The following is a 57,671-nucleotide window of genomic DNA, read 5'->3' as shown; positions in this document are numbered from 1 at the left end:
GGCTATTCCCGCGTTGTTAACCAACACATCGATCTCTGAATACAACTTTTGAATAGAATGAAATACCTGCTTGACTTGCTGCTCATCACTAATGTCTACACAAAAGCTCAAGTGTTCACCCGCGAGTGTTTCACGCAGCTTCTCTAATGGCTCCTGATTTAGATCGAGTAAAATCAAGCGATCGCCCTGTGCAGCAAATTTTTCTGCAATTGCTCGTCCTATTCCTTGTGCTGCACCCGTTATAACCACAACACGTGAGCGACCTAAAGGAGAATCTACGTTGAGTTCAGATTGAGGAATATCTTGCTGTGCGGGATGAGCATTACCCGCCTGATTAAAACAGGCCCAGCCACCATCAACAGGAACGATACTCCCCGTGATATAACGCGCTTGTTCAGATCCTAAAAACGTGACCACATGCGCAATTTCTTCTGGTCGAGCCAGACGTCCCATCGGAATACGCTGACGCACTAAGTGCAGATCCACTTTGCCTGAGGTTTCAAGCTCGGCCACCATGTTTGTACGTACATAGCCCGGTGCGATCGCATTGACTCGAATCTGCTTATGAGCCAACTCGCATGCCAGTGATCGGGTCAGGCTAATCATTGCTGCTTTAGAAGCAGAATATGCATTACGTTTTGGGTTAGACACCACACCTGCCAATGATGCAATATTGACAATTGCTGCACCGTGTATTGGCATCCATGGCAGTGCCTGTCGGATCAATTGCAAAGGTCCCATCCAGTTGACGGACATCGCCTGTTTGAATTCATCTAAAGATGTATCGATGGTTGCTGACATGGTTGGACCAATGGCTGCATTATTCACAATCAGATCGATGTGTCCGTAATGCGCTGCAATTTCCTTTACAACACGCTGGATCTGCTGATCATCGGCCAAATCACAAACATACGCTCGGTGTTCGGTACCCAGTTGGCTCATATTTCTTTCAAGATCAATTCCTTCTCGATCTAGACCAGCAATCAGATAATGAGCACTGGCCAACGATTGACAAATTACTCGTCCAATACCGCCGTTTGCCCCAGTCACGATCGCAACTTTTCTTTGAGTGTTCATATTGATCACCATCGTGTCTGATCAAATGATACGTTCAAGCTTACGAAACAGGCCATCTCGGTACAGTAGAATATTTTGATCCAGATATTCTGCAGCCAGCACTCGACCAATATAGAGATGATGTGTTCCCGACTGAATACATTCCTCAACCACGCAATCAAATGCTGCAACAGCACCTTTTAAAATTGGAGAACCAGTTACCAACGTATGCCACTCGCCTTCAGTATAGCGTTGCTCTGGTGTTGTACCCGGTGTAGAAAATAAGCGTGCTATTCCATGTTGTTCATCGGTAAGCATATTGATCGCAAAACTTCCGCTTCGGGCAATAATTTGCTCTGCGCTGGCATTGCGGTTTACGCATACCAACATACTGGGTGGTTCCATCGAGACTGAACAAATGGCTGTGGCCGTTAAACCATGGCGTAAGTCACCTTGATGTGTAGTCACCACGCCAACCGGCGAGGCAATATGGCGCATAGATTGTTTAAATCTAGCGATATCAATACTTTGGTAGGTATCGATCAAGTCTGTAGTATGACTTAGACGGGACTGCAATTGTGCTTCAACAGACATGGTGTAATCCTCATAGTTCCCTGGACTAAATTGTTCGCTTTTTATTACATTGGCTTGTTTATAAGGCATGTGCAACGCATTTCGTGAGTTGCACATGAGTTTCACATTTATGAATTATGGCTGAGCTGATCGCGGCACAATCAGCGCATCTAGGGCGATTACGCCTTGGTCTTGATCGAGTACCAGCACTGGGTTTAAATCAATACTGTCAAATTGATCGGCATGTACGGCAGCGAATTCTGATAATGTCGAGAGTAGTTTGGCCAAGGCATCAATATCGGCAGGTTGTTCACCGCGTACGCCTTGCAGTAATGCATATCCCTTAATTTCGGCAATCATGGCCTTGGCCTGATCGATTCCAAAGGGTGCAATGCGGAATGTCACATCTTTAAGCACCTCTACAAAAATTCCGCCCAATCCAAACATCACCACTGGCCCGAAGCTTTGATCATTGAACACGCCAACAATCGTTTCTCTGCCCCCCTTTAACATTGGGGTTAAGATCACACCATCGAGTTGGGCTGACGGTGCCAGCTGCTGTACATGACGCAGCATATTGGCCTTAGCATCAGATACCTCTTGTGCCGATTTGAGATTTAATCGAATGCCACCCACCTCGGTTTTATGGGGCAAATCGGCTGATGCAATTTTCATGACCAATGGATAGCCGAGTTCGTTGGCGGCGAGTGTTGGATCATCATCAGGTGCAATCAAAATTTCAGGCAAACATGGAATTCCAGCCTGCTTTAATATTTGCTTGGCTGCAAACTCATTCATCTCACGCTGCGGAATTTCAATACGCTCTGGTAACTTAAAGTCAGAAGATGATCGCGTTGCTGTTCGTGCTTGTTGTAATTTCACCAGCGCACCGAGTGCATTAATGAGCGCTGCGCCATCCTCATATACCAAAAAGCCTTTTTCTTCATATTGCCGAACAATTTCTGGTGGCGCGGTCATGGTCAGGCATTTCAAGCAAGATGGTGCATCCTTCGTAGCCTCTTCAAACGTTTGTCTTAGCGCTGTGGCAAAAGTTGGGCTGGTAGGGCCACTCCCTAAAATTCCGGCAAAAAACTGATAATCACCTTTTTTCAACATCGTTTGAATAAAACTGGTCATCATAGGCAGATCGGTCAGCGCTTGAGCTGTGGCATCTACCGGATTGACAGGGGAAGCATAAGGCAGAAGCTGCTTAAGCTCATCTTGCGCAGCTTCTGGCATTGGCGCTACATCAAGTCCAGCGGCTTCTGCGTCATCGGCCATTTGAATACCGAAGCCTCCAGAAAAGGTGAAAACCCCTAGCCGATTGTGCTCTATATGACCTGCACGGGTTACTGCATACGCAATATCAATCTGCTCGGTGGTGGTTTTGGCCCGAATCACACCATATTGACGCAATACTGCATCAAATACGGCATTCGAGCCAGCCAGTGCAGCCGTGTGTGAGCTGGCAGCTTTGGCACCGACTTCTGATCGCCCGACTTTCATGAAAATAATTGCGACATTATTTCGCTGCGCCTTTTCAAGCGCCTGAATAAATCGATCACGATGTCGGATACCCTCTGCATAAGCCAGTACCACTTTCACTTCAGGTTGATCAACTACCCAATTTAATGCATCCGACAAATCGATATCGCATTCATTTCCAGTGGTCACCCAATAGCCAATACCAAGTCCGCGTTGACGGCACAAATGTGCAATGTGAGAGCCGTAAGCGCCACTTTGTGACACAATCGAGACAGCACCTGGCTCAATAAAGTCACCATCCAAAACCGTCGAAAAAGTCCCGTAAAACTTTTTATAGGCATTAAACACACCCAAACAATTTGGCCCCAAAAGACGCAGATTACTTTCTTTGGCTGCATTTAACATCTCTTGTTGCATCTGATGTCCATCTTCCCCCGCTTCTGCAAAACCTGCTGAAAAGACAATCGCAGTTTGTATGCCCTTTTGGGCACACTCGCGAACCGCTTGAACAGTGGCAGATGCAGGCACAGCCAGTAATGCCACGTCGGCAGCTTTTGGCAAACTGGCCAGATCGGCATAAGCAAGCATCCCTTGCACCCGATCTCGGTTTGGATTGACCGGAAAAATCTCGCCCTCAAAGCCACTTTCCTTTAGATAACGCAGTGGGCGGCCGCCAATGCGTGCAGGATTATCCGATGCACCAATCAAGGCCACCGACGCTGGATTTAATAATGCATCAAGTAAGGACTGACTCATGATAATTTCCTATGTTGCTGAAACGATTGATTGTTGATAACGAGGTTCAGCAATGCCTTGCACCCCAAGCCCTTCAATTGCAAATAAGTAACCACCATCTGGATGGCGCGAAATGATGCGACCAGTTCCCGAATTTTTAATCGATGTGACATACAACGTTCCGAGTGCCTCTCCGCCAAATGCCAAGCAAGATGGCATATCTACGGGCGATTTTATTAAGCGATCCAGCACACCATTTGGCGCAAACCGGGCAATTTTTCCGGCCTGTACCAGCGCAACCCATAAATAACCTTCTGCATCCACTGTGGCGCCATCTGGTGCTGAACCTAAAATGGCGGTTTCAGCAAAAATGCGTGCTGAAGTTAAAGGCTGGTTACCATCGCCATATTCGTAGGCACGAATTTTTTGATCGAGACTGTCTGCAAAATAAAAAATTTTGCCGTCTGGACTAAACGCGATACTGTTCGAAATACGAATTCCATTGGCCAGTTTTTCTGCTTCGCCCTGTCGATTCAATCGGTATAATTCGCCCACGGGTTGAATATGAATGCCCATCGAACCACAAACAAAATTACCGTAACGATCGATACGCCCATCGTTAAAGCGAATTTCAGGATTAGGTGGAACGGGCAACATAATTTCTGAGAATTGTCCAGTAGCGAGATCGAGCTGATAAAAGCCATCGGAAAGTCCTGCAATTAAAGTATTGTTCTGACCCAGTGCCACACAACCGATGACTGAGGGTGTTTTCCATTGATCAAAACGTTGTGTCGCTGGTGTATACCTGCGAATGCTGCAACCGACACTATCTACCCAATAGAGACAGCCATGCTGTGCATCCCAGACTGGACTTTCGCCCAACAAATCGGGATATTCACCGATGCGCGTATATGTAATTGTCATCCTGAATCACCTTGTTACGACCATCAGTTGTTTAAATTCAACATACTGTGGCGTGTTGTCCTGTTTTTTTGTTATGCCTGAAATTGATCTTTCAGTATCTTTTCAGCGTTATTTTTAAATCGACTTGAACGCATTTTTTGCGGTTAATTGACCAACAAAAAACTTAAGAAAACGCGTAGGTACTGGCACCATCCACAAACAGGACATCGCCCGAAATGAAGCTGGAGTCATCACTAGCTAAAAAAACGGCGGCTTTTGCGACATCATCTGCTGCACACAACCGGCCTAACGGAATACGTTGTCGACGGCGCTCCCATGCTTCTTCGGAAACGACCAGTTTGGCACCTTCAGTCGGTGTTGAACTGGGTGCAATCGCATTGACGCGAATATTGAACTCACCAAATTCTGCAGCCCCAGAGCGTGTTAAACCTGAAACTGCACTTTTAATGGCGCTATACATAACGCCATGACGCATGGCCAATACAGAGGACGGCGACCCAATATTGATGATGCTGCCACCCCCTTGTTTAATCATGTCGTTTAAAACCGCCTGATATCCCCAAACCACACCTTTTAGTCCGACATCAATCATGCGATCAATCATGCTTTCATTTTGATCCATGAGTGGACCATAACGGTTCCACATGGCGTTATTGACCAAAATATCTGGGGCACCAAATTGCTGTTTTAATGTGGTTACGGCATTGATCAGGTCTTCACGCTGCGCCACATTGCCAACCAAAGCGATAGCTTCACCGCCTTGCGCCTGAATGGCATTGACCGACTCAAGTGCAACCTCATGCTTAAGATCTAAAACACCGACTCGTGCGCCCTCTTTGGCCATGGCTTCACATATTGCACGTCCAATACCACGACCACCTCCGGTCACCAATGCCACTTTTCCTTTGAGTTTTTGCATGTGTTATATCCTTATTCTGCTGATCCTTGCTTAGGTTGATGCGGGAAGTTTCGCTTCGACCTGCTTGACAAATATATCGTGTCACGTGATGCTAACCAGAGACAATAAAAATATGGATATGCAAATAAATTTCACAGATGTGATATTTACAGCTAAAAAGGAGTTAAAGCGATGCAATCTTCGCAAGTCAAATCTGCTATGCGAGCACTTGAAATTATGGAATTTTTTCGCGCCGTCAAACAGCCGCGATCGATGAGTGAAATCTCGATTGCGCTGGGTTATCCACAGTCGAGTACCACTGTGCTTTTAAAAACGTTAATTTCGTTGGGATATCTGAATTTCAATCGCAAAGAGCGTTTGTATTTTCCTACACTCAAGGTCTCAGCGCTCGGCGACTGGATCGCCAACAGCTTATTTTCTTCACGGGATATTCTGGAAGTTTTGCAGGATATTCACATGGAAACGGGTGAGACTGTAGCGATTGCCACCAAAAATGATATTTATCTGCAATATATTCAGATCATAGAATCTGTTCATGCACTGCGTTTTCATGTAGATGAAAATGCTATACGACCGCTGACAATGTCATCAAATGGTTGGATGCTGATGTCGACCATGAACGACAAAGCCATCGACAATACCGTACGGCGAGCCAATACAATCACGCAAAAAGATGGTATTCGTTTTGAGGTAGACGATATGATGGCACGGATTCGCCAAGTCCGTGAACAAGGCTACGCCAGTGCCGAACACATTCCTTTTGTCGGTGGTGGTACCATTTGTGTCTTGCTTCCAATGACCATTCAGGGACAGCCTGTAACGATGGGGCTTGGTGGTGCACTTGACAGAATTAAGCAAAATTACGACCGCTATTTAGAACTATTACTCAATGGCGTGCAGCAACTCAAAAAGAGCGACAGCTTTCATCAACCAATCGAACTGGCTCACTAAAGTACATCAGCATTTCATGCCCATACGCTGATGCGAATGGGCATGAATGAATGGTTAAGGCAATTGCAGTACGGCTTTGGCCAAAATATTACGCTGGATTTCGTTGGATCCACCAAAAATGGCAGGTGCACGTGAGTCTAGAAACAGATTCATCGCATCGACAGCACCTAAGCTGGTTTGAATATCATCGTTATAACGTGCTTCTTCACCTGCGAGGGCAAGCATTTCCTCTGTGATGCGCTGATAAAGCTCTGTCGCCACAATCTTGAGCACCGAAACATCTGCGCCTAACTCTCCACCATTTCGCAGTACCTTGGCATAACGTTCGTAACTTGAGCCGAGATCATAAACCTCAAGACGAAGCTGTGCATAGCGTGACAAAAAGGCTGAATCTTCAAAGGCGTTTTTACTTGCCGCCAACTTATCTAAACGCCCTAATGCAATTTCAGCGCGTGTAGGCGCCCCCAAGAAAATTCGCTCATGACCCAAAACTGATTTGGCAATCGTCCACCCCTGATTAAGCTCACCCACCAAATTTGCTTTAGGAACACGGACATTGTCAAAGAACACCTCACAAAAGTCTTCTTCTCCACGTAAATTGGCGATTGGTCGCACATCTACGCCAGGACTTGTCATATCGACCAGCAAGACCGAAATGCCACGCTGGGGTTTGGCTTCTCGATCGGTTCGAACCAGCAAAAATATCCAATTGGCACAGGTGGCCAATGTGGTCCAGATTTTTTGTCCATTGACGACAAACTCATCGCCCTCTAAAACCGCATGTGTGCGTAAGCTCGCCAGATCAGATCCAGCATTGGGTTCTGAATACCCCTGACACCACATATCCTCACCCGACAAAATACGTGGTAAAAAGTATTGCTTTTGCGCATCTGTTCCGTACTGCAACAGCAATGGGCCGGTTAATCCGATTCCATGGTCTGGGATACGAGGGCAACCAAGACGTCCCCATTCTTCGACATAAATCATGTGTTTGGCAGGATTTAAACCCATTCCACCGTATTCGACAGGCCATACTGGCGCAAGCCAACCTTTATTGGCCAAAGCCTGATACCATTCCTTTACCTCTTCATAAAGTGGACGCTGCTTGCGCATATACCGTAGCGATTCTGGGCAATTTTCAAGTACCCAATCTCTAAAAATCTGACGAAACTCGTCGTCTGATAATGCATTCCAGTTTGTCATTACACGCTATCCTTAAATACAGGTTGACGTTTTTCTAAAAACGCACGCATCGCCTCTTTAGAATCTTCGTGACGAGTCATTTCAACCGTGAGATTTTGCTCAAATCGATACCCCTCCTTGAGCCCCATGGTTTCGACCGTATTGATGGCACGTTTGGCCAGCTTCAATGCTGCTGGACTCTTACTGGCAATACTGTGCGCGATTGCCAATGCTTCTTCCATGAGTTGATCAGGCGTGGTACACGCCTCGATAATGCCGCGACGGTATAATTCTGCTGCTGTTACTCGATAGCCTGAAAGTACCATTCGACGTGTTAATGAATGTGGAAATAAGCGCATGGTATGACGCACCCCACCCATTAGCCCAATATCAATTTCAGGCAAACCAAATACAGCATTTTCTGAGGCCAGAATAATGTCTGAACACAGTACCAAGCCCAATCCAGCACCTAAAGCAGGACCATTGACAGCGGCAATGACGGGCTTGTTCGATTCCATAATACAAAAGCCGACTTCACGGGTACGGCGCAAATGTCGATAGGTTTCTCCTGGAATCTCTCCGACATTGCCGCGTGATTTGATATCTGCACCGGCAGAAAAAACTTTGCCCTGCCCCGTTAGTACAATCACACGCACTTCGGGCGTATCATTTAACTCATCAAATACGCTGATGAGCTCTTCAACAAACTCGCGAGACTGGGCATTGACGGGTGGATTATTGAGCGTAACCACCGCCACATGCTGAGAGATTTCGGTTTTAATTAATTGATTTAGCATATTGTATTCCTTTATTGCAGCGCCTAGGCGGCACGTTCCATTTCGATAAACTGAAGTCTTAAGCTTTCTGCATCGCCCAGCGAGGCCGCCAGATTGACTGCACGTTTGAGATATAAACCAATGTCGCATTCGTCGGTAAATCCCATAGCACCAAATAAATGGACGGCTTGGCGAGCAATTATGGTGGCTGCATCACTACAACGAATTTTGGCGGCCAGAATCGCCATATGGGCTTTGGTCTTGTCTTCTAAATTTAAGCATTCAATCGCGTTGTCAATGCTTGCACATGCAAATTCAGCCTTGGTCCACATATCGACTAAACGATGTTGAATCGCTTGAAAGCTGGCAATCGGTTTGCCAAATTGAACTCGTTGTTGGGTATATTCACTGGTCATTGAAAATGCACCGCTGGCCAATCCAGCCAGTTCTGCTGACACTGCTAACCGTGCAGCATTGAGCGCATTCTGAGCAATTAGATTCAGATCTCCTGCCGCTAAAATCTGTTCAGCGACAATATTGAAGTGTTCAAAATGTAGCGCAGATAAACAAGTACCATCTACAGCAGGGCGATCACGTTTCATTTGAGCAACACGCTCTGCGGGAATACTGAGCAGATACTGCTGCGTATGATCATGCGCCAAAAGCAGATAGTCAGTCACTAAGCCTGCTGCCTCTAGGTGTTCACATACACCATTTAAAACCAGCGCATTCGCCTGAGTCGTCAGCTTCAGTATGCTGTTCACACTCGAGACGACACACACCGTGCCATCGATTAATCCTGACACCAACCGATCACGCTCTTGACTCGGTACGAGCTGTGCCAAGATTGAACTGCTTTGAACCGATGCAGTGACCATAGGCGAAACGATCAAGGCCTCGCCTAATGCATGACTGATCACGACCTGTTCACGCAAACTTAAACCAGCACCGCCCATCGCTTCAGGTAATAACAACCCAATCCATCCAGCATCTACCATGGCTTGCCACTGTCGACGATTCGCAGCCCCATTCGCCTCTCGAATTTGTCTTAAACCTTTAGGGCCGGGAAATTGCTGTGCGAAGCTATGGACACTCTCTTGCAACATACCCAATACGCCGTCGCTATCTTCAATCATTAACTTTGACATTATTCGCTTCCTTTAATACGTCTTCATGATCGGTCTGAACTGAAGACAAAATCCTTAAACTGTTCGCGTAACACATTTTTTTGTAATTTTCCGGTCGCCGTGTGTGGCAGTGATTGAACAAACACCACATCATCTGGAAGCCACCATTTAGCTACCCGTTTTGACAGAAAATGAATCAATTCCTGTTCATCGATTTGCATATCTGGGCGTTTAATTGCCACCAGTAAAGGCCGTTCTTGCCATTTACTGTGGTTTAACCCGATCACCGCAGCTTCCTGAATGGCAGGGTGCGCCACAGCTGTATTTTCTAAATCGATCGAACTGATCCACTCGCCCCCTGACTTAATGACATCTTTAGATCGGTCGGTAATTTGTAAATATCCCTCTGCCGAAATACAAGCAATATCTCCCGTACTGAACCAGCCATGGGCATCGAGTATGTTTTGTTCATCCGCCTTAAAATAGGCACTCACAATCCAAGGCCCACGTACTTGTAAATGTCCAGCACTCACGCCATCACGTGCTAAAACTTGCCCGTGATCATCGATCACCCGAATCTCAACTCCGTAAATGGCACGTCCCTGTTTGGACTGTATGTCAAAACGTTCACTTTGCTCTAATGCCATATGTTCGGGTAGCAGATTTCCAATAGTCCCCATAGGGCTGGTCTCGGTCATGCCCCATGCCTGAATGGTGGTGGCATTTAAATTGTTTTGAATCCGGTCAATCAATGCACGTGGTGTGGCTGATCCGCCCATTACAATCCGATTGATATTGAGCTGTTTTGTTTTTTCAGGATGATGCTCAAGATAATCCATGACACTGAGCCATACCGTTGGTACACCAATCGACATGGTGCATTGTTCTTGTGCGGCCAATTCGCACAAACTGGCTGCATCAATTTGCGCAGCAGGGAAACAGACCTTAGCTCCACACATTGCCGCCGCATAAGGAAAGCCCCATGCATTTACATGAAACATAGGAACTGCGAGCAATACACAATCTTTTCTCGATAGCTGTAATCCATCGACGGTACATACAGTAAAAGCATGCAATAAAGTTGATCGATGACTGTATAACACCCCTTTAGGATTACCCGTCGTTCCAGAGGTATAACACAAGGAGGCTGCCTGAGTTTCTGCAAATTCAGGCCACTCGAATTCATCATTTTGCTCACGAAGCAACTGCTCGTAACTTAAACAGTTTGGAATGTTTTGTGGTAGCTGATCGATATCGCATAAGGCAATAAAAGCTCGTACATGTTTGAGCTTAGGCAATAACGGCTCAAGTAAAGTACTAAAGGTAATATCGAAAAACAGTACTGTATCTTCGGCATGTTGAATAATGTATTCAATTTGATCTGCAAACAGACGTGGATTAATGGTGTGTAAAACAGCTCCCATTCCTGGTACAGCAAAATATAATTCTTGATGTCGATAGGTATTCCACGCCAAAGTTCCAACCCGATCTCCAGACTCAATACCCAGTGCAAGCAATGCCTTCGCCAATTGCTTAGCGCGTTTACGTAGCGTAGCGTAATTGGTGCGATGTATCGTGCCCTCACAAGTTCTAGACACAATCTGTACTTCAGGATGATTTAATCCCGCATGTTCGATTAAAGTCGAGATTAAAAGTTGTTTATTTTGCATTAATCCTTGCATTTCTGAGACTCCATGTACACTTCAACCTCTTATTTAAAACCCAATAAAGTTTCATTAATTTTTAAGATTTTCTTATTTACAGCATGCAATCCAAGGTATTTTATGTCAATTTTTTATTAAATTTCACAATCAATATCACGTATATGATTTTAACTAAAAATCAAATGTATACAACCCTCAATGCTTAAATATATTATAAAAATTTATTATTTTTAGATAATAAAAAACCTCACGATTCTTGATTTAAAATCGTGAGTTATATTTAAACATTAATTTAAAAATTTTCTTATTCTTTAAAATAACAACGTAGTGTTGTTGAAGGTAATTCTCTGAATTTTTGTTTATATAAGCGAATAAAAGTACCCAGATTTAAATACCCAGAAGCATACGCAATTTCAGCTATACTTTTGCCTCCCCCCGCGTTAAGTAATTCCTCGCGTACCATTTCTAGGCGTAAGTCACGAATGAATAAACTGGGTGAGATATTTCGATACTTGCGAAATCCACTACTGAGTGTACGAATACTGACATTGGCATAAGCAGCAATTTCTTCAATTTTAAGCGGTGACTGCCGAATATTGTTGCGAATATATTGCTCGGCTAGCTTGATGTATTTGGGTGTAATACACATAGACTGACGGAGTTTATCTTCTTCGAGTTTGATCCATGTACTTAAAATATAGCTTGAAATCTCTTGTTGAGTTTGCTCCTCTACTGTTGTATCTAAAGGCGATTGTAGCAAAGGAGTTGATGAGGTATTTGCTTCTATAATACTCAGCGCACGCTGCGTATCGATTTGCAAACGATAGTAATGTGAGGTTTGAACAGCATATTCTTTGGTATTAGAAGAGCATTCATGCTGACGAAGATGTACTTGTTGCTGTTCATCGACCAATGGTCGATTGGCGGAAATTTCCAGATTGATCTGATTCATTTCTGTCATCCTTGATACTCAATTTGTCCGATTAGACGTATAGCATTTGGTCCATCTTTCCCGATGGCCGTTTAATCTAACAAAATAGTGTTTTTATCGTTTTGACTGGATGTATTGACGACTTCATCCATCCGACAACAGTAATAACTGTGTCTGAAAATCATATTACGTTCAGGAATTTTTAAGTAAAAGAGCTTGTGCTCAAATCGTCCGATATTCACATATGTGAAAATTCAGTGCATTTATTGCACAATTTATCCATTTGATTAAATTAAAGAAAATAACTTCAAAGGACATGTGTTATATGGACATTCAACCTGAAAAAATTCAGGAATTACTCGATAAAATCGCAATTCAAGACTGTCTTTATCTTTACTGTAAAGGGATCGATAATGCCGACGAGGCAGCATTGCGTGCATCTTACTGGCCCGATGCCACAGACTGCCACGGTGCTTATACAGGTAGTGCGACCGGGTTTATCACCTATGCCATGCAGGCACTCCCGCATTTTGAAGTGAGCATCCATCAGATTACCAATATTCTGATTGATTATCATGTCGATTTTGCTCATGTAGAGTCTAAATTTAGTGCTGTACAACGATCACCCAATGCCAATGGAGAAATGCAAGAAGTGATGCTTTGGGGACGTTATGCCGATTATTTTGAAAAAAGAGACGGTGAATGGCGCGTGTCAAAGCGTACCGTAATTTATGATTGGGTAAGTGAACAATCCACAATGCGGATTGATAAAGCGAAACATTTTGGAAGTAGAACACCAATTGGTGGGCAGTGGCCAGATGATCCGATTTATCATGTATTTTAATTCAAAATAAAAAAGCTGAAGTCGTCTTCAGCTTTTTTATTTAAACGTTTTTGTATTATTCAAGCGATTGCTGAGTAACGAGAGCAACAGGCTGCTCCACTTTTTTCTTGCTTGTCGTCAAAAAGCCGATTGAGATTGCAGCAATCAAAGCGGGAACGCTAATCAGTACAAAGTTCATCAAATGCGGTAGATTCAATACCAGCAGCATACCAGCCAGAATTGGCCCCATGATGGCACCTGTACGACCAATTGCAGAGGCCCAGCCAATGCCTGTTGAATTTGCCACCAGTGGATAAAACTGTGCCACATAACTATAAAGTAAAATCGAAGCGCCTTGAATGGATGCACCTGCCACCGCAACCAAGGTATACAGAATAATGGCTGATGTGTTAAAACCCAGCGCAATCAGTGACAGAGCCGCAATACAGAACAAACTAATCACCACTGGTTTGATCTTAAATTTATCTGCCAACATACCGCTGGTTGTTCCGCCAATAATTCCACCCACATTCATCGCTAACAAAAACAGAATGCTTTTGCCCAATGGATAGCCAGCATTGTACATCAGCTTTGGTAACCAACTGCTGAGCGCATAAACCACCAATAAGCACATAAAAAATGCGATCCAGAATTTAAGTGTTCCTGCGGCGCGTCCCTCTTGAAATAAAACTCGACGTGATCCATAGGCTTTTTCTAAAGATTCATTTAAAACCAGCTTGGTGTGCTGGCTTACAAGAACCGTTGGATCGACTTTTGCAATTAATGCGTGTGCCTTTTCGGTATTGTTCTTTTTGACATTAAACACCAGTGACTCGGGCAAATACTTCCATATGATCGGAATAAACAACAAGGGAATACCCGCCAATATAAACATAATTTGCCAGCCAAAGCGCTCAACCAGAATTGAACCGACCAATGCTGAAATTATGGCGCCCACCGCATATCCACACGACATGATACTGACCATCGTGACACGCGATTTTTTGGGAGAATATTCAGAAGTCAGTGCCACTACATTCGGCATGGCGCCGCCAATTCCCAGTCCAGCCAGAAATCTTAAAATGGCAAATTCGGTTGGGGTGGATGCAAAACTACCCAATAATGTAAACGTGCTGAGAAAAAATACACACAGCAGCAGCACACGCTTTCGACCAAACTTGTCTGCCAAAATACCACAACTTAATGCACCCACCAGCATGCCACACATGGCGGTACTGGCCAGCATACCAGCTTGAACTGAAGTGAGTGACCATTGCTCCATAAGCCGAGGTAAAACCACGCCATAGATCACCAGATCGTAACCATCACAGATATTAATGAGAGTGCACCAAAACACCACACTCAAATGAAATTTTGAAAATTTTGCCTGATTGAGCAGATCGTTAATATTTAAACTCATTGTTGACATTTTTCACCTCCAATGTGAAAACATTTGGGACGCTTTATCATGTGCAAATAGGGTTTTGTCTTGTTTTTCATCAATTTTTATATGCTAGATTTTGATGCTACATTCCCCTATACGCAGTTCATATTTAAAATAATTTTACAAATCTAAAGTTCACACGCAGATTTTCTTTAAAGCCGTTTTCGACTTCAATGTCACGGCCTGTATAGACAATAAAATTAGTGGTTTTGGTTGGCGAATAACTGGTGCCTACCCAAAATTTTGATTGTTTGGTTCCATCGGTTTTTAAACCATTTTTTTCGATATTGCCAAAATCTGCGTAAGACAGCGCTGCACGCAAATCCCAATTGTCCTTGAGAAAGTAACGAGCATTGGTCTGAATTTGAAAGCCATTATCTTGCTCAAGTTTGCCACCTGATGCTAAATCGTTGTTGGTGCTGTAGAAAGTGGTATCACCAATGATTTCCCATGCGACTTTGGGTAGAATTCTGCGCGTAAAACTCAGTTGGGCAATGTATTTATAACGGTTTTCACCGACATTCAGACTCTTATTTCGATCATAATCCCCTGTAGGGACAGTCAAATATTGAGTAAACATGGCCGAACCTTTTATCGCATCATTACGATAAAAATATAATCCTTGTGCAAAACACAAATCGCCCAAGCCCTGGTCAGAGCCTAAACTTGCAATATCTTCTTTGGCTTCTATTTTTGAGAAAGGAACAATCAACTGTGTGGTCATTGGAATATTGAGGAAGTTATAATAATGACCAAATCGAAACAACATCACATCACTGACGAGTTTTTGATCTCCCGCAACTTCCTTATCTCCTACATACAACTTATCCCGTTCTGCATGTTGATAATAATAAGCAAAGAAATTTGTACCTGCTGGCACGGGACCAATCCCACCAGCATCAGCATCTAAGGCATGGCTGCTTCCAATCGAATTAAAAAATAAAAACGCGAAACACGAATACTTAAACATTGTTTTCATTAAATCATCCCTAAAAAATTAAACTGACATCACTCCATGGCTGTGAATCGCTGAAAAACCAAAAGGTATTTTTCACGCAGATTTTGTCTGATTTAACTCTATCGGGCTTGTTACTTTTTTTCTTATCAAAAATGGCACCGAATTTTTAAATTCGGCAATTATTTTAAAGGTATATCGTATTATTCGGTTTCATTTTCTAAGTTTAAGGCATCCACAAAATTGGTCACTATTTAGACATCAATACCAATATTGTTGACACATCAACAATATTGGTATTTAATAAGTTTTCGGATGAATTTTAAACGCATAGGAGATGCTCATGATTGGTGAAAACTCAAAAATCTAAACTTAAGTCACTAAATTAAATAATTTTTTATTTTCATCTTTTAAAAGATGGATAAGGATTTTTATTGCTCTAGAAAAGCTAGATAACAGGATTATCTCCAAACATCGGATGGTTTGGATTGTACAAGGAATAAACAATGCATATTCATTTAAAACGCTCTGCATCAATGGCTATAGCTAGCCTTTCATTACTGATAGTATCAGGTAATACTTTGGCAGCACCAAATGGCAACCCTACCTTACCTGGCGGTACCACACAATTTTTTATTGCAGAATTTCCTCCAGTTACTGGAAATTATCTACAAATCATTTCTAGTTATTCTACCGCAGATCAATTTAATGATCAGAGTGGCAATAAAAAATATGATCAAGATCTCAAAGTGGCTGCACAAACTTTAAGGCTTACAACCACTTGGGACAAAAAAATCTTAGGGTCTGATATTACGATATCTGAGATTATTGGAACTTATGTTGACTTAAAAAATCAAATTGATACCCCATATGGAGATGTCAAACTTAATGATGATGGACTCTCCGATGTTTTGTTTGAGCCATTAATTCTTCAATGGAATAGAGGTCAACAAAAACAATGGCAAATGGTTGCTGGTTTAGGTTTTGTTTTACCCATCGGCACGTATAGTAAAAGCCACGATGTTAATGTTTCAGGGCATTATTTCTCAATCGCTCCGCGTCTAGCACTTAAATACAAATTTGATAATGGAATTGAGGCTGCGATCAGTCCCATGTTTAATTTTAACTGGAAAAATTCTGATTCTCATTATAAGACAGGTAATGAACTCACTGTCGATTACTTGCTTGTTTACCATAGCAATAACTGGCGTTTTGGAGCCACAGGATATTACTACACTCAATTTGAAAATGATGAATTAGATGGGCAAGAAATTAAGGATTCAAAAACACAATCATTTTCTATTGGGCCTGCTATCCAATATCAATTTATGAATGGAAAAGGTCCATTAGTCAGTGCGAGCTGGATTAAAGATGTAGAAGCAAAAAATAAATCTGAAGGGCAAACTTTCTGGTTAAGTGCAGCGATCAAATTTTAAAGAAATCAATATCTTCACAGGTGATAAATTATGGAAAATTTTCTTAAAGATCGAAAATATATTGACCTCTCTGTTACTTTAGAAAATAACCCCTATACCGACCCGCCTCCTTTACTCCCTAAAATTGAATATATGGATCATCAAGAAGGTTGGCCCGAAATGGAGGCCATGTTTCCTGGACTAGCATTAAAAGATTTACCAGGTGAAGAAGCCTGGGCAGCAGAACGATTAGTGATTACCACACATAGTGGGACACATATGGATGCGCCCTGGCATTATAGTTCTACAACCGATGGTGGAAAACCAGCTTATGGAATAGACGAGTTACCTTTAGACTGGTGTTTTCGACCCGGTGTCAAACTGGATTTCCGGAATAAACCAGATGGGCATGTAGTTTCGGCAACTGAGATACAGCAAGAATTAAATAGAATTGGATATACGCTGAATCCTTTAGATATTGTACTTATTAATACCTCAGCTGGGGCTTATTTTGGTCAACCCGAATATTTAGCTAAGGGCTGCGGAATTGGTCGTGAAGCGACTTTATGGATGCTAGAACAAGGTGTTCGTGTTGTTGGTACAGATGCATGGAGTTGGGATGCACCTTTTAAATATACCAAGGAAAGATTTGCTGAAACAAAAGATGCCTCTATTATTTGGGAGGGACATAAAGCTGGTCGAGATATTGGCTATGGACAGATGGAAAAATTGGCAAATCTTGAAAGCCTACCCGACTACGGATTTTTAGTATCATGTTTTCCTTATAAAATTAAACATGCATCTGCTGGTTTTGTGCGCGCAGTTGCAATTTTATAAAGCTTATAAAAAAGATAAATGTTAAGGATATATTTTTCTACAAAGTTAAATATATCCTTAATTTGTTGATTCTGTATAATTTCATACTCTCCTCTATATCAACGATCATCGAATGCAAAAAATTAATATTGACCGTCATGCCACTGCACAAATCAACATGTTGGCAAACAAGCTTATGTTGAAATCAAGTACTGCTTATACACAAAAATTTGGTATTGGAATGACCGAATGGCGAATCATTTCAGTGCTATCCAGTGCTTCTGATTGTTCCGTACAAAAAATTAGTGATATTTTGGGATTAGATAAAGCAGCAGTGAGTCGCACAGTTAAGAAACTTGAAGAGAAAAAATATATTGAAGTTAACGGACATTCTGAAGATAAACGAACCTATGCTATTAATTTAACTGAAATGGGTCAAGAGCTTTATGAGGTTGCTTCAGATTTTGCAATTGAGAGAGAAAAACAACTTCTTGAAGAGTTTGAAGAAGCTGAAAAAGATCAGCTATTCATTTTATTAAAAAAACTGCGTAACAAAGTTGATCAAATGTAAAATAAATTGCCTTAGCCATTTTATTTGCAATAATGATGAATTCTGATCACAGAATTATCGATATTTGATCTCAGCTAAATTTTTTTCAGTTTAAATATGTTTCCCATCAAGTCATGTTTATAATGGGTTTGGCTAATATTATAAAACGCTTCCGATTCAGGTATTATTAACGAAATCGATAGAGTGAGCTTGATTCTATTTTTTGTAGTTTTTAATGCCTTTATACTGCTTACAGCATCACTAACAATTAAAAAATTTATGCATTCTGGAAAATAAGGACTAAAGCGGTACATTTTATGCATTAACTCTAGTGATCGCTTTAGTCCTTTTTTATCAGGTATTAACTACAATTTAGATTAATTTATATATTGTTTTATTTCCAAGATGTTTAGAAACCTTAAAAATAAAAGTATCTCCACAATAACTAATTTTATTATTTATTGATTTTACTTAAACTCGTCATTATAAAAAATGAGCCAGTGTTAACAAGGAATAAACTTTGTTTTAATAGCCCCAAATATTGATTTTTTACTTTTATCGAAGACATTAATCTCAACAGTTTCACCATATTGAATAAACTCACTCTTCGCCGCACCGTGCTCAATGACGTCCAAGGCAATTTTTTCGGCCAGACAAGCGGAACCAGTATGTTGTGCATCCTTATTTGATACAGTACCTGACCCAATAATAGTCCCAGCCTTAATATTGCGGTTATAAATTAGATGGGAAATAAGATCACTAAAGGAGTAATTCATCTCGTTTCCGTTTGGTGCTCCAAACCACTGATCATTTCGCTTGACTTCAATATTCAGCGCTATTTTTTCATTTTTCCAAGCTTTCCCAAGCTCATCAGGTGTTACTGCAACTGGCGCAAAAATCGTGGCGGTTTTTGCTTGAATAAAACCAAATCCCATTTTTATTTCACGATTTAAAATTGCCCGCATGCTCACATCATTTAAAATCATGACTAATTTGATACTAGATTTAATTTTATCTTTGGAACTTCCCATTGGAATATCTGTTACAGCCACTGCAAATTCTGCTTCGAAATCGCATAAATCTTTTGTAGAAGGAAAAGCATAATTCTCAAGGCCTGAACGAAAGTCATCACTTTGGCGTTGTATTAAAATCGGAATCCCTTCAGGTTCTTCATTTTTAATTTTGTAGGCTTCTTTCATAATTTTGCCATGATTTAAAAAAGCTGAGCCATCTACAAACTGAAAACAGCGCGGTAACGGTGCTAAAGTATTTTGAAGATCAAATACAAATCCATCTTTATCAGGATTATCATTGAATAATTCATAAGCTTCATAGAGCTTATTTTCTAGCTCGTTCCATTGTTCTAATAATTGCAACATATTTTGTGCAAATTCTGGAATAGATCTGGCAAATCTTAAATCGCGGCTTACAAAAACTAATTGGCCGTCACGAGTCCCATTTTTTATTGTGGCAAACTTCATATTTCACCTCTATATTATTGCAAAAATTTAGCCCAAAGCTCTCGACTCTTCTTTGGGCTAGTTTTAAGTATTAGGCCTTAAGTGGCTGTGTCAAAATTTCAAATGCTTTAGAGGCAAGTTCTTTATGTTCGACAGATGAACCATTACTCATTTCAATTTCACCTAGACGAGTCGAGACATCGATCACCATTTTTGCTCGATCAAAATGTCGTGCTTGATAGTGAGTCAAAGCATGTTCTAAGGGTTGATCTTTTGCTAATTCTTCACTTAAAAGTATCGCCCCCTCAATTGCGAGGCCTGCACCTGAAGCAAGATGTGGCGTCGTTGCATGTACTGCATCACCCAATAAAACAACACGACCTTTATGCCAAGATTCTTTGACCAGTAAGGTATGTAATGGACGGTAAAGAATATCTTCCGCTTTAATTTTTCCTTGATCGATATCAGCTTTTACTTCTTGAACAACGCTACCAAATTCGGCTAATAAATTGGAGAGTTTTGCAGGCCATAAATGCGGTTCAATAAAATCATCATTCTCACGATGATCTAGTACGCACATATAACTTTGTGAATCACTAATTGGACTAAAGGAAGCTTTAAGCGTTTTACCAATCAGCATTGAAAAGTTATCAAAATATTTTGGTGCAATAATTCGCCATGCCCCTTGGTGGGTAAAGGTACTTTCAGCAAGTTCGGGAAAGACAAGATGGCGTATTTTTGAATGTATACCATCTGCTCCGATCACTAAGTCAAATTGTTGTTCATGGCCATTGGTGAATAGGATCTTGATGGAATCTTGGTTATTTTCCAATTTATCGACAGTAGTACCTAAAATAACGTTTACACCTAACTCACGTAATTTATTTTCCAGCACTTCTGCAAATTTGGTACGTATCACACCAATACTATTTGCAACCAGATCTTCCGCACCAACTGCTGGCTTAATTGGTGTTTCCGCAACCTTATGTCCATCTGACGTGTACATATCAAATTGTGAAAACTGTCCAGACACTTCAAATAACTGTTGCACTACCCCAATTTCTTTAAGTGCGCGAAGTGTTGCTGCACTTAAGGTAATACCAGCGCCTATTGGCTTGAGCGTATCTTTAATTTCAATTAAAGATACGTTTTTTCCAAGCTTCTTGAGTTGGATGGCTGCACACATGCCACCTATGCCACCACCAACAATGGCAATATCTACGATCCCTGTCATCTTGTTTCTCCAGTTTACTTTGAAGTTTTTCCGTTTAAATGTTCTGCCAACCAATCTGCAATATACGCTCCAGCATTCAGTGGATTATCAATTGAACTGTGTTCAACCCCTCCCATTTCATCATCAATCACTAATAACTCTTTGTCTGGCGAGTTAATTAGTTGATCATAGGTTTCATAAGCATACTTCAATGGAATCTGACGATCTTTTTCACCATGCGTCACTAAAAAAGGCACCTTAATGCGGTCAAGCACTCCATTGAGGTGCATATTCTCTGCAATTTCAAAAAACTCTTTCTGATCTTGAGCGCCAAATACCCATTCCACATGTTTCCAATAATGTGGAACTGGATTTTCGCCTTCTCGTTTTAGACGCGCGTGTTGAACTGCTCGCCAATCATGGTTTGCACCCCAAATTGCTGCACAACAAAAACGTGGCTCAAAAGCAACCGCTCGCGGGCAATAATATCCACCTAAAGAAATACCAAAAGCAGCAATACGATGTTGATCAATTTCTGGTTGTTCACATAACCAGTCTACAATTGGAGAAGCCCAAATTTCAGAGTTATAGACAGCACGCAGATCTTGTAAGCGAATCGCCTCTCCTGTACCCGGTTGGTCAACCATGAGGACCGATATACCCCGTTCTACGAGTTCATCCGCTAAGGGGCAGTAAGACATCAGCTCTTTAGTAGAATCAAGCCCATTCATCATGACAACAATAGCTTGCTTTTCGTCTGTCGTTTTCCCTTTTGCATAAATCGCACTGAGATGGCTATTTTGATAAGGAATTTCTACTCGCTTAACATCATCTTTTTTATATTTTCGGTATAGCTCAGCTAACTCTAAATAGCGTTTATATACTTTTAAACGTTCAGGATGCCCCTGTTCTTGCATGCGCTCTGCAATTAAATAATATAGGGCAGCACGATAATATTTCTTTGCGGCAGACAATTCTCTGTTTTTCTCAAGATCCTGTTCAGCCATCTTAATGAGCTTATCAGCGCCGCCAATCCATGCATGCAAAAATTCAACCGTTCCAACGTCTGCATCATCAGAGGACTTGTCTAATAATGGACGACAAAACTCATCAATTTCACCGATACTTCCACCATGCGTTGCTGCAATAACGGTGGACATACTCCACACATAGTTTTTTGGAAAATAAATAAACATAACAAGCCTCTTAATCCTTTAAATTAGTTAAATATTTTGATTCAACATAAATCTCACCATTTATTTCATCATGTTGAATCTTCCTTAATTTTTTGCCTTTACATGGGCCTGCAAAACATTCTCCAGAAACTTTGTCAAAATGTGCAGAATGTGCATAACAAACAATATGTTTTCCATCAGCTGATAAAAACTTATCTTTTTGATATTCCAGTGCACGATGGTTATGCGGGCAATCATTTACCCATAACACCACTTCTGTTTCTGTCATGACCAAAAAAAGCTGATCATTTACGCCGTCCAATGAAATTCCTTTTGCACTGTTCAGACTAAGTTCCGAAGTTTTTGCGATAAAAATCTTTTGATTTGACATTATTCTCCTGGTGACCATTTTTTACGTTGATCAAATAAGAATACTTGTGAGGTATCACTTCCCATTGGCATCGCGCGTGGTGTCCAATTGTCATCATGCAAGTCCATATCCGCGTCAAACTCCATTGTTCCGCCAAATGGACTATTGAAATACCAAAAGAAGTTACTGCCCATGATATGACGGCCAGGTCCCCAGAAACTCTTATATCCTTTCTGAGCAAATTCCCATCCATTTCTTAAAACCTCGTAACCTGATCCAAAGTGGAAAGTAAAATGATTGACTCCAACCATATGTGGGTTAAAGCTTTGGATTAGAAATAAAGAATGGTGTTCATTTAAACCGGCTGGACGCATAAAGGGGCCAATATTGATAAAACGGTCAGTCGTGATAAATCCGAGTCGATCTGCATAAAAAGCTTCAGCCTTTTTATGATCTGGAACGAAATAAACCACATGAGAAAGAGATCGTGGTGTTTTGCTATGACCTTCCAGTAATACGCCACATTCATTCATGGCTCGTCCAGGTTCTTGACCTGGTACATTTATCCCAACATGTGGGGCAACTATTTTACGTTTACGTGTAATGCGAAATGCGATTGCAAACCCACTATCATCAAAAGAATGAATGGTTCCTTCTTGATCAACATTCACCTCTCTATCTTTGGAAAGTTCTGCTGCAATGCGGTCTAATTCAGTTTGATCAGCTACGCCGTACACTGTTTCACGGATATTCGGTGCTGGTGCATTCGCTTTAGGGAGTGATGGATCGGTATCTAATTTGAAAACGACAGTACCTCCATCTAAAGCTTGGTAAGTTCCTCCACGTTCATTTTTTTCAACAAGATTTAAACCGTAATCAAGCAAGTATTGATGACAGGCATCTAAGTCTAATACTCCAAAGACCAGACTTTCTAAGCCAAGAATGTTCATGCATTCAACTCCATTTGAGAAACTTCAAACTAAAAACTCAAAGGCTTCTAATTCATCTGAAATTATTAAAATACAGATTTAGTTGATGTGTCAACAATTATTGTTGACACATCAACATATTTTATTTTATCTTTTATTCAGCGTATTTTTTATCCACTCATACAAAGATGAATGAATAAAAAATCTAGTCTTTAAAGGGATGATTTAAAGGAAAAAGGATGATGCATAAAATCGAAAGTAAGCGAGGAATGCTTGCGCTCATGACCTCTCACTGTGCAGGTATGGTTGACTTGGTTGCCTTACCAGTCTGGATAGGCACACTCATAGCAAATTATCATTTTGGTTTTCAACAAGCTGGTGGCTTAGTCACCCTATTTTTAGTGGGGGCCATGCTAGCAAGCTTAATATTTGCCCCTATTTTTAACCGTTTTAATCCTAAGTGGCCTGTTATTATTGGATTTCTTTCTGCCTGTTTTGCTTTTTACCTAGCCTCTAAAAATACTCAGTTCTCAGTATTGGCAATATTACATCTGATCGGTGGTTTCTCTGCTGGCCTCGCTTTGAGCTTTACTCATGGCACCATGGGCAGAAGTCTAAATCCGCATAGATTATTTGGATTTGCTGGTCTGGCGCTTGGTATTTTCGCGATTTTATTTTTAGCAGGTTCTTTGAATTTAATCAGAAATTTTGGCGGTGCCACACTATTTCTGATACTGGCCTCAATTATGGCGATTGCTGCTTGTGTTGCGTTTTTATTCTATCCTCAAGTCAATAAAAAGCAGGAAAATATTCAATTCGAAACGTACCATCGCCCTAAATTCTCAAAATACATTTGGTGTTGTATTTTTGGGATATCTTTATTGGCCATGACCAACTCTATGAATGTCAGCTTTTATGAACGAATTGGAATTGCACGTGGTTTTGGAGAAAGTTCTGTCGCACTCACATTAATCATTTATGGCATTGTTTCAATTTTTCCAGCGCCGATCGCGGCTTTCACTCAAAAGTATTTTAATCCACTTATCGTTATTTGTATTGGCCCTGTCTTTCAAGCCATATTCTCATTGGTCCTTACCCATAGCCACAATTATGTTCTTTATACATTGGCAGGCTCGTGTATGGTTTTCACTATTTTATTTACACATACTTATGCTTTTGGTTTACTCGCAAGACTTGAACCAACAGGACGAGCAGTTGCTGGAACGCCGGCAATGTTAATGTTTGGTGCAGCCCTAGGGCCAATTGTGGCGGGTACTTTAGTTCAATATATTAACTTTGAAGCGATTGGGATCATGGGGTGTATTTTGGTTCTTGGTCAATTGATTTTATTTAATATTGTTAGATCCAATTACACTCATAAAGGCTTACCCCAAAATGCATAACTTTTAAAAGATTAATGTAAATCTTGTTGAAGCGATAAAAAGCCTTCTTTATAGAGGGCTTTATTAATAAATTATTATTAACTTTCAATGATTTATATAAAATATTAACTTCGTTTCTTTCATTCACCAATTATGATTCAATACTTAACTTAGGGGTCGACCGCGTTGATATGTCTTATAAAAATAATAAAATCCTATCGATCTCAATAAAATAAATAGAAAATCATTTCAAAGCCCCATAATCAAATCATGTTAAATTAGGCACTTGAAAAGAACGGCACATGATACACGATACACGACTAATGATGACGAATATGTTTTCTGATAACCCTCAAATTAGAGTGGTCTCTACATTTTCTGAACTGGTAGATACAAATTTTCAAGGAGACATGAATGCTCTTTGTTGGTATAGACGTCTAGTTGGAGATTTTAAAGAAATTGTGACGAAACTTCATTTAAAAGAAAATGTTACAGAAGTATCCGTTGAAGATCTTTTGGCACTACAACTTTTGCAAAAAGGATGTTTCGCAAGAGATATTATCCTTAAAGACATCCAGTTACTGAACGAGTTTGGTGCATTGCCCTCTCTTAATTTACTTAAAAACTACGAGCGAGATGATTTATTAGATTTTATTTCAACAGATGTATACTCCTATCATGTTGATCGCTCACCTATCGAAACAGATACTTTTTTATGTACTTATTATGGGCCTGCAAGTGATATTTTGCCCAATAATCAGGTTGAACAGAAAATTCTGATCCCCGAAATTAGAGAAAAACTCAAAGAACTACATGATGATTCAGAAGATGACTTTGAAAAGTTTCTAGAAGAGAATTTTTTTGATCTGCATTATCAGCCTAAACTTGATGCACAACCTGTAAACTTGGGCTTAGGACATCTCTGGCGCTTGGCAGTAGACCATCCCACGCAACAAGTTTTACCATGTGTACATCGAGCACCTGTTGAACATAAAGATGAATATAGATTGCTATTGATTTGTTAGTCCTTATGCTTTGTCATCTACTGATTTAATGATTTTTCTTACAATATGCTGATGTGTTGGCACAAGACCTGCTTTTAATCCAAGTGGCTTAAAAACTTTATCTAGCACAGACTGCGTCAGTTTTCCTTTATCTTGTTCGATATCTGTGAGTGTTCGGCGGCTGATACCCACCAAAGTTGCATACTGTTCTTGGGACAAGCCCAGAATATTTTTTCTTAAATGTGTTAATAATTGCCCAAGCGTTATTTCACTCAATAAATATTGTTGATAGAGATCAATAAGAACTTGCTGACGATCTTGGTTCTGAGTTCCTTTATTCATAGAAGTTCCCATCGTTTTAATTTATCTTCAATATAGTCGAATGACAGTACTGGCATTTCTATAATCTGTTGAGGAATTCCTCTGTCAATTAATCGCTGTTTTAATCCAATCAGTTTATTTGCTAATTTTCTTAATGTGGCCAAAGAAAGTTGGGGATCACACCAATGCTCAAGTTGTTCTGTAATTTTAACCCAACGATATTCTCCTCCTTCTTCGTATGGACTTCCCCAAGTAGTTGATCGAATAATCTGCTCTGGATCAGCTTTCATCGGTGCAAAATCATATATAGGTGCAAGTACAATTTTCCCCGATTTCTTTAAAAATGATGTATTTCGGCCATGATTATCTGAATTCCCGAAAATAATATTGAGTAAATCTCTTTGTAACCATTCACAAATAAAATCACTCGAATTAAATGTAGGATCAAAAGAACCTAAAATATGACAAAGATTTTCAATTACATCAAAATGATTGAGATGACTACCTGATGGTTGATCTAATATAGAATAGACGGACTCTAGTCCGTAGCGATGCCATTGTTGCCCATGCCATTTTGTATCGAATCTGGGTAGCCATAAGGATGGATATTTCTTACCTTCAATAAGCTTCATATCTTTCGTGTCAATTGTATTAAAACCAAGTTGATGAAGCTCATGGTAATAGTAATATTCAGCTCTTAGGATATTACAGTCAATTTCACTACGATTATTTCTAGGAAATTTAACCAGATAATGTTGATCTGGCTGATTAAAACTTTGTTGATAGGTATCAATCCAAACATTTTGATCTTGTGAATAACGAATGAGGAGCTTTGGTGCTTCCCCACCTGCACCCGTTGCACCGCCACTAATTGCACCCATTTGCTGTGCATATTCAAGAAAATCAATATGACGATCTGTGACGTCTACTGTACTAAAATAACGTAGATGTAAGGTTGATTCAGGATTGATTGGCGGTATAGCTTCTTTGATTCGTAAATTCCCTACAGGCGCAATCCCTCCCTTTTCCAGTAAGATACTGTCTTGTTCTGCATTTGATAGGCGCTGTAAGCCTAGGTAATTCACCCAATAACGTCGTGCAGCACCTGAAGGGATGATGTCATCTAGAAAACCAAACCATGTATTTGATTCGTGCTTAATGAGTATTTGTACAGGAAGTGAGATGCTGCATGCATATTCATCTCTTTTATCCATATTCTGAATAGCATAGTCTAAGTTATATTCAAGCTCACTTGCACTCGCGGCACCAAGCTCAGGCTTGAGTAATGTAATGTCTGCAATATCCTGCCAATTTGCATTAAGTAATGCTTGTATGGTTAATTTTTTCATTCATCATGATGAGCAATTATTTTCTCAAAAATATCATAGATCTTAATAAATGTGAATATTTTTGCTCATAATATTGTTTTAATAGTTTTTTTGCGCAAATATTTTCTCAATAGCAATATTATTCAATCAGAATTAATCAAAATATCTATTTTTATAAATAAGCTACGAGCCGTTTGGAAAAAGTAAGAGAATTCAGTCGCTAATGATGTTGGATACGATGACTCAATCTAAAATCAAAAACATTACATTTTGCATCTAAAAGTAGCTATAAAACTATTTGCTGACTCTGCATTATTTTATTTGATAAAACAAATAACGATTAAAAAATCAAGGAAGAAGACGATGAGTAAAACAGAGCGAGATAAAATTAAGGTCGAAATGGAGATAGATCCGCATTTAAGCTGGCAGGAAAAACTTGCTGTTGAAGAACAGGAAAAACTTTCGCCACGTTTGGTCTATGAGATTATCCGCCGTGATGGTGTAGAAGAATTGAGTCGCCCAACCTCAACCCTTATATTTTCAGGGATCACGGCTGGTCTTGTGATGAGTTTTAGCTTTGTATTTAAAGCCGTGATTGCATCTTACCTGCCTATAGATGCAGTCTGGACAGATCTTATTACCAACATTGGTTATACCATTGGATTCCTCATCGCTATTTTGGGGCATTTACAGCTTTTTACCGAAAATACCATCACCACAGTGATTCCCCTGTTTAAACCTTTCAGTTTAGATAAACTCAAAGCTGTGGCTAGACTCTGGAGCATTGTAATCCTGACTAATATTTTTGGTACTGCATTATCTAGTCTCTTCTTTCTTACAACTGATTTGTTTAGTCCTGAAGTCGATCATGCTTTAGATGAAATAGCTCATCATGTTGCCTCTTTTACGGCTTGGGAAAATTTCTTAAAAGGCGTGCTTTCTGGGCTGTTGATCGCTGCTTTAGTTTGGATGCTGCCTTCAGTCAACAATAAAATTTTGTTGATCTTTATGATCACCTATTTGATTGGTTTAGGTGATTTTACGCATGTTGTCGTGGGCTCTGTAGAAGTTGCTTATCTGGTTTGGCAAGGACAAACCTCTCTAAGCGAGTATTTTTTCCAATTTTTAGTACCAACAACACTAGGCAATATTATAGGCGGTACAGGCATATTTACTTTACTTATATATGGGCAGGTCAATCAGGAGCTTGAAGAATAACCATGCCAGATTATCCCAAAGGATCATTTAACACCAATTACAAAAGTATGTTATATGATTTTTCAGATTCTTGATGAAATAAAGTCCAATCATCAATTGGACTTTTTAGGATTAACAACGAAAATTTATTCCTCTTCTAGCTCAATAGGATCACCATCTTCAGGGCGAATATGACGTTCACCATCATCTGCTGGATCTACACTTGAACCATCTTTGGTAATCGGATTATATAATTCATCCTCTTTTTTATCATCGATAAACTCTTCATCGCCAAAATCCATCGGCTCATTATCATCATCAAAATCTAAAGGTTTTTCTTCATCAATCATGGCAAATTATCACTTCTAATCATATAGAAATATCATGCTCAAATATTTACATGTTTTATTCAACAGCAAGCATTGACTATTTATGTAACCAGGCACAATGTACCTTTCGCATTTTTAGATATGAGCTGAGCATCGCTTAGCCTAATTTTTTAAAAAGCCTTTTTCAATGATTGGTTTCATTAATTGACTGCCAGTAAGTGTAAGATGATCATCATCAAAATAATATGGACGCTTGTCCGCTGAACTGATCTGACACACAGGTGTACAAAAAGTTTGAACGACCGATAAAGTCTGAAAATTAGGATATTTAGCTTCGAGTTGCTTCGTCTGCTGTATCAATGCCTGATTACGTTTAAGGTAATCTTGGTCGGAGATATGAGAACTGCGTCCATAATAAAGTGTGGCTGGGATTGATTTGTAATAATAATTGCCATGTTCATAGACTGGAACAGGCATGATTAGACTTAAGCGAATCTGGTGTTGATTAGCCAATTCAGCTAGTCGGTCTAGTTTTTTAGGATTTAAGGTATCCACTTTATAATGAATAAAAATCCACTTCGCTTTACGCTTTAAGGCTTCTTGAATGATCTGTTCTGGCGGTAAAATATCACGTGTCATGGGATCATTGACTGCAAATAAATAGGTATTGAATCCATGCTTTACTGCAATATCGGAAAAGACATTTTTAATTGAATCTGAATGGCTGTTTCCCAGTAATATAATGGATCGTTTTTGCTCCACCGCATTAATACGACAGGTTAATGTTTTAGGATGAATAATAGGAAAAAATAGCCCGCATCGATACACAGAGCGATCCGTTAAACCAGAAAATATGTTCTTTTCGATTTGAGAATACTGGGTTTGATAAATGACTTTCGAGCAACCGATCAACCCAAGTACAGAAATACACCCAATCATATAAACTTTGAATATGTGATGATATTTTCGCGTTTCGACCAATTTGTACAACGCAAAGGATAAGATCATGATCAATATCAAGAGTGTAATTTGCTCCTGAATATTTGCTGGATGCATGATGGTCCCTGAGAAAGGCTTGTATAAGTACAAAACAATCACAGGAAAATGCACCAAATAAATAGAATAAGAGTATTTGCCAAGATTGACAAAAAGCTTACCTAGCATTGAATCCGCTAAAAACTTGGGTAAGCCAAACACCAGAATGATAGCGGTGGCCAAGCAAACTAATAGTGCAAAAAAACTTGGATGTGCTTCGATACGGTTAAAACTGTTACCGTTGACATGCATAAAGGGAATTGCAACCAGCAAACATAGAGCAATTAATCCGATCCAGGATTTTTTGTATTTTAGATTACCTTGCTCTGTAAAGTACTTGGCAACCATAAAACCAATCAAGAATTCCCAAAGCCGAAGCGGCATCATAAAAAAAGAAGTTTTTGGTGAGATGCCCACTTCATAAATACATAAACCCAATGAGATAAGCGTTGTTATTAGAAGCAAAGCGCGATTTTTATTAAAAAACCAAACCAATAAAGGCACAAACAGATAAAACTGTATTTCGACACCCAGCGACCAAAGATGCAGTAACGGTTTAAAATTGCTTTTGTCGAAATAGGTGTTGAGCGTCCAAAAACTTAGATTATTGGCAAAAAATAGACTAAAAAAAGCCTGCTTTTCGACTTGCATCATTTCTGATGGAAGCAACAGCACTATTGATGCCAACAGCGTACCAATCACCACAGCAAAATAGCTTGGCAGCAAGCGCTTTGCACGACGTTTAAAAAAGTCGTGTACATTGCCTGTTTTATACAACACGGCCATTAAAAAACCGCTAATCACAAAAAAGATATCGACACCAAGAAAACCACTGGCCAATTGAGAAAACTCAAGATGAAACAGCACCACGAGGCTAACAGCGATGCCCCTCAAAATCTGGATATCATTTCTAAATTGCATAGCGGGAGATACAGGAAAATGTGCGCTATATAGTATTGAATCGAAATAATTTTGGCTATGCTTTTTCCCATCTTTGCAGCACTATTTACAATGGACTCATGGCAATCAAAGGCCTCATTTCAGCTTTAAATCACACAATTATTATTACTTTTTTTCATTGATAAATTTGACCAGCAGAGCCTTCTAAGTTTTTCAGTTTAGGTTCTCTTAGACGTAAGCGTCCATTTTTATTCGGAATTCCAACCTCAAAGGGTTGATTGAGTGTGCTAAATTTTGTTTCATAATCTTCTCTTAACATTTGATCTTGTTCTTATCTATAATTCCAACTTAAATAAGCCAATCCTGCCAGAAATGCGATAAAGATACTTGTTCCTAGGAACCAACCTAGAAACAAAATAAGTTTTTCAGCCGAAGTAAACACTAATGGTGAAAGATGGCGTTGTTTCCCTGTTGAGTCATAAGGGTCATTACTATCAATCTGACATTCTTTTTCAATATGGGTAGGCCATTGAGGTATTTTTGAAAAATATACTCCCAAGCGTCTTAATAAAATGAGTGAGAATAAAGGAAAAGCAACTGTTGCTATTCCATTATCTCGTTCAGCAGGGCGGGTTTGCTGGATGATTTCTTCACCATCAAACTGCATATAAACTCGTTCAAAGCTCTCTTTAAAAGTTTCTTTCCTGTTATAAACATCAAAAAACTCTGGAATAGCCGCATCTATACTTTTTAGATCATCGCCTTGCATATAAGCTTTAAAGAATGCCAAATGGTGATCGACCAATTCTTTTCCATATATTTTTGTAATAAAAGGAAAAATTATTTCTTCTTCTACAATATTATCCTCATTTACTAAACTTGCTCTTAACTCGATATCAAACCGTCCTTCTTGTACAGCAGAAAAACGTAAATCCTGCCAGTTTAGCTCAATGATTTTTTGTTGTTGAGGTGAAAAAGCATATACTTTCTGGGTCTTACGGTTAAAACGGATTGGGTAATGCGTATAACCAAACAAGTCATACTTCGCCATTTTATAATTCGAGTAAACTAAATAAACCAAACCAATCGTTAGGCACGAAATTATGGCAATACTCCAATAAACTTGTTTAAAATACAGGCTATATATAGCAAATAAAAACATAGAAATCGCAAAAAATAATGCGGCCCACATTGGAAGTGCTAATGCTGTTGCGCGTCCACGAATAAACTCCCAGCTATCCATGACCTCCACAAAAGTAGAATTAAAACGAATAACCTGACGATGGGGATAAAGCTGATCCGTTTTCAGGTTTTTTATATCAATCTCCCTTAAACGTAAACGTCCGTTTTTATTGGGAGTCCCAATTTCAAAGGGTTGATTGAGTGTCGTAAACTTGTTTTCGTAGTCTTCTCTTAACATCTGATCTTATTCTTATCTATAGTTCCAACTTAGATATGCAAGCCCTATAAAAAATACAATAGCCAGACTAAATAGAATTAATCCACTTAAAAATATAACTAAAATCTGTGCCCAACTAAACTTTAAAGGTGCAAGATGACGCTGCTTATTTGTCGAGTCGTAGGTATCATTTCTTTCAATACGACATTCTTTTTCAATATGGGTAGGCCATTCAGGTATTTTTGAAAATAACAATCCTAAACGTCTTAAAAATAATGTTGGCAGCCAAAATATAATATTTAATGATACGGACAACATATACCTTTCCTTTGGTCTCTTTTGTTGTACCCTTTCTACGATATCATTAACCATATAAACTCGTTCAAAGCTCTCTTTAAAAGTTTCTTTTCTATTATAAATATCAAAGAACTCTGGAATAGCTGCATCAATTCTTTTTAGATCACCACCTTGCATATAAGCTTTAAAAAAAGCTAAATGCTGATCAACTAATTCAGGTTGATATCTTGGTGCTAAAAAAGGAAAAATAATTTCTTCCTCTACAATATTATCCGCATTTACTAAACTTGCCCTTAATTCTATATCATCACCCTCTTTAACTGCTGAGAAGCGTAAATCTCGCCAATTTAACTCAATCATTTTTTGTTGTTGAGGAGAAAAAGCATATACTTTCTGGGTTTTCTGATTAAAACGAATTGGATAATGGGTATAGCCAAATAAATCATACTTTGCCATCTTATAATTCGAATAGACTAAATAAACCAAACCAATCGTTAGGCACGAAATTATAGCGATACTCCAATAAACCTGTTTAAAATACAGGCTATATATAGCAAATAAAAACATAGAAATCGCAAAAAATAATGCGGCCCACATTGGAAGTGCTAATGCTGTTGCGCGTCCACGGATAAACTCCCAACTATCCATGACCTCAACAAAAGTAGAATTAAATCGAATAACCTGACGATGGGGATAAAGCTGATCCGTTTTCAGGCTTTTTATATCAATCTCCCTTAAACGTAAACGTCCGTTTTTATTGGGAGTCCCAATTTCAAAGGGTTGATTGAGTGTCGTAAACTTGGTTTCGTAGTCTTCTCTTAACATGTATGCTTACTCGTAAATCTTTTCAAATTCAGTTTTTTCGAGGGCTTGGGTCCAATTTTCACTCTTTGTTCCCCATCCTGATGCTTCCAGAAAATTACGTATTTCTCTTTCTTTCAACAGGTCAATGCCATAACTAATAACAATCGAAACACCAATTAAAATTAACCCCCAATAACCGCCACGTAAACCCAGAAGCATGGTACTACTATTAATAAAAGCACGAGTTGTGAAAAAAATCACAACAGCATTTACATAATATGACGCCATAATGAAGTATTGATCTTTCTTTAATGCATCATTTCCTTTCAGTACCTCAACAGCAGCTAAAAGTATTGCCCCTCCATACAAACCACCTATAGCAATTCTCTTAGCCCAACCTTTTAAAAAAGTTAATTTAGCCGTTTCCCCAATCTGCGCTATCTTCATGTGTAATTGTCGATCCATCACATCAGCAACATTACCTAGAGTAGCCGCAATTACCCCAACAAAGTTCATCCCTGTTTGTACATTAACACCCGTTGCCACCCCTTGCGTTGCACTAATTAATGCCAACGACTGTAAACCAAACGCAAATACACCAAAACCAAAACCCGTACCTTGCCGAGCAAAAACTTTTTGGCTTTGCCCCTCTAACTGGTTTAATTGTCTACTTTGCTCCAAAGCACCAGCAACTTTATTATCTGCTACAACTTGTCCAGAACCTCGCACTGCTCCATGCATGGCTTCACTGATTTGAGCCTGAGTCATATTGGGATTAATCTTGGCTAACTGTTGAGTATCCAGATGCAAGACCATATAAACTTTGGTCCGCATTTTTCCTAAACGGTGAAAATCTATGTCTGTATTAAAATTTTCCAGTAATGCTTTTTTTAAATTAACTTTAAAGGCATTTTTAGCGTTTTTCTTGGCTTGTCGAGATTCAGCCTCATCAAAGTTAATAGGCGAATCGCGCATAATTTGCTGAATAATATCGGTTAACTTTCCGGCATATGCTTTTGTTGTTAATGTTTTCCCAGAAAACACCTCAAAGCTTTTCATTGCCACTGTTTTGGCGGCATCTGGGGTTTGATTAGCACGCCCATGAAATACACGTGCCACTGTGCCACCGATTTGTTCGGAAAAAATATCAATTTTTACTTTAATGCTTTCTTTAATCGTTTTAACTTGTTCTTTATAATTGTCATGCTGCGTAATACTACTCTCATCAAAAAATTGTGTTCCGGCAAATGCTAAAGTCGTGATCTGATTTTTACCTAAAAAATCATTCACCGAGTTCACGGTATCCTGCAAAGATTTAGAATCAAAGATAAAAGTTCTCAGCAGATAATTCTTCCGATTGCTATAATTCGCCTCCTGTAACAACTCTGCAAAATATTTCGAACATAGTTCTAGGGTATCCGCATTACCAACAATTCGGGAGTTAATCGTTATAAAATTACTCGCAGAAAATGGACTTTTATGATCAAAAGCATTCTCCATGTAGTTCAATAAAGTATCTGACTTAAGCCACTCAATATAAAATTTGATGATTGGCTCAATTTCTGTTTTACCATAGCTGAGTATCTTTTGTGCTTGCGCCTCTAGCCAATCCTCCATGGCCTTTTGTTTGATCCTAGCCAAAATAATGGACAGTACTTCCCTCTAAAGATAACGTAACGTTAACTTTGGAGATCCAAGAAATGGCCAAACGTTTTAGTCCTGAATTTAAACAGCAAGCAATTGATTATGCACTTTCAAACTCACACGAGCCTATAGCTACAATCGCCCAGAAATTAGGTGTGGGTTATTCAACTTTAGACAAATGGATTCGTGAAGCCAATCCAGTGGGTTCAAGCAAACGTCAACTTTCACCAGAACAACAGCGGATCTTGGAATTAGAGAAAGAAGTCAAACAGCTCAGGGAAGCCAATGACATCTTAAAAAAAGCGCATGTGTACTTTCTGACAGATCATGCCAAGAAAAGTACACGGTAATTCAAGATCTGGATGTGAATGAAGTCACTGTATCTTCTGCCTGTAAATGCCTGGGTGTCAGCACTTCAGGCTATTATGCCTGGCGAAAACGCCAGACCAATCTAGCGCAGAAATATAATGATTTAAAAGCCGTGTATTGGCAGCATCATGCACGATTGGGTGCACCTTCATTGGTACATGACATGCATGATTTAGGTTACAGCATGAGCGAACGAACCGTTGGAAGAATGCTTAAAAAACTTGGTTTACGGAGCAAAATTGCACGTAAATACAAGCATACGACTGATTCAAACCATCGTTTGCCTACAGCGCCTAACTTGTTGGATCGTCAATTTACGGTCAATGAACCCAATAAGATCTGGACAACGGATATTACCTATATCCGTACTAAGCAAGGTTGGCTGTATTTATGTGTGATGCTGGATCTATTCAGCCGTCGTATTGTCGGTTGGCAAACCAGCCATCGAATAGACCGTCAATTGGTGTGTGATGCGTTTCATTATGCAATGGCTCGTCAGGGGTATCCAATGGGTGTCATGGTACATTCGGACCAAGGCTCACAGTACTGTAGTCGTGATTTTAGGGCGCTATTATTGACGAATAACTGCGTTCAAAGTATGTCACGCAGGGGAAACTGTTGGGATAATGCAGTGACCGAAAGCTTCTTTCATACATTGAAAGGTCATATGGTCCATGGCAGTGTGTTTGCCACTCGAAAAGAAGCGAATGCTGTCTTGTTTGACTATATTGAGATTTATTACAATCGAATCAGACGACATTCTACAAACGGCTGGTTAAGCCCAGAAGCCTTTGAACAGAAATATTTCAAGAATTTAGAGGGATTTGTTGTCCACGATACTGTCTAGGATCAGTTTGAGTTTATCGGAAAAACTATCTACCATTCCCAGAAAGCTTTTTTTATTCCATTCGTTTGCAAACTCCTCATTCACATCTTTGGTGAGTTGAATAATATCTTTTTCTTCAAAATCAAAGAAGTTTTCCATGTAATGTTGTCTTTTCAACATCATATTATCATGGATTTTCTCAAAACTCTTCTGAGCTTGCTCTGCTTGATCCTGAGTAGGAAACATAGGCACATGAATATTGGCTTTATCCTGTTCAGGAACACCATCCAGCATATGTTCAGCGCCATAGCGGAAACCGTATAGATTCCAGAGATCTGAATATTTTTCGCTGTGAATTTTTGCTTTAATCAAACCTTTGAGTTTGATAATTTGTAGCGCACTTTGATAAAGCCGTTCTTCCTCAGGCGTTCTAATCTTTTCTGCCAAATAATTAATAATAGACAGCGTATCTTCTAAAATTCCTACAGGATCATTAAAGACAATAACGCGCTCCTTTGATGTTACATACGGAACAGCAGGAGCTGACTCATCAAATACTGGCTCTTTGGTTTTAGGATCTAATACAGGTTTATTATTTTTATCGGTCTTGATTGCTTGAAAATTAAAAGTGTTTTCCCCAGTTTCATCGCTAAATTCATCTGTTTCATGAAATGGGTATTTAGCAATATCTTTGATTAAATCAGTTTCCCAAGGAACTAATTTTTTGACCACTTCAATTTGATCTTGTGTGCTATTTTCAAGACAAGACATATAGTCAATATATGGGAGTTGATAATCTGTTGGCTTACTAACGTTAATCTGACTACATATCTTCTTACGTAAATTTTCATCAGTTTCAAATTGATTACAACTTTCAATGCTGAGTTGATGTCTTGAATAAAATAAATCTACGACTGGTGAAACATCTTTGTTTGGAAACAAATCAAGTAACATTGCATTAGAACTTGTTTTTTGTTTATTGGTAACAGGATTTATAAAACAAACATAATCTTTAGCTTTAGGCTGAACACCCATCCTATCTTTATCCATGGCACTAATAAAACCATTGGCATTGACATTGTAGGCATGTAAATTCATATCATTGTAATGTCCTACACGCCATTCTTTGGCATAGGCGTACAAATACCCTTCATTTAGTCTTCTATAGACATATTTTAAACCTTTAGGTAAAGCAGGTAATTTTTTCGCAAAAATATCTTTAACTTTAAATTCATCAGAATTTTCAGTATCTAAGGCGACTGCTATCCGAACTGGGTAAAATGAACCTAAACGCTCGCAAGTTTCACAACGATCATATCTATATTTTTCTGCGACGTTATTATCTGTCATCTTTCACCTCAAAAGCTAAATATTGTTTTTCCATGAAGTCTATTAAGGCTTGGAAATCGACATTTTTTCTGGAAAATTCTTTTGTCCTGGAATTAATTTGATCAAAATTTTCGAGCTGTATTTTAGACTTTTGAGTAGATTTTTCAGAGATAAAATCTACGGCATTTATTTCAAAAGAATGCTCCATTAAATCAAATGACCATGTTTCAAAAATTGAAAAATATCGTTTGAGCCAACGATCAATATCAGTATTTAAAATCTGAAGACCTTTTGACATATACAAATGTATAAGTACTCGAGGGTCATAAAATCTAAACAAAGTATTTTTATTTATGAGCATCAATTTTGTTAACTGTTCTGCCAAATTATCTAGATTTAAATCAGTCTTAATCAGATTTTGCACCAAACCCATCTGATCAAATTTGTTGAGATATTCAGTTTGTTCTATTAAATAAATATTTTCATAATAATCTTGCAATAAAGCTGAACTCATCGAATCTATATGTATCACTATTGGAGCAACCCGTTTTTCTTTAAAAACATTAATTGCTAAAATTTTATACTTTACTTTTTCATTTTCATAAATACTCAGTAAATTTCTAAATAAATACTGGTCATACAATATATAATTAAATTTCTGAAAATCCTCAAAATTTAACTTACCCTTAATCATTTTATTCTCACGCTTGATTTACCAGTTGAGGCAGCATCTTTCATTTTATATTCACAATCTTTTAATTCAGGTAAGTCCAAAATTGTTTCATTTATATTTTGTCCCCCCATAAACACATGCTGCCCCGCTTTAAATTCGGCTTTACCACCTGTTCTAAGAATGATTCCTTGCTCATTAATTTCAACCTGAGACGTTTTTGCGGTAATCAAAATTCTTTTTTGAGCTGATATATTAATTACATCCTCCGTAGAAATAATCTGAATATCCTTCCGTGCAATCAGATCCGCGCCATCTCCCTGTGCCTGTAACTCGATCTTGCCCTTGCCGGCATACAGGCGGGCACCCTGCTGTGCTGCAAATAAACTAATCTTGTCACTGGCATGGGCAATTAAACTTTTTTGTGTGCTGAAGCTCAGGCTTTCTCCTGCGTGCTGGCTCAGTTGTCCGTCTGCACTCAGATGGATGTCTTGGTTGCTACTCATGGCGATGCTGCTAGGTGCACTTAAGATCATCAGCGCTTGTTTAAAGGCAGCTGCCTTGTTCTGGTCTTGTTGTTCGATTTGTTTCAGGAATTGTTTGAGGTTGTCCAGTACTTCAAGCGGGTCGGTCTGCTGATTCTTGGCCACTTCACTTAAGGCTTTGGCATTGTTCAGGCTGCTTTCGAGCTGCTGGCTGGCCTCTTTGGCATCTAGGTGCTGGCCCTGTGCCTGTTCTTGTTTGTGGGTGGTGAGGTGTAGTCCCTCGCCTGCCCGGACGGCCCCCCACTGGTCGGTGCGTAGTTCGAAGCCTTCGCCTCGGCCCTCGCTTTCCAGTTGTTCTTTGGGATGGCTCAGATTGCCCAGATTAAGCTGGGTTGCGCCATGGCTGCTGTGGAGCTGGCTGCTGATCTGTCCTGTGGTGTCATCAAAGCGGAGTTGGTTGTAGCCACTGCCCTGAATTTCTTCGGAGCGAATGCCACTTAAGTGTCGGGTATGCGGTAACTGGCCTTTGATGTCGAATTTGGTCGGACTACGTTCGGCTTCATGAATGCGTCCAAGCACAAAGGGCCGGTCGATATCACCATCAAAGTAGTCGATCACCACGATCTCGCCGATGCGCGGCAAAAAGCGGGCGCCATAGCCTTCGCCTGCCCATGGGGTCAGTACATCGACCCAGGCCGAATCGGTATCGTTGTCATTACTGCCTGCGCCACCATCGTGGCTATGGTCTTCACTGCGGGTAAACAGAAAACGGACTTTGATGCGTCCCCATTCATCGACATGCACTTGTTCACCTTCGGGTCCCACCACTTTGGCGCGTTGGGGATGGGTCTGGGGCTGGTGCTGTTGTGGATGGTATTCAGGTACGGTTTTGATGTTGCGTCGTACCAGCGTGAGTTCAGTGCTATGCCGTTGTTCTTTTGAGTTGGGCTGTTGTGGTAACAGATGCTGTATTTGTTGTGCCAGTTCTTTGGGCAGGTTGTTCTGGTTATGGTAGTACTTGCTGATAATCAGCAGTTGTCGTTCTTCGTTGCTGTGTTGATCCAGTTCTGGATGTCCATCTAGCTGGAACCAGTAACCGACTTGTGCATCACGGACACTGCCAGTTGCGGTAAATTGTTTGCTTTGCAGGTGGTGGTAGGCGTTAATCTGCTGGTTGAGCTGTTCAATTTGGGTATTGCTTGAGGCAGTGACCTGATCTTCACCATTTAAATCCTGTGTCCATGCTGGACTGATCTGCCAGGCATCTTCCAGATTGAGGCTGGCATTGTCATAGTGCTGACTGTGGTGTTGGGTACTTTGCACGCTGCCACTGCCTTCTTGTTGTTGTAAGGCATCGGCTTGCCAGCGTTGCAGGTAGACTGAGGTTGGCTGCAAGCTGCGTGTTGCAGTGAATTGGGTAATGCTATCGAAAGGTTCGGTGGCACTGCTACGCTGGTAGCGCAGTGATGTGCGTGGTAAGGGTTGATAGGCAGTATTGTCATCAATCAGGCGAAGGATTTGGGGCTGGATCGGGCTGGTTATACTGGGCACTATCAGTTGTGCTTCGTCAATCAACCAGTTGATACCTTCGCTACGCCACAGTCGGGTCAGGTAGTCGTAATCGGTTTCGTTGGCCTGCATGCTAAATGGACGGATGTCGTAGTCTCGGCTGAGGCCTGATGTGTCGAGGGTCAGGCTGGCGGCAAACAGCGGGCTTTTATTCTGCCATTCTTTAAACAGGATTTCGCTGATGTCGCGTACACTTTTGTTCATAAAGACACGACTGTTACGGCGTTTATGCCACAGTGCAGTTGGGTCTTGTAAGGTCAGGGTGTAAAGGGTTAGTGCTCCATCGCTCTGGCCCTGGGTTGCGGCGGTAATGATGCCACTGCTACGGAATAATTGTCCTGTATCGGTGACCTGATCGACTGCGGCCTGACAGCCGATAAATTGTTTAAGCGGCAAATGTGCATAACTGGAAAAACAGATGAGTTCGGCGCTACTGCCCTGATTAAGATGCTGCTGCCCTTGTATGCGTTGTAAGTAGACCTGACTATTCAGGGAAACATCTGAGAGGGTAAGATGCAAGGCACGCTGTTGTGCACTCAACCCTAAGCGTTCTAATGCGCCAAATAGATGAAATGACATTGTTCTTATCAATAAAACTCATACTTGCAACGAATTTTACTAAACAGTTCGACTTTTTTCTATACAGATTTGTATATCTATTTTTAAAATTTAATTTATTCAATAAAAACATTAATATAAAATTATTTTCATAAAAAAAGCCTTATATTTTAAAATATAAGGCTTTAAAACTTTTTAAAGTTTTACTTATTTTACAATGCTGATATTGCTTGCTTGTAAACCTTTTTTACCGTTTACAACTAAGAATTCAACACGTTGACCTTCTAGAAGTGTTTTGAAGCCACTATTTGAAATTTCGCTATAGTGTGCAAAAACGTCTTCACCTGAATCTGAACTAATGAAACCAAAACCTTTAGTTTCGTTAAACCATTTTACTGTACCTTGAATAGTATTACTCATTTAATCATCCTCGTTAAAAAAATCATAAAAAATATACGATGAAACTGATAAATATCTTTTACAAACGAAGGATTAAAAATAAAACTACGAAATAAAGCAGAAATTTATGGAAACACGAATATCTTTTTTAGTGTCGCTCCACTATACAGGGTTCTTCGCCCTTTTCAACCTATTTTATAAATTAATTTAATCTATAGAGTTGGTTGTAAGATGCATAGAAACTTTTGCCGTCTAGATTTAGCCCAACTTCTTCTCCAGACTTTAATTGGATCGCTTTTCCAACTTCAACCCAAGTCTTACCCGTTAAAGCATTTTGAATACGTTTAAGAGGGATAACTTTAACTTGTATTTCATGGCCATTTGTTGAAGTAGCAATACGCCATTCATTTAATTTATTCACAATCATATTGACTCAAACTAAGAGCTCTTGTGCTTTTTCTTTACTTACTTGACTAGATTGAATATAAAGTTTTCAGAAAATAAATAATTATTGGCTTTTTTAGGATTATTGAAGCCAATCGCTTTTCTCACATATTAGAAAAGTTAAAATATCACAGAGCATAAAAATATGGATGCGGGGGCCGGATTTGAACCAACGACCTTCGGGTTATGAGCCCGACGAGCTACCAGACTGCTCCACCCCGCAAAGGAGAGGCATTTATACGCGCTTAATTTTTATAAGTCAAATACAATTTTCTTTAAAAATTTCTTATTTGGACCCAATATAGCCAAATTTTAGAAAAAATGAACAAACATAGGGTGGCTTTGATCGCTGGTATCCAATCAAAATATAGGCAAAATGTGATGGTTAATTTATGGGTGATGAGACTAAGCGGAACAACTTTATATTAATTTTAGGATAGTAATTTTTAGAGTTTTACAGAGTGCAATAAATTATTGCCTATTTTATAAATCAAAAAACTAAGTTTTCAGGAAGATAGAATGCATATTTTGAGTCTTGCAACACAATGGGCCATCGTATTTAGCGGTATTTTTTTATGGGTAGGTATGCTGACTGGTGTATGGAAGTATTATCAAATTCGGCATAGCGAACACGCGAGAGCACATTATTACGTTGATATTGCACATCGTAGTAGCTTGCTTTATGCGACCGCAAGTTTAATTCTGGCTGTACTTAGTTATTTTACAGTGCTTAGTAACCACTTAACTTTTTTGTGTGTCGTGGCAAATTTATTCTTTTTTGCATTTTCTATACTCGCTTACATCTTGCACGGCCTACTTAAAGATACAAGTAACCAATTTAAACAACCCCACCAGTTAGGAAACTATGTAATACCAAGCTGGTGTATGAGTTTGATGATGTTATCTCTCATTATTGTTGAGCTCGGAGCAACAACAATTCTGGTTATGGGAACAATTCTAAAATTTACCACTTCATGAGGGTTATGTTATCGCTTTACTAGCATTGCTATCGTTAGTAGCTCAGACCAATATTAAAAGGATTAAAATTTAAAACTAACTTTATTTGCGTCATTTTGTGTCTGTAAACCAGCTTTTCCATGAGCTGGTGTGACGTGTAGTTATAGAAATAGCGGGTATCAGTTTAGTTTTTAGAATTTCTGTTTGATGAATTTTTTTCGCTAAGCGTGCTTTCACTGAATGGATACATTCACGGTCTTCAAACTCACAACGGTCTAAAGAGGTTCCGCCACATGGGCCATTTGCCAAACCTTTAGGACAAGTTTCTGGGCAGATGTAGAGCGTATCGCCCAATCGACATTCCCCACAACTCTCACAGCCCACTAAACGATGTTTGCTTGAGTGCTCAATTTTAAGCAAAATATTTTGAGCATTCGATCTATTCCAAAATGATGGTTTGAACACGAAATGACCAATAGTTCGCGCCATTTTTGACTCAAAAAACATACGATGCATCGTATGCATCTTTTTGTATTTCAAAATTTGAGTTTGAGTAACTGGCTTTGAAGATATTTTCACATTGGGTTTAAAGTCGCCTTGGGCATCAGCTTGCCATAAATCTTTCCATGCTTGCTGGCATTCGTTTAAAGAAAAATTTTCAAATACTTTTAATGCTTGCTCAAGTTTTTTTTGTTCATCTTCTTTATGGCAAGCAGACAAATGAACACCTGCATAGCCAAAATGTTTACAAATTAATATTTGTAATGCGCAGCGGGCATAAACATTGATCTCTGCCTGAATTGGATCAGACTGGTATTCCTTCTCCAATGTTTGCAAGACATGATCCGATATCACAATTCCAGCGACCCGATTTTTCACCATAAACTGTGCGCGTTTTAATGTGAGTGGCATAACACATGCAAGCGCTGAAAAGTTCGGATAGTTTTTTTGTAGAAATACTTGAGTCTGTTGTAAACACTCTACATCAAACCCAAGTTGTGTAATGAGAAAATCTGCACCTGCTTTTATTTTTTTGTGCAGCTTTAGGTACTGAGCATCTGATTCTGCTTCTGTGTATTTAAATGGATTAAATGCTACACCTATTTTAAAAATCTGACGTTGTTTCGCGGCCATGATGGCACTTACAGATTCTAAATAACGAGTACGCTGTGCTGCAACTTCATATCCAAAATCATGACTTTTGAGCTTATCACCTGTCACCAAAAGCAGGTTACGTATTGTTGTATTTTCCAGGTCATTTAAAAATCTCTCAAGGTCTTTGATATCTCGTGCTTTGCCCGAAAAATGTATAAGCTTATCAACCGTATCAGGATATTTTGTCGCTAAGTCTAAAGGGGCTGGATCATTATCTGCATGTACGCGATCAGCCAAAGTCATCATGGCTGGAAAATTAGCCAAGGTTTTTCTTACAGCTAAGGGGCTTTTTACAGAACATAAATATTCAACCAAAATACAAAACTGTTTTTGGTCTAGGCATTCAGACAATGAAGACATCATTAAGGAGAAATAAACTTAAACATGAAAAAATTTAAGTGTTTATTATAAGTTATCCTTCCTCAAAGTAAAACCCGCCATACTTGAGTATGGGTATGATCCTTTTAATGACAAGGCAACACGCAAATCAAAATCTTTAAAAATGAAACTCATATTATAAAATTTTAATTATTAGAAAAAACCATGAAAATCTTACAAGTATGTGTTCGGTGTTCTGTTACCTCACCACTTTTGAGTCCATGAGATGTTGCTGAGCAATATGAATGACTTCATTGTCTAGGGGTGTGATTTTTGTCCAGTTCGCTTCTGAATCCAATTCCCAGGCAAGACGATTATCTTTTAAGTAATTCATGAGACCAAGTTCAATAATTTGACTTTTTAAAAATTTATTTTCGATGGGGAAACAGGTTTCAATTCTTGAGAATAAATTACGCCCCATCCAATCAGCACTTGCACAATATAAAAGCTCTTCACCATCATTATAAAAGTAATATACACGCGTGTGCTCTAAATAACGCCCAACAATTGAACGCACTCGAATATTCTCGGATAAGCCTTTGACTTGTGGTCTTAGGCAGCAGATTGAACGAATAATTAGATCAATTTTTACGCCAGCTTGTGAGGCATCGTATAACTTCTGAATTAACTGTGGCTCGGTCAATGCATTGACCTTAATTATTATCGATGCCTTTTTATTTGCTTTAGCGTTTTTGATTTCCTGATCAATTAAATTGATTAGATGCAAGTGAAGTGTAAATGGCGCATGAAATAATTTTTTCAGTTTTGCCATTTTCCCCATACCTGTAAGCTCCATAAAGATTTTATGTACGTCCTCACAAATAGCATCATCTGCTGTAATAAGCCCATAATCTGTATAGATTTTAGCATTGGTGGCGTGGTAATTGCCTGTTCCAAGATGAACATACCGTTTAATGACATCTGCCTCACGTCGGACGATAAGAATCATTTTGGCATGCGTTTTATAACCAACAATACCATAAACCACTAACGCACCCGCTTCTTGTAAGATATTGGCAACTTCAATATTAGATTCTTCATCGAATCTAGCGCGAAGTTCGATAACAGCCGTCACCTCTTTGCCATTTCGGGCAGCTTCTGCAAGGATTTGCACAATTTCAGAATCTGCGCCACTACGATACAATGTTTGTTTGATCGCTAACACATGAGGATCACTTGCTGCTTCTTTAAGAAGTTTAATGATGGGTGCAAATGAGTCAAAAGGATGATGTAGTAACACATCTTCTTTTTTTAATATCTCAAAAAATGGTTTTTTACTATACAAAGGTTTTGGCAGGTTTTGAATATAAGGTAAAAATCGTAACGCCGGAATTGAAAAGTTTGAGATAAACCGTGCAAGATTGACTGGACCTTGAATGTAATATAAATCTTCAGCTTTAAGATCAAATTGACTCATCAAATATTCAGCAATTTTTGAAGGGCATTTATGACTCACTTCAAGTCTCACAGCTTTACCAAAACGACGAGAAGATAATTCATCTTTTAACGCAGTTGCCAAGTCTTCAACATCTTCAGAAACAGATAAATCTGCATTTCGGGTAAGTCTAAATTGATAGCAACCTGTTGCTTTCATACCAGTAAATAAGTCACTGATATGCTCTTGTATAATCGCCGAGAGTAAAATGTAATGCTCTTCAAGCCCTGAAATATCCTTTGGTAATTTGACTAATCTTGGCAATGATCTTGGTGCAGGCACCACGGCAAGATCAATTTGTCGACCAAAGGCATCCTTCCCCTCTAAAGTCACAATAAAATTTAAACTTTTATTAACTAATCTTGGAAATGGATGTGATGGATCCAGACTAATTGGTGTAACTACTGGTTGAACTTCATTTATAAAATATTCTTTAATCCATGCCTTATGCTTTTCAAGGATTGCTTCGTGTTGGACGAAATGAACGCCATTTTCTTTAAGTTGAGGCAGCATTTGATTATTCAGTATTTCATATTGTTTTGTTACAGCCTCATGCGCCACTTTTGAAACTTGGTTTAGAACTTCTTGAAGCGGCATCCCATCTGGCCCAGTTCTATGTTCCGCAATTTCTAGCTGTTGTTTTAAACCCGCTACTCGTATTTCAAAGAATTCATCTAAATTTCTTGAAAAAATAATGAGAAAATTTAATCGTTCTAATAAAGGGAAATCAGGGTCTTGCGATTGAGCCAATACTCTTCTGTGAAATTCAAGTAATGAAAGCTCACGATTGATATAAGTTTTCAGATTATGGTTAGAGGGCTTAACTGATTTTGATAATAAACTCATACGCTTCTCATGACCTAATTTTGTATTTCAAATTTTTAAATCTCAGATTTAATCGCTTGTTAATAAGTCTAAGATTTATTTATGAATTATATTTTTACGCAGAATTGTTACAAACGAGTTACAATACTGAAAAGACTAATTTAAATGCTATAAATGTAAGCAAAACAATTTCAAGTATGATTGTTATCTGATTAATTGATATGTATCTGAGACAATCTAAATTTTAAATTGGCACATCTAATAACGTTAACGATGTTTTATCGCTATCAATTTTAATTAGTTTCTTGAGTTCTGTATTTAGACAGACACCTGATCATTGTGTCAGATGTCTAAAACAAGTGTTATTCATTGTTTAAAGTTGGCATATCAGGTATGAAATCAGATTTAATTAGATCTTTTGTTTCATTTAATTCCAAACTGACAGGACCAGCGGCGTAAGGCGCAAGCTCATAAAGCTGGTATTCAAAAGTCACACCACCATTCTGATTGATATAAAAATTATTGCTTATATTGAAATCTTCTTTAGCAATAAAAGGTTGCATCTGATTGTCATTGCACCAGTATTCATATTGTTTCCATAATGCGTTTTTAAGTTTATCCGTTTTTCCTGTAATCACAATATCATGAAGTGTTACACGTTTTTTACTTTTTAGATCAAAGACATAGTCTTCAAAAAAAGAGATTCCATGTGCTCCGCCTGTATATTCAGAAGCAACCTTTGAAATTTGAACATAACGGCCAAACTGTCCATTAAATCGATAGACCACGCTATTTGACCAATGATTAGAGCCTTCTACTTTTGTTTGATTCAGTTGTTTTTGCTCTTCAGAGGGTACAACAAAAACATCTGCATAATAATCATGAATTTCTTTATTAATTATTCGATCTATCCAGTCTATGTTACTTTTTAGCCCTATAACTTCTGTAGTTGTACATACCATCCCCTCTGTATCTTTATCATCGTGACAGATTTTTGGTTGTTCAAGCTTTACTGCAAAACTATGGGCAAGCATGGCAGGAATTTCATTGTCCTTGGGTCCATGATACTCAGGTGTTTGTTCTGTCTTGGATGCTGTTTGGGGCGGCTTATCGTCTTTTTTTGCACAACCGTTCAGCAAAAATAAAGCGACAGTCAGACTTAATATTGTTTTCTTCATCTTGATGTCTCATAAGATTATTTTGGTTAAATTGAATGATCAAATTCTACGCGTGTAAAAAATCTTATTAAATCACAAACTAAATATCAATAAATATAGCAAGACATTAAAATATCTTGCCATATTATCCATTTTACCAATTCACTTTAATAGAAATTGAGCCATTCCTTTCTTCACCAATAGTACCAGCATTATAGCCGCCACCTGCCCAATATTTCTTATTGAACACATTATTAAGATTTGTATTTAAAGTTGCATCGTAACCATTTAACCTAAATTTATATGATGTTCCCAAATTCATAATCGTATAAGCAGGAACTTTAATTAAGTTATTATTGGTAATAAAAGAAGAACCATTGTAACGAATATTGCCATGTATAGATAAACCCTCTATTCTTTCAAATGAGTATTCTGAATTAATGACACCCTGCCACTTTGCAGTAAATGCTGGAGAGTTTCCTTTAATTGATTGATTGTCTTCGGATACATGTTTAATTTCACTATCTAGATGAATAAAACCTAAACCCACTTTCAGACGGTCAGTCAATTTATATTTACTATCAAACTCTAAGCCTTGATAATTGGTTAATCCATCTTGTGTTAGATATCTTAAACCATTACGAAAGCTGTCCATTAACTCAGCGCGTTCAACACGAAAAAGCGCTGAGGTTAGACTTAATTTATCGATCTCATATTTGAAACCTAATTCATATTGCTTGCTAATAGTCGCATTCAAGATTGTGCCAATATTTTGATAAGGTGCCTCCACTCTTTTTCCGGGTTCAAGTGCTTCTACATAACTTGCATAGACTGTAGACTCAGGAATTGGCTTATAAAGTAATGCTATTGTTGGCGTGGCTTTGTTGGCCCTGTAATTATTAGATGTATTATCCTGAGATTCCAGTTCATATTTTGTATAGCGTGTTCCCAAGATAGCTTGCCACTTCGGTCCAAAACTTAGCGTGTCACTCATAAACGCATATTTCTGAGTTTCAGGACTCCCTTTAGAAATCAAATCAAAATTTTTAGGATGGGTAATCTGATAATCTGGTTTAGTATAGAGATTGCCTTGGAAAAAATCCCCCCAGAAAAAATCTGAATATGTGTCATAGTTTTTAATATAGCCAGCGCCCATTACAAGATCATGATCAATCCAACTGGTTTTAAATTTTCCATTCATCATTATTTGATTAAAGAAATATTGGGAGAGACCAGCGAAATTATAAAGATTACCTATATAGTCACCTTGACTATTGTCTAACGTTGCAAATATTTTATTTGAAAAATGTTTTTTCCGTGAATAGCCAAACTGGTATTTAGTATTCCATTGTTCATTAAGTTTCCACTTGAGACTACTTGAACTGACCAAAGTTTCTGTTTTGTAATATGAATCATCAATATTTAAATTACTATAATTATAGTTAACCCGAGGTAGTTTTACATTGGTATTCCCAATTTCATATTGATCCAGATAAAACTGAATAGGCTCTTGTTTGCGATCATTATATTCATAGATTACATTGGCATCCCAACTCAATTGATCATTAAATTGCTTGTCTAGTGCAAATGAACTGACGACTCTTTTATTCTTGGTATCATTGTAAGCTTGACCAGTATCACCGCCTAGGGTAAATCGATAGCCGAGATCAATCGAAGATAGATAGTCACTTTTATCTAGATATGCTGAAAACAAGTTTTTATTGCGATAATCAACTTGTAAGCTGGTTTGAGGAGATGACGTTGGACGTTTAGTTTGATAACTAATCGCTCCACCTGGTGAGCCGAATCCATACATAAATCCTGTCAGGCCTTTTAGAGCAATGACTTGATCTGCAGCCTCTACAGGAAAGTCTCCACCCCAAGCTAAAGAAAGTGGAATATCATCGACATAATAGTTTCTTACACCCAAACCCCGAATTTGCGTTCCCCACCAATCAGTTGTCATAGATGTAGTCGGGGTATATACCGAAGGATCATTTGCAAAGATTTGTCCAAGAGATTTTGCACCACGCTTTTCTATCTCTTCGCTTGTAACCACAGCAATAGAAAATGGAGTATCCAGTATTGATTTATTTCCTAAGGCCGAAATTCCAGATTTTTGTTGTAGAGATGCCCTTCTATCTTCTGCCTTTAAACTAATTGTAGGAAGTAACGCATCAGATGAAGCACCTGAAGAATGTAAGTCCTGATTGGCTTTAGATAGAAGTGGTGTCAACTTAACTGACTCAACACGTTTATTATTTTGAGGTTTTTCTTCCAGAGCATATCCGCTAGATGTTTGTTTTATCTGATATTTGGTATTTTTTAATAATTCCTGAAATCCCTCATCTACACGGTATTGTCCATTTAAACCAGAACTATTTATACCCTTTAAAAGTAAAGGATCAAAAGACAGTGCAACACCAGACTGTAAAGCAAAATTCGATAGAGCCTTACCTAAAGTACTAGGAGCAATATGATACTCCTGTATTGTTGATACCTGATTGTATTGTTCTGCGTAAGCATTTAACCCAACAGAAATTGCGCAAAATCCAAATATAGTGATACGGATTGCCACTGCCAAATACGTATTTGAGAATGATTGCTCTTTTCCCTGCACTTTCATATAAGCCCCACCAATAGTAAGAATAAAAATGTTCCATACTTATTGACAGTTCAAATACAGAAAAGTGTCATGTTATTTAAATTATTTTTTTTGACGAATACGAATGATGTGGTTCATTGCATAGCGATCTACATCAATAGCATATGTATTTTCAAGCATTTCATAAAGCTGTGCCATATTTGCGATTGGAAAGGTTCCCGAAATTTTAATGTTTGAAACTTCTGGATCTAGATAAATCAATGCGCTTTGATATGGCCTTAGCTTTTGTACAAACTCAGATAATGGTATTTCATTGACCATAATCAAACCTTTTGTCCATCCAATTTCACTATGATCAAAGTATTCAACAGAATGTAGATTGTATTGATTAATAGATATTTTTTGTCCCTTCGTAATAATGACATATTGATTATTGGTTTTTGGTTGAACTTTTACGGCACCTTTAAGCACAGCAATTTGTGAGCTTTTTTGGTCTATTTTGACCAGATACTTTGTCCCTAAAGCCTGAGCTTGGCCTTGCTGAGTATAAACTGTAAATGGTCTATTTTTTACATCGTGCTGTGTTTCAATCCAGATTTCGCCTTTACGTAAAATAATATCCCGCTTTTTGGCTGTATATTTAACATCAATTGCAGTATTGCTATTTAGAATAATTTTACCGCCATCAGGGAGTTTGACGGTCTGAGGTGCATGAAAACCGTTACGATAATCGGCAGTCCACTGTTGTTGTTGATTCATTACATACAATAAACCCAATAAGGGTAAACAGCTTAAGACCATCAACCATATATCTGGATGAGATTTTTGTTTTTGTATAATCGGAATGGCGATATGAGAAGGAAGCGATTGGAATTTTTCTTCAAGTTGATAGGCCTGTTGCCAAATACTTTGATGTAACTGGCTTCTATTTTTCCATTGTTCAAATTCTAAGAGCTCAATCTCATTAAGTGGTTTTTGCTTCATTTGCATTAGCCACTCTACAGCTTCTTCTAATATTTGATGTCTTTCATTCTGGTTTAACATGAAAAATCTGTATCCAGCATCGCTGTTAAACAATGTATATATGCCTTTTTAATATGACGCTTTACAGTACTTAAGGAAAGATTAAACTGGTCTGCGATCTGTTGATAATTCATATTTTCAAGTTGGGCATGCAGAAAAACATCACGAATTTGATCTGGTAAAGTATCCAATAATTGAATCACTTCAATTAATGTTTCCACAATTAAATAACGTTGTTCTGGTGAAGGATGTTCAAATTCTGGTTGGTTTGCAAGTACTTCCAAGTACGCCTGCTCTATATTTCTCCGATTGAACCAGTTCAACATCAGACTTTTTGCGACGGTGGTTAAATATGCACGAGGTTGTTCTATCTCCAGAAGTGATTTTCTGGTAATCACACGTATAAAAGTATCCTGAGCCAGATCAGCCGCATCAGCAGAATTACCTAACCTTCTATAGAGCCATGTATATATCCAGGAATGATGTTCCCGATAGAGCATCTCCAAGTTCTGAGAAGATAACACAGTCATAACATGACTCAAGTCAAAACAAATGATAATTATTATCATATTATTTTAGATTTGCATCAATACGCTTTACGAAGATATTTGCTGAACAATTGCTTTATCAGTTTTGATATCCACTATGGGATTATCCAGTTGCTCATGACACTTCTTGAGTCCTAAATTTTTCTTATCTTTTATAATTAGTGCATTATTGCAGAATATGTTGAAATTTTTCTTTTATGGATTATACATAATTTTCAAACATCAGATTGCGTGTCCCATTACATACATAAATTTCATTGTTGTTAATTTTCAATGCCCTTAACCGCTATTACAGCTTACCTAATTTAATCCAGATTTTGTTTATGCTTTATAACAAGATGACTTACTTTAAAATTACCTCAGAATTTACAACATAGAGCTTGAGTTAAAATATCAATACACAACTGAATCATTCTATACAAGTGCTACACATCCAAAAAATGTGTAGCACTTAAACATCTGGAGTAAAAATCTTTAAACTTATAAAGTTGTTGTATTCGATGTACCTAGCTTTTCAGTTTCTCCTGAAATCGCAGCTTTGGTGAGTTTAAATAATGTCACAATCGTTCCATCCCCTTCCCAATATTGAGCACCATGTGCTGTAATGCGAATTAATTGAACATCTGGATCTTCTTTTCCACCTTCAAAAAAAGCGTTGTATGCTGGCGACCAAAGTTCATCAAGTAAAGCTGGATCATTCACTAATTCTCCAGTGCCATGCATTGAAACATAATCATTGGATGATGTGGCATAGGCCACATTCACTTGATTATTTTGTGGCAAGTTTTGTACCAATTCTGATTTTTTAGAAGCAATAAACCATACTTGACCATTAAATTCTTTATTTTGTGTTGTCATGGGTACAGCATGCAAATGTCCTTCTTGTGTAGTGAAGGTAACCATCGCAATTCTTATATTTTTAATTAAATCATGAATTTTGGCATAGTCTGACATTTTAATTTTCTCTAAAATTTATTTGAATCACTACCATTACAGTTTGTGACCATGAAAAAAACATATGTCGTGTTTCAATTGTTGAATTTTCACCTGAATCATGAACTATTCATGTAAAATAAGTAGACTTATGTATTTAAATTTTTTTTGAGTTCGCTAGAGATATTTGAATAAAATTATTATAAGATTATGATAAATATAATATTTTATAAAAAATTCTGCAAATTTTACGTGTGCATTTTAGCTGTAACAAATCTTGTAATCGTATCAGACCTTTTATTTACGTAAGTAAAAGCATACTTGTATACAGGTTTAAGTAATTCTGCTTTATTTTTGATCATTTTTCATCCATGTTAATTTATAAGTATTAACTAATGTGAATAAAATGAACAATAATATCCTTAAAAAAAATGATCTTTCATCACAAGAAGAGTCTACTCATGAGATTCAAGATGTGTTGGATCAGTTGGATTTTTATACCTATAAAATTGCTTTATTTTTAGATATCGACGGTACACTCGCAGATTTTAAAATAGATCCTCTCGCATGTTTTATATCGAAAAAAATATTAAAATCAATTCAAGATATTCAGAGCAAAGGTTGCTTGGTCAGTGTAATTACTGGACGCGATTATAATTCAGCTCAGAAATTATTAGCGGATGTCAGTCTGCCTATAGCAGCATTACATGGGTTAGACATTCATATTAATGAAAAAACTCAATTAAATGCTATAAATCAAAATAATCAAATATTTATTCAAAATTTTTTATGCCGTCTGAAAGAAGAAATTAAATACCAACCCGATCTAAGTATCGAAAATAAGCATCATTCTATTGCTTTACATTATCGTAAAAATCCTGATCTTTATGATATTGCTAAACATATTATGAATACAGTCAAAAAGGATAATGATGAGTTCAAGGTTATCGAAGGTAAATATGTTTTCGAGTTAATACCAAAAAATTCAAATAAAGGAAGTGCGATTAAAACTCTATTATCTTATTTTGATGCAGAACATTATCTTAGTATTTTTATTGGTGATGATATTACCGATGAAGATGGCTTCAACATGGTTAATCAGCTTGAAGGAATAAGTATTAAGGTTGGATCTGGCAAAACAGTTGCCAGATTTAGATTGAAAAATATTGAGCACGTCGAAGAATTTTTAAACTTGCTCTCTCATCATTTTCCAGATTCATCTACTCAAATTACTAAAAAATATGGAGAACAACATGTCTAGACTTATTATTTTATCCAATCGTGTGAGTTTACCTCAGACTGAATGTGTAGCAGGTGGATTAGCTGTTGCCATGCAAGATGCGTTAAGTCAGCTTGGTGGTGTTTGGGTTGGTTGGAATGGCAAAAAAATTGAACAACCATTTGAACAGCATTTTGATATTTTATACAAATCCAAAATTACTTATATGACCTGTGCACTGACACAGCAACAGTATCAGGATTATTACTGTGGTTTTTCAAATAATACATTATGGCCAGCAATGCATGACCGTGAAGACCTGATCGAGTATAACCCTAAAGAATTCAAAACTTATCAAGATGTGAACCGTTTATTTGCCACCAAAATTGCAGAATTTGCCCAACCAGATGATCTAATCTGGGTACAGGATTATCATTTTCTAAGTGTTGCTCGCCATTGTCGTGAGCTGGGAATGCAAAATAAAATCGGATTCTTTCTTCATATTCCTTTTGCCTCACTGGAAATATGGAGAAAGATTCCTTGTGCAGAGCAGCTTATGGATGATCTATGTCATTATAATTTAATAGGTTTGCAAACTGCTCAAGATCAGGAAAACTGTATTTCAGTATGTAGTGTACTTTTAAAAGCTCAGAAAATTCAAAACAATATGATTTCATTGAATCAAAGAGTGACGCAAATTCAAGACTATCCAATTGGTGTTGATGTTAAAGGTATTCAAAAAACACTCTCAAATTTATCTGATCAAGATCAATATTTGACAAACCCCTCTGCTATCAAAACAATTATTGGGGTCGATCGAATCGATTATTCAAAAGGTTTATTCGAAAGATTTAATGCCTTTGCCGAGTTTTTAGATCGCAACACAGCGTTTCATCAAAAAGTTCAACATGTGCAAATAGCTTCACCTTGCCGTCTGGAAGTTGCTACATATAAGCGACTATTTGAACGGTTTAAGTTGAAAGTAGAATTAATCAATAGTGAATTTTCCCAAGATAACTGGCTTCCAATTGTTTGTCATTATGATTCAAAACCACATCACGAACTTATGCAATTTTATCGTAATGCGGATATCTGCTGGGTTACTTCACTTAAAGATGGTATGAATTTAGTTGCTAAAGAATATATTGCTGCACAAAATCCTGATAACCCTGGCGTACTCATCTTATCTGAATTTGCAGGGGCGGCAGAACAAATGCAAGATGCTCTAATCGTTAATCCCAAGAACCGTGATGCAATGATTAAAGCCTTGAAGCTTGCGTTAAATATGTCTTTGGAGGAGCGTCAATATCGTTATCATAAACTTATAAAACAACTTATAGAATATGATATTAATCAGTGGCGAGATGATTTTCTGAAAGACTTGAATTCCTCACAATACATTCAAAACTTCGACTATAATCATCGTTTATCAACTGTATTGTTTTATCCAAATTATTCTTCCAGAATCTAATTGTTATTATGCTTCATCGCTCATATTTTTCATAAGCGATGAAGCTATTCATATAAAGATATCTATTATTTTACTTGTAACTGACTAAAATAATTGAGCATTAATATGGAGATAATCATAATTGCCAGACCCGTGAATACAAGACTTAACCCAATATACTCTCCAATCACTCCAACTAATGCTGGGCCTGTGAGTGAACCTGTATATGCCATTGTAGAAACGCAAGATAAGGCCGCTGCTTTTTGCATTGTGCTCTGCTTACCTAACCTTGAAAACATGATTGGAACAATATTTGCTGAGCCCAATCCCAGCAGTGCATAGCCGATTAATACAAAGATCCAGTGAGGTGCGACTACAATAGTGGCTAATCCAATAAATGCACAGATTACACTACTATTAATGAGTTTATTCTCACCCAAAAGATGTAATGCTTTTTGACCGAATAATCGACCTGAGGTCATTGCAATTGCAAAAAAGGTATAGCCCAATCCTGCATAGGCAGCATTCATACTGTATTGAGTCGTCAGATAAATTCCACTCCAGTCCATCGCTGCGCCTTCAGATAAAAAGCTGATAAAGCAAATCAGACCAATTAGAATTACCAATAAAGTGGGACGTTTTTTAGCTGTATCAATACTCTGATGACTATCATCCTGCGATGTATTTTTTTGTTGATGAGCTGACAAAGCGTACGGAACAGTTAACAAGCCAATGAGCACTAAAATCATACTAATTGATATGATGCTCACGAATGGAGTTACACCGAATGCCAATAATGCAGTAACCGACATGACGCCTATTAAACCACCCAAACTACACATACCGTGAAAACCAGACATCATTGGTTTTTCCGAATTTTTTTCTACAATGACTGCTTGAAAATTAACGGCAACCCCTAAACTTCCTGCTGCAGTGCCAAAGAAAAATAGAATCACCGCCATGGTCAGTGCAGTTGTTCCTAATGCTAAAACTGGGAGCAAAGTGAGCAATAGTATTAAAGCAAACGCGATTAAGGTTTTGCATCCAAGACGATAGATCAATAGTCCAGTCGTTGGCATTGCCAGAATTGCACCAAGCCCTGTACATAAAAGTAACAAGCCAAAATCCGCATGATTCAAATGTAAACGTTGCTGTGCAAAAGGAATAAGTGGTGCCCAAGCAGCAGTAGCAAAACCAAGTGAGAAAAATGCGAGACGTGTTGAAAGACGTTGTGAAGCAAGTTGAACCTGAGTGTCAGCCCGTACTGCTCTGGAGTAAAAGATCATACGCGTACTACCAAATATAAGATCTGATGTTATCCATTCCAGAAAAGCATTCCATGCAAAAGCCCCCACCGGATCTTTAGAATGTGCTAAAGATGGTGAGGGCTATTTTGGCTAAATTATACACAATTTTATAAAAAAAACATCCTACAATTAAAAATTAAATAAATATAAATATCAGTCACTTAATTCAATTAAATTTAAGAAATTGAAAAATAACAATATTCAGTAAATTATATTCATTAAGTAATTTCCCATGGATTCTGTTAAGAAAAAATAGTGTTGTTATAGGGTTTAGTATCATTTCTGATTTATTATCCTAATATTGTACTTAAACAGTAATATTATGAATTTAAATGATATTTTCATCCTATAATTAGTGTTCAAGCTTTATTACTCTATAAACAACGCTTAATTTGAACAAAGCAATAAAATTAAATTGGAGAAAAATATGTTTAAAAACTTAATTTTGACAACTGGTGTTGTATCTGCTTTAACGCTTGCGGGTTGTGCAACCATGACCAACCCTTCTACAGATCGAAACTTGACAATGCTACAGAACAAAAACTGGTTAGTGACTGAAATTAACGGCGTAGAATACAAAGTTAACCCAGCGCAAACAGTGAATATTGCATCTTTAATGTTTAATAACAGTGCATTAAGCGGCTCTGATGGTTGTAACCGAATCATGGGGGGTTATACAGTTAAAGGCACTCAAATTGCTCTTACGCAATTGGCAAAAACACAAATGGCATGTTTGAATGCAACTGATACGCCAGAGAAATTTACGCAAGCCTTGGAACAGGTCACCAATTATAAAGTTTCAGAAAAAACGCTAAAACTTTTAAATAATGATGGCAAGGTTTTGGTTGAACTTAAAAGTAAATAATCTGAAAAGCTCTCAATCATAGTGATTGAGAGCTCTACTATTTGAATCATTT

Annotated in this window: 51 protein-coding genes and 1 tRNA gene (1 of these 52 only partly in view); 13 read left to right on the top strand and 39 right to left on the bottom strand. The window is 38.4% G+C overall.

Going from position 1 to position 57,671, the window contains the following annotated elements; genetic code table 11:
* From F952_RS10205 to F952_RS10185, 5 genes are all read right to left on the bottom strand, one after another.
* Positions 1-1,077: the 5' portion of a glucose 1-dehydrogenase gene (locus F952_RS10205; protein ID WP_004926967.1), read on the bottom strand. It extends 516 nt beyond the left edge of the window; 1,077 of the gene's 1,593 nt are visible here — the first part of the coding sequence; its start codon is at positions 1,075-1,077; the stop codon falls past the left edge of the window.
* A 21-nt stretch (positions 1,078-1,098) separates the two neighbouring features.
* Positions 1,099-1,719, bottom strand: a complete 621-nt coding sequence (locus F952_RS10200; protein ID WP_017385080.1) for a flavin reductase family protein — start codon at positions 1,717-1,719, stop codon at positions 1,099-1,101.
* 45 nt (positions 1,720-1,764) lie between these two features.
* Positions 1,765-3,870 carry an acetate--CoA ligase family protein gene (locus F952_RS10195; RefSeq protein ID WP_004926963.1) on the bottom strand — a complete coding sequence of 702 codons (2,106 nt, stop codon included), beginning with the start codon at positions 3,868-3,870 and terminating at the stop codon, positions 1,765-1,767.
* A 9-nt stretch (positions 3,871-3,879) separates the two neighbouring features.
* A complete protein-coding gene (locus tag F952_RS10190; protein ID WP_004926961.1) occupies positions 3,880-4,773 on the bottom strand; it encodes an SMP-30/gluconolactonase/LRE family protein in 894 nt (297 codons plus the stop codon).
* 163 nt (positions 4,774-4,936) lie between these two features.
* On the bottom strand, positions 4,937-5,692 hold the full coding sequence (locus F952_RS10185; protein ID WP_004926959.1) for an SDR family NAD(P)-dependent oxidoreductase: 756 nt from the start codon (positions 5,690-5,692) through the stop codon (positions 4,937-4,939).
* 171 nt (positions 5,693-5,863) lie between these two features.
* Here F952_RS10185 and F952_RS10180 point away from each other — a divergent pair, with 171 nt between their 5' ends.
* Positions 5,864-6,643 carry an IclR family transcriptional regulator gene (locus F952_RS10180; RefSeq protein ID WP_004926958.1) on the top strand — a complete coding sequence of 260 codons (780 nt, stop codon included), beginning with the start codon at positions 5,864-5,866 and terminating at the stop codon, positions 6,641-6,643.
* A gap of 54 nt (positions 6,644-6,697) precedes the next feature.
* Here the strand turns inward: F952_RS10180 and F952_RS10175 are convergent, their stop codons facing one another.
* The 5 genes from F952_RS10175 to F952_RS10155 form a co-directional block, all read right to left on the bottom strand.
* A complete protein-coding gene (locus tag F952_RS10175) occupies positions 6,698-7,846 on the bottom strand; it encodes an acyl-CoA dehydrogenase family protein (RefSeq protein WP_004926957.1) in 1,149 nt (382 codons plus the stop codon).
* Positions 7,846-8,622 (bottom strand): enoyl-CoA hydratase/isomerase family protein, encoded by a 777-nt coding sequence (locus tag F952_RS10170; protein WP_004926951.1) that lies wholly within the window; start codon positions 8,620-8,622, stop codon positions 7,846-7,848. The genes F952_RS10175 and F952_RS10170 overlap by 1 nt, the downstream gene beginning before the upstream one ends.
* 23 nt (positions 8,623-8,645) lie before the next feature.
* Complete coding sequence (locus F952_RS10165; protein ID WP_004926947.1) at positions 8,646-9,749, bottom strand: acyl-CoA dehydrogenase family protein; 1,104 nt, start codon at positions 9,747-9,749, stop codon at positions 8,646-8,648.
* Positions 9,750-9,772: 23 nt separating this feature from the next.
* Positions 9,773-11,410, bottom strand: coding sequence for a long-chain-fatty-acid--CoA ligase (locus tag F952_RS10160; RefSeq protein ID WP_004926944.1), 1,638 nt, complete (start codon positions 11,408-11,410; stop codon positions 9,773-9,775).
* Between the two features lie 286 nt (positions 11,411-11,696).
* On the bottom strand, positions 11,697-12,344 hold the full coding sequence (locus F952_RS10155) for a helix-turn-helix domain-containing protein (RefSeq protein WP_004926941.1): 648 nt from the start codon (positions 12,342-12,344) through the stop codon (positions 11,697-11,699).
* A 304-nt stretch (positions 12,345-12,648) separates the two neighbouring features.
* On the opposite strand from F952_RS10155, the gene F952_RS10150 reads away from it, so the two are divergent.
* The gene (locus F952_RS10150) at positions 12,649-13,167 is read left to right on the top strand and encodes a nuclear transport factor 2 family protein (RefSeq protein WP_004926938.1); all 519 of its coding nucleotides are present in this window, start codon (positions 12,649-12,651) and stop codon (positions 13,165-13,167) included.
* A 55-nt stretch (positions 13,168-13,222) separates the two neighbouring features.
* Here F952_RS10150 and F952_RS10145 read toward each other — a convergent pair whose 3' ends face one another.
* Entirely contained in the window at positions 13,223-14,575 is a 1,353-nt protein-coding gene (locus tag F952_RS10145) for an MFS transporter (RefSeq protein WP_004926934.1), read from the bottom strand.
* A 124-nt stretch (positions 14,576-14,699) separates the two neighbouring features.
* Positions 14,700-15,569: a transporter gene (locus F952_RS10140; protein ID WP_004926932.1), complete on the bottom strand. Its 870-nt coding sequence runs from the start codon at positions 15,567-15,569 to the stop codon at positions 14,700-14,702.
* Between the two features lie 482 nt (positions 15,570-16,051).
* Here F952_RS10140 and F952_RS10135 point away from each other — a divergent pair, with 482 nt between their 5' ends.
* The 3 genes from F952_RS10135 to F952_RS10125 all read left to right on the top strand — a co-directional run bounded on the left by F952_RS10135 (position 16,052) and on the right by F952_RS10125 (position 18,347).
* Positions 16,052-16,981 (top strand): SphA family protein, encoded by a 930-nt coding sequence (locus F952_RS10135; RefSeq protein WP_004926929.1) that lies wholly within the window; start codon positions 16,052-16,054, stop codon positions 16,979-16,981.
* A gap of 30 nt (positions 16,982-17,011) precedes the next feature.
* On the top strand, positions 17,012-17,797 hold the full coding sequence (locus F952_RS10130) for a cyclase family protein (RefSeq protein WP_004926927.1): 786 nt from the start codon (positions 17,012-17,014) through the stop codon (positions 17,795-17,797).
* 112 nt (positions 17,798-17,909) lie between these two features.
* The gene (locus F952_RS10125; protein WP_004926925.1) at positions 17,910-18,347 is read left to right on the top strand and encodes a MarR family winged helix-turn-helix transcriptional regulator; all 438 of its coding nucleotides are present in this window, start codon (positions 17,910-17,912) and stop codon (positions 18,345-18,347) included.
* Positions 18,348-18,829: 482 nt separating this feature from the next.
* Here the strand turns inward: F952_RS10125 and F952_RS10120 are convergent, their stop codons facing one another.
* The 5 genes from F952_RS10120 to F952_RS10100 form a co-directional block, all read right to left on the bottom strand.
* Positions 18,830-19,807: a fumarylacetoacetate hydrolase family protein gene (locus F952_RS10120; protein WP_004926922.1), complete on the bottom strand. Its 978-nt coding sequence runs from the start codon at positions 19,805-19,807 to the stop codon at positions 18,830-18,832.
* 70 nt (positions 19,808-19,877) lie between these two features.
* Entirely contained in the window at positions 19,878-21,020 is a 1,143-nt protein-coding gene (locus F952_RS10115; RefSeq protein ID WP_004926920.1) for an FAD-dependent oxidoreductase, read from the bottom strand.
* Positions 21,021-21,034: 14 nt separating this feature from the next.
* Positions 21,035-22,159 carry an alpha/beta hydrolase family protein gene (locus F952_RS10110; protein ID WP_228132660.1) on the bottom strand — a complete coding sequence of 375 codons (1,125 nt, stop codon included), beginning with the start codon at positions 22,157-22,159 and terminating at the stop codon, positions 21,035-21,037.
* A gap of 46 nt (positions 22,160-22,205) precedes the next feature.
* Positions 22,206-22,565 (bottom strand): Rieske (2Fe-2S) protein, encoded by a 360-nt coding sequence (locus F952_RS10105; protein ID WP_004926914.1) that lies wholly within the window; start codon positions 22,563-22,565, stop codon positions 22,206-22,208.
* Complete coding sequence (locus F952_RS10100) at positions 22,565-23,494, bottom strand: VOC family protein (protein ID WP_004926911.1); 930 nt, start codon at positions 23,492-23,494, stop codon at positions 22,565-22,567. Before F952_RS10100 ends, F952_RS10105 begins: the two co-directional genes overlap by 1 nt.
* Before the next feature lie 221 nt (positions 23,495-23,715).
* On the opposite strand from F952_RS10100, the gene F952_RS10095 reads away from it, so the two are divergent.
* Together F952_RS10095 and F952_RS10090 are read left to right on the top strand one after the other, a co-directional pair.
* A complete protein-coding gene (locus F952_RS10095) occupies positions 23,716-24,876 on the top strand; it encodes an MFS transporter (RefSeq protein WP_004926909.1) in 1,161 nt (386 codons plus the stop codon).
* A gap of 305 nt (positions 24,877-25,181) precedes the next feature.
* Complete coding sequence (locus F952_RS10090) at positions 25,182-25,880, top strand: DUF1826 domain-containing protein (protein ID WP_034709884.1); 699 nt, start codon at positions 25,182-25,184, stop codon at positions 25,878-25,880.
* A gap of 3 nt (positions 25,881-25,883) precedes the next feature.
* Here the strand turns inward: F952_RS10090 and F952_RS10085 are convergent, their stop codons facing one another.
* Together F952_RS10085 and F952_RS10080 are read right to left on the bottom strand one after the other, a co-directional pair.
* On the bottom strand, positions 25,884-26,201 hold the full coding sequence (locus F952_RS10085; RefSeq protein WP_004926902.1) for a helix-turn-helix domain-containing protein: 318 nt from the start codon (positions 26,199-26,201) through the stop codon (positions 25,884-25,886).
* Positions 26,198-27,529: a type II toxin-antitoxin system HipA family toxin gene (locus F952_RS10080; RefSeq protein ID WP_004926899.1), complete on the bottom strand. Its 1,332-nt coding sequence runs from the start codon at positions 27,527-27,529 to the stop codon at positions 26,198-26,200. Before F952_RS10080 ends, F952_RS10085 begins: the two co-directional genes overlap by 4 nt.
* A gap of 378 nt (positions 27,530-27,907) precedes the next feature.
* On the opposite strand from F952_RS10080, the gene F952_RS10075 reads away from it, so the two are divergent.
* The gene (locus F952_RS10075; RefSeq protein WP_370458637.1) at positions 27,908-28,726 is read left to right on the top strand and encodes a formate/nitrite transporter family protein; all 819 of its coding nucleotides are present in this window, start codon (positions 27,908-27,910) and stop codon (positions 28,724-28,726) included.
* 125 nt (positions 28,727-28,851) lie between these two features.
* Here F952_RS10075 and F952_RS10070 read toward each other — a convergent pair whose 3' ends face one another.
* From F952_RS10070 to F952_RS10050, 6 genes are all read right to left on the bottom strand, one after another.
* Positions 28,852-29,055 carry a hypothetical protein gene (locus tag F952_RS10070; RefSeq protein ID WP_004926893.1) on the bottom strand — a complete coding sequence of 68 codons (204 nt, stop codon included), beginning with the start codon at positions 29,053-29,055 and terminating at the stop codon, positions 28,852-28,854.
* A 141-nt stretch (positions 29,056-29,196) separates the two neighbouring features.
* Entirely contained in the window at positions 29,197-30,990 is a 1,794-nt protein-coding gene (locus F952_RS10065) for an acyltransferase family protein (protein ID WP_004926890.1), read from the bottom strand.
* Positions 30,991-31,144: 154 nt separating this feature from the next.
* Positions 31,145-31,288 (bottom strand): hypothetical protein, encoded by a 144-nt coding sequence (locus F952_RS16940; RefSeq protein WP_004926887.1) that lies wholly within the window; start codon positions 31,286-31,288, stop codon positions 31,145-31,147.
* Positions 31,289-31,300: 12 nt separating this feature from the next.
* Positions 31,301-32,389 carry a DUF6708 domain-containing protein gene (locus F952_RS10060; RefSeq protein ID WP_004926885.1) on the bottom strand — a complete coding sequence of 363 codons (1,089 nt, stop codon included), beginning with the start codon at positions 32,387-32,389 and terminating at the stop codon, positions 31,301-31,303.
* Between the two features lie 12 nt (positions 32,390-32,401).
* Entirely contained in the window at positions 32,402-33,490 is a 1,089-nt protein-coding gene (locus F952_RS10055; RefSeq protein ID WP_004926882.1) for a DUF6708 domain-containing protein, read from the bottom strand.
* A 6-nt stretch (positions 33,491-33,496) separates the two neighbouring features.
* Positions 33,497-35,086, bottom strand: a complete 1,590-nt coding sequence (locus F952_RS10050) for a hypothetical protein (RefSeq protein WP_004926880.1) — start codon at positions 35,084-35,086, stop codon at positions 33,497-33,499.
* Between the two features lie 83 nt (positions 35,087-35,169).
* Between F952_RS10050 and F952_RS10040 the strand changes: the two genes are divergently transcribed.
* Positions 35,170-36,329, top strand: a protein-coding gene (locus F952_RS10040; protein WP_099046170.1) for an IS3-like element IS1236 family transposase whose coding sequence is annotated in 2 segments (ribosomal slippage) — positions 35,170-35,404 and positions 35,404-36,329 — 1,161 coding nt in all. Because the reading frame shifts where the segments join, the coding sequence is not laid out codon by codon here.
* Here the strand turns inward: F952_RS10040 and F952_RS10035 are convergent.
* From F952_RS10035 to F952_RS10010, 6 genes are all read right to left on the bottom strand, one after another.
* Positions 36,297-37,658 (bottom strand): toxin VasX, encoded by a 1,362-nt coding sequence (locus F952_RS10035; RefSeq protein ID WP_004926876.1) that lies wholly within the window; start codon positions 37,656-37,658, stop codon positions 36,297-36,299. The genes F952_RS10040 and F952_RS10035 overlap by 33 nt on opposite strands.
* Positions 37,648-38,331: a DUF4123 domain-containing protein gene (locus F952_RS10030; RefSeq protein WP_004926873.1), complete on the bottom strand. Its 684-nt coding sequence runs from the start codon at positions 38,329-38,331 to the stop codon at positions 37,648-37,650. The genes F952_RS10035 and F952_RS10030 overlap by 11 nt, the downstream gene beginning before the upstream one ends.
* The gene (locus tag F952_RS10025; protein ID WP_004926870.1) at positions 38,328-40,940 is read right to left on the bottom strand and encodes a type VI secretion system Vgr family protein; all 2,613 of its coding nucleotides are present in this window, start codon (positions 40,938-40,940) and stop codon (positions 38,328-38,330) included. The genes F952_RS10030 and F952_RS10025 overlap by 4 nt, the downstream gene beginning before the upstream one ends.
* A 186-nt stretch (positions 40,941-41,126) precedes the next feature.
* The gene (locus F952_RS10020; RefSeq protein WP_004926868.1) at positions 41,127-41,339 is read right to left on the bottom strand and encodes a cold-shock protein; all 213 of its coding nucleotides are present in this window, start codon (positions 41,337-41,339) and stop codon (positions 41,127-41,129) included.
* Positions 41,340-41,520: 181 nt separating this feature from the next.
* A complete protein-coding gene (locus tag F952_RS10015; protein WP_004926865.1) occupies positions 41,521-41,745 on the bottom strand; it encodes a hypothetical protein in 225 nt (74 codons plus the stop codon).
* A gap of 163 nt (positions 41,746-41,908) precedes the next feature.
* Positions 41,909-41,985, bottom strand: a tRNA-Met gene (locus tag F952_RS10010).
* A 296-nt stretch (positions 41,986-42,281) separates the two neighbouring features.
* On the opposite strand from F952_RS10010, the gene F952_RS10005 reads away from it, so the two are divergent.
* On the top strand, positions 42,282-42,740 hold the full coding sequence (locus F952_RS10005) for a hypothetical protein (RefSeq protein ID WP_004926862.1): 459 nt from the start codon (positions 42,282-42,284) through the stop codon (positions 42,738-42,740).
* Positions 42,741-42,830: 90 nt separating this feature from the next.
* Here F952_RS10005 and F952_RS10000 read toward each other — a convergent pair whose 3' ends face one another.
* From F952_RS10000 to F952_RS09970, 7 genes are all read right to left on the bottom strand, one after another.
* Positions 42,831-44,237, bottom strand: coding sequence for a methylenetetrahydrofolate reductase C-terminal domain-containing protein (locus F952_RS10000; protein WP_004926860.1), 1,407 nt, complete (start codon positions 44,235-44,237; stop codon positions 42,831-42,833).
* A gap of 214 nt (positions 44,238-44,451) precedes the next feature.
* The gene (gene ppk1 / locus F952_RS09995; RefSeq protein WP_004926857.1) at positions 44,452-46,533 is read right to left on the bottom strand and encodes a polyphosphate kinase 1; all 2,082 of its coding nucleotides are present in this window, start codon (positions 46,531-46,533) and stop codon (positions 44,452-44,454) included.
* A gap of 341 nt (positions 46,534-46,874) precedes the next feature.
* Complete coding sequence (locus F952_RS09990) at positions 46,875-47,690, bottom strand: RsiV family protein (protein ID WP_004926854.1); 816 nt, start codon at positions 47,688-47,690, stop codon at positions 46,875-46,877.
* A gap of 133 nt (positions 47,691-47,823) precedes the next feature.
* Complete coding sequence (locus tag F952_RS09985; RefSeq protein ID WP_004926851.1) at positions 47,824-50,295, bottom strand: TonB-dependent siderophore receptor; 2,472 nt, start codon at positions 50,293-50,295, stop codon at positions 47,824-47,826.
* 81 nt (positions 50,296-50,376) lie between these two features.
* A complete protein-coding gene (locus F952_RS09980; protein WP_004926847.1) occupies positions 50,377-51,318 on the bottom strand; it encodes a FecR family protein in 942 nt (313 codons plus the stop codon).
* Entirely contained in the window at positions 51,312-51,827 is a 516-nt protein-coding gene (locus tag F952_RS09975) for a sigma-70 family RNA polymerase sigma factor (RefSeq protein ID WP_004926843.1), read from the bottom strand. The genes F952_RS09980 and F952_RS09975 overlap by 7 nt, the downstream gene beginning before the upstream one ends.
* Before the next feature lie 498 nt (positions 51,828-52,325).
* Entirely contained in the window at positions 52,326-52,799 is a 474-nt protein-coding gene (locus F952_RS09970) for a pyridoxamine 5'-phosphate oxidase family protein (RefSeq protein WP_004926840.1), read from the bottom strand.
* Positions 52,800-53,184: 385 nt separating this feature from the next.
* Here F952_RS09970 and otsB point away from each other — a divergent pair, with 385 nt between their 5' ends.
* Positions 53,185-54,039: a trehalose-phosphatase gene (gene otsB, locus F952_RS09965; protein WP_004926836.1), complete on the top strand. Its 855-nt coding sequence runs from the start codon at positions 53,185-53,187 to the stop codon at positions 54,037-54,039.
* Positions 54,032-55,468 (top strand): alpha,alpha-trehalose-phosphate synthase (UDP-forming), encoded by a 1,437-nt coding sequence (otsA, locus tag F952_RS09960; protein ID WP_004926833.1) that lies wholly within the window; start codon positions 54,032-54,034, stop codon positions 55,466-55,468. Before otsB ends, otsA begins: the two co-directional genes overlap by 8 nt.
* A 65-nt stretch (positions 55,469-55,533) precedes the next feature.
* Here otsA and F952_RS09955 read toward each other — a convergent pair whose 3' ends face one another.
* Positions 55,534-56,733: an MFS transporter gene (locus F952_RS09955; RefSeq protein WP_004926829.1), complete on the bottom strand. Its 1,200-nt coding sequence runs from the start codon at positions 56,731-56,733 to the stop codon at positions 55,534-55,536.
* Between the two features lie 448 nt (positions 56,734-57,181).
* On the opposite strand from F952_RS09955, the gene F952_RS09950 reads away from it, so the two are divergent.
* Positions 57,182-57,619 (top strand): META domain-containing protein, encoded by a 438-nt coding sequence (locus tag F952_RS09950; RefSeq protein WP_004926825.1) that lies wholly within the window; start codon positions 57,182-57,184, stop codon positions 57,617-57,619.
* The last annotated feature ends 52 nt before the right edge of the window (positions 57,620-57,671 follow it).

The sequence above is a fragment of the Acinetobacter baylyi DSM 14961 = CIP 107474 genome, assembly GCF_000368685.1.
In the GTDB taxonomy this organism is placed as follows: Bacteria; Pseudomonadota; Gammaproteobacteria; order Pseudomonadales; family Moraxellaceae; genus Acinetobacter; species Acinetobacter baylyi.
This window is presented reverse-complemented; position numbering and strand designations above follow the sequence as displayed.

Coding starts and splice junctions, on each gene's coding strand:
- F952_RS10200 (WP_017385080.1), bottom strand. CDS start 1,719: ATGCCTTATAAACAAGCCAATGTAATAAAAAGCGAACAATTTAGTCCA.
- F952_RS10195 (WP_004926963.1), bottom strand. CDS start 3,870: ATGAGTCAGTCCTTACTTGATGCATTATTAAATCCAGCGTCGGTGGCC.
- F952_RS10190 (WP_004926961.1), bottom strand. CDS start 4,773: ATGACAATTACATATACGCGCATCGGTGAATATCCCGATTTGTTGGGC.
- F952_RS10185 (WP_004926959.1), bottom strand. CDS start 5,692: ATGCAAAAACTCAAAGGAAAAGTGGCATTGGTGACCGGAGGTGGTCGT.
- F952_RS10180 (WP_004926958.1), top strand. CDS start 5,864: ATGCAATCTTCGCAAGTCAAATCTGCTATGCGAGCACTTGAAATTATG.
- F952_RS10175 (WP_004926957.1), bottom strand. CDS start 7,846: ATGACAAACTGGAATGCATTATCAGACGACGAGTTTCGTCAGATTTTT.
- F952_RS10170 (WP_004926951.1), bottom strand. CDS start 8,622: ATGCTAAATCAATTAATTAAAACCGAAATCTCTCAGCATGTGGCGGTG.
- F952_RS10165 (WP_004926947.1), bottom strand. CDS start 9,749: ATGTCAAAGTTAATGATTGAAGATAGCGACGGCGTATTGGGTATGTTG.
- F952_RS10160 (WP_004926944.1), bottom strand. CDS start 11,410: ATGCAAGGATTAATGCAAAATAAACAACTTTTAATCTCGACTTTAATC.
- F952_RS10155 (WP_004926941.1), bottom strand. CDS start 12,344: ATGAATCAGATCAATCTGGAAATTTCCGCCAATCGACCATTGGTCGAT.
- F952_RS10150 (WP_004926938.1), top strand. CDS start 12,649: ATGGACATTCAACCTGAAAAAATTCAGGAATTACTCGATAAAATCGCA.
- F952_RS10145 (WP_004926934.1), bottom strand. CDS start 14,575: ATGTCAACAATGAGTTTAAATATTAACGATCTGCTCAATCAGGCAAAA.
- F952_RS10140 (WP_004926932.1), bottom strand. CDS start 15,569: ATGAAAACAATGTTTAAGTATTCGTGTTTCGCGTTTTTATTTTTTAAT.
- F952_RS10135 (WP_004926929.1), top strand. CDS start 16,052: ATGCATATTCATTTAAAACGCTCTGCATCAATGGCTATAGCTAGCCTT.
- F952_RS10130 (WP_004926927.1), top strand. CDS start 17,012: ATGGAAAATTTTCTTAAAGATCGAAAATATATTGACCTCTCTGTTACT.
- F952_RS10125 (WP_004926925.1), top strand. CDS start 17,910: ATGCAAAAAATTAATATTGACCGTCATGCCACTGCACAAATCAACATG.
- F952_RS10120 (WP_004926922.1), bottom strand. CDS start 19,807: ATGAAGTTTGCCACAATAAAAAATGGGACTCGTGACGGCCAATTAGTT.
- F952_RS10115 (WP_004926920.1), bottom strand. CDS start 21,020: ATGACAGGGATCGTAGATATTGCCATTGTTGGTGGTGGCATAGGTGGC.
- F952_RS10110 (WP_228132660.1), bottom strand. CDS start 22,159: ATGTCCACCGTTATTGCAGCAACGCATGGTGGAAGTATCGGTGAAATT.
- F952_RS10105 (WP_004926914.1), bottom strand. CDS start 22,565: ATGTCAAATCAAAAGATTTTTATCGCAAAAACTTCGGAACTTAGTCTG.
- F952_RS10100 (WP_004926911.1), bottom strand. CDS start 23,494: ATGAACATTCTTGGCTTAGAAAGTCTGGTCTTTGGAGTATTAGACTTA.
- F952_RS10095 (WP_004926909.1), top strand. CDS start 23,716: ATGCATAAAATCGAAAGTAAGCGAGGAATGCTTGCGCTCATGACCTCT.
- F952_RS10090 (WP_034709884.1), top strand. CDS start 25,182: ATGACGAATATGTTTTCTGATAACCCTCAAATTAGAGTGGTCTCTACA.
- F952_RS10085 (WP_004926902.1), bottom strand. CDS start 26,201: ATGAATAAAGGAACTCAGAACCAAGATCGTCAGCAAGTTCTTATTGAT.
- F952_RS10080 (WP_004926899.1), bottom strand. CDS start 27,529: ATGAAAAAATTAACCATACAAGCATTACTTAATGCAAATTGGCAGGAT.
- F952_RS10075 (WP_370458637.1), top strand. CDS start 27,908: ATGGAGATAGATCCGCATTTAAGCTGGCAGGAAAAACTTGCTGTTGAA.
- F952_RS10070 (WP_004926893.1), bottom strand. CDS start 29,055: ATGATTGATGAAGAAAAACCTTTAGATTTTGATGATGATAATGAGCCG.
- F952_RS10065 (WP_004926890.1), bottom strand. CDS start 30,990: ATGCAATTTAGAAATGATATCCAGATTTTGAGGGGCATCGCTGTTAGC.
- F952_RS16940 (WP_004926887.1), bottom strand. CDS start 31,288: ATGTTAAGAGAAGATTATGAAACAAAATTTAGCACACTCAATCAACCC.
- F952_RS10060 (WP_004926885.1), bottom strand. CDS start 32,389: ATGTTAAGAGAAGACTACGAAAACAAGTTTACGACACTCAATCAACCC.
- F952_RS10055 (WP_004926882.1), bottom strand. CDS start 33,490: ATGTTAAGAGAAGACTACGAAACCAAGTTTACGACACTCAATCAACCC.
- F952_RS10050 (WP_004926880.1), bottom strand. CDS start 35,086: ATGGAGGATTGGCTAGAGGCGCAAGCACAAAAGATACTCAGCTATGGT.
- F952_RS10035 (WP_004926876.1), bottom strand. CDS start 37,658: ATGACAGATAATAACGTCGCAGAAAAATATAGATATGATCGTTGTGAA.
- F952_RS10030 (WP_004926873.1), bottom strand. CDS start 38,331: ATGATTAAGGGTAAGTTAAATTTTGAGGATTTTCAGAAATTTAATTAT.
- F952_RS10025 (WP_004926870.1), bottom strand. CDS start 40,940: ATGTCATTTCATCTATTTGGCGCATTAGAACGCTTAGGGTTGAGTGCA.
- F952_RS10020 (WP_004926868.1), bottom strand. CDS start 41,339: ATGAGTAATACTATTCAAGGTACAGTAAAATGGTTTAACGAAACTAAA.
- F952_RS10015 (WP_004926865.1), bottom strand. CDS start 41,745: ATGATTGTGAATAAATTAAATGAATGGCGTATTGCTACTTCAACAAAT.
- F952_RS10005 (WP_004926862.1), top strand. CDS start 42,282: ATGCATATTTTGAGTCTTGCAACACAATGGGCCATCGTATTTAGCGGT.
- F952_RS10000 (WP_004926860.1), bottom strand. CDS start 44,237: ATGATGTCTTCATTGTCTGAATGCCTAGACCAAAAACAGTTTTGTATT.
- ppk1 (WP_004926857.1), bottom strand. CDS start 46,533: ATGAGTTTATTATCAAAATCAGTTAAGCCCTCTAACCATAATCTGAAA.
- F952_RS09990 (WP_004926854.1), bottom strand. CDS start 47,690: ATGAAGAAAACAATATTAAGTCTGACTGTCGCTTTATTTTTGCTGAAC.
- F952_RS09985 (WP_004926851.1), bottom strand. CDS start 50,295: ATGAAAGTGCAGGGAAAAGAGCAATCATTCTCAAATACGTATTTGGCA.
- F952_RS09980 (WP_004926847.1), bottom strand. CDS start 51,318: ATGTTAAACCAGAATGAAAGACATCAAATATTAGAAGAAGCTGTAGAG.
- F952_RS09975 (WP_004926843.1), bottom strand. CDS start 51,827: ATGACTGTGTTATCTTCTCAGAACTTGGAGATGCTCTATCGGGAACAT.
- F952_RS09970 (WP_004926840.1), bottom strand. CDS start 52,799: ATGTCAGACTATGCCAAAATTCATGATTTAATTAAAAATATAAGAATT.
- otsB (WP_004926836.1), top strand. CDS start 53,185: ATGAACAATAATATCCTTAAAAAAAATGATCTTTCATCACAAGAAGAG.
- otsA (WP_004926833.1), top strand. CDS start 54,032: ATGTCTAGACTTATTATTTTATCCAATCGTGTGAGTTTACCTCAGACT.
- F952_RS09955 (WP_004926829.1), bottom strand. CDS start 56,733: ATGATCTTTTACTCCAGAGCAGTACGGGCTGACACTCAGGTTCAACTT.
- F952_RS09950 (WP_004926825.1), top strand. CDS start 57,182: ATGTTTAAAAACTTAATTTTGACAACTGGTGTTGTATCTGCTTTAACG.